Here is a 57,671-nt window from a genome sequence, read left to right as displayed (position 1 = left end):
TTTATAAGCAAAATCGTCAGCAATCAGTGGGCTGTTTTTTAGCATGTTCAGCACGAAATCCATGTCGGCTTCAGCATCATACAAACCAATTACGTCAGTATCACCCCATAAACGGGTTTCACCTGGCATAGGCTCGAAAACTGGCGTGTCTTGTGCGTCAAGGAAAGTGGCGGATAGAGCACCAGTCTCTTCCATTAGCATGTCGCCAATTGCTTCTGCATTCTCTGCAGTAGCGTTCAGTTTAATTTGAATCCAAGGCATGGTTTATTCGCTTATTTTGTGACTACTTGAACATAGGGGGCGCAGTTTAGCATGAAATTTCACCAATCCCCATCGGCAGATGGTAAACAATCGATAAAAAAAAGAGAGAGCATGATGGCTCTCTCTTCATTATTAATGATTATCTTTGTGTAATTAACTTTAAAAATCAGTTAGCTTGGGCTAGTTTCGGTTTGTTGGGGCGAGCATAGCTACCAATAATAAATGCGATTAAACCAATAATTAATGTCGGTACGATAGCGTGCATTCCTCCCATATCGGGCTTGCCTAATGACAGCGCTAAATAGGTTGTTAATCCAATAACCATTGAGGCAAAGGCGCCTGTTGCCGAGGCTTTTTCCCAATATAACCCTAATACTAACGGCCATAGGAATACCGCTTGTAAACTACCAAACGCTAATAAATTGAGCCAGATAATCATATTGGGTGGATTCATCGCTGCCACAAATACCAACGCTGAAAAAATAGCCGTGACCCATAACGATAACTTCGGCAGCTTGGTTTCAGCCGCCTCACCCTCAGCAATCTTTGGATTAATATAATTAATGTATAAATCTTTAAGTAAGGTTGCTGATGCTTGAATTAATTGCGAATCAATGGTCGACATAATGGCAGCCATTGGTCCGGCTAAAAAGATTCCGGCAACTGCTGGTGGCAATACTGTCACCATTAAGGTTGGCATGATTTGATCTGGGCTGGCGATATTTGGCACGATAGCGCGACCTAATGCTCCCGCTAAGTGCATGCCGAACATTAGTAGTGCTACCATAATCGTGCTGATTACCATACCTTTATGCAGTGAACGACTGTCTTTATAAGACATACAGCGTACTGCGGCATGAGGTAAACCAATAACCCCAAAACAGACCAAAATCCAAAAGCTAAGCATAAAAGGCTGGCTTAAAAAATGATTGGGTCCATAAGGTGAAACTAGAGCGGGATCAATATCGTGTAATTTAGTTACGAGAGCACCGACACTGCCACCGGTATGAACGATCCCGACCAAAAGTGCGATCGTTCCAATGATCATCATGATCCCTTGAATGGTATCTGTCATTACGACCGCTCGAAAGCCGCCAATGGTGGTATAGAGTCCAACCGTAATAGCAAATAGCATCAGTCCGTGAGTATAAGACAACCCCGTGACGGTTTGTAGTAATCGTGCTCCGCCGACAAATTGCACCACCATGGTACCAAAGAAGGCCAGTAGTAGTGATAAAGAGGCGAAGATCACAACCCCTTTATTTTGGTAGCGAGCGTATAAAATATCGTTGAGGGTTAGCGCATTATGGCGCCGAGATTCAATCGCAAATTTTTTACCAAGCACACCTAAGGTTAGCCATGCCGCTGGTAATTGGATCATGGCAAGTAATACCCACCCTAAGCCCATTTTATAAGCAGCACCTGGCCCGCCAATAAAAGTACTGGCACTAGCATAAGTTGCAGCAAGAGTCATTGCTAATACAAAGCCTCCCATGCTACGACCACCTACAAGGTATTCAGTTAAGAAGTTCCCTTTACCTTGAAAACGACGAGTATAGAGTGCTACGCCAAAAACAGCGGCTAAATACAGTACTAAAGGAATGATAAGTTGGCTATTCATGTGGTTTATCGTCTGTTATTTCAAGCGGGATATCGCGGTAAATAAATTTCACCATTAAGGCACACAAAATGGTAAATACAATCGGGCCGACAATGCATGACAGCAAAAACCACAATGGGAAACCAAAATAGAGAGTGGGCATGCTGAGATCATTAATGGCGGGGGCAAACCCATAGGCGGAAACATACCACCAAAGAAAATAAGCTAACGCGAGTCCTATCGCCCAGCGCGCTTCTTTGTGCGCTTGGCGGTAGCGGGCAGAAAGCGTTTTCATGCGGTTTCTCCAGTTATTATTGGTAAAGAACTTACCACTGCTAGAAATGTTCAGTGGTAGCGGTTAAAAAAGGGGGCTATTGTGGCAAAAGATAGGGGTTTATGCCATGTCTAGTCCACTGCATATAATCGGTGTTGTTATATAAATAAAAAAAGGCCACCCTTAGGTAGCCTTTTTAACGTTAAATAACGTTCTTATTGTAAGCCAAGCTTCTTTTCTAGGTAGTGAATATTAGCACCACCTTTTTGGAAGTTTTCATCAGCCATAATTTCTTGCTGAAGTGGAATATTGGTTTTAATACCATCAATGATCATTTCACTTAATGCATTACGCATACGTGAGATTGCCACATCACGGTTTTCACCATAAGCGATCAACTTACCAATCATTGAATCATAGTAAGGTGGTACGGTATAGCCTGTGTAGATATGTGATTCCCAACGGATCCCCATGCCACCTGGTGAGTGGAAACGGGTGATTGTTCCTGGGCAAGGTAGGAAGCGTTCAGGATCTTCAGCATTAATACGGCACTCAACCGCGTGGCCGCGAATTTGAATGTCTTTTTGGCTAAATGATAAAGGTTGACCTGCTGCAATGCGCAATTGTTCTTTAATTAGATCAATACCCGTTATCATTTCTGTCACTGGGTGTTCAACTTGAATACGGGTATTCATTTCAATGAAGTAGAATTCACCGTTTTCATAAAGAAATTCAAACGTACCAGCGCCACGATAATTAATTTCTAGACATGCACGTGTACAACGCTCACCGATGTATTTACGCATTTCTTCGGTAATACCTGGTGCTGGTGCTTCTTCAACCACTTTTTGGTGACGACGTTGCATTGAGCAATCACGCTCACCTAAATGGATTGCACCACCTTGACCATCTGCCAGTACTTGAACTTCGATGTGACGAGGGTTTTCAAGGTATTTTTCCATGTAAACCATGTCATTATTAAAGCATGATTTAGCTTCTGCACGGGTCATCGCAATCGCTTCAGTCAATTCATTTTCAGAACGAACTACACGCATACCACGACCACCGCCGCCGCCAGAGGCTTTAATGATAACAGGGTAACCAATACGCTTGGCGAATGATTTATTTTTCGCTTCATCGTCATCAAGAGGGCCGTCAGAACCTGGAACACAAGGTACCCCGGCTTTTTTCATGGCGTTAATGGCAGAAACTTTATCGCCCATTAGACGAATAGTTTCTGCTTTAGGGCCAACAAAAATAAAGCCTGAACGTTCTACTTGTTCTGCAAAATCAGCATTTTCAGATAGGAAGCCGTAGCCTGGGTGAATGGCTACTGCTCCTGTGATTTCTGCAGCACTGATAATGCGTGGAATATTCAGGTAGCTATCAATACCGCGAGCGGGACCAATACAAACAGACTCATCTGCTAATAATACGTGTTTAAGATCACGGTCTGCCGTTGAGTGAACAGCGACCGTTTTTATGCCTAATTCTTTACATGCGCGAAGAATTCGAAGTGCTATTTCACCTCGGTTCGCAATTACTAATTTGTCTAACATAGCCAGGAGCCTCGATTACTCGATGATTACAAGCGGTTGGTCGAATTCAATTGCATCGCCTTCTTGAGCAAGAATCGCAACGATCTTACCTGCTTTGTCTGCTTGAATTTGGTTCATCATCTTCATTGCTTCTACGATACATAATGTATCGCCAATGTTGACTGATTGACCTACTTCAGCAAAGTTCTTTGCTTCAGGACTTGGAGCACGGTAGAACGTACCGACCATTGGAGAAAGGATTTGATGGCCAAGAGCAACAACAGGTGCTTCAGGTGCTTGGAATGATGCTGGTGCTTCTGCGACTACTGGTGCTGCTTGAGCAGGTGCAACCATAGGGGCAGCAGCATATTGTTGTGGCATCACTGATGCAGGTACATTACGACTGATTCGAACTGACTCTTCACCTTCAGAAATTTCTAGTTCTGCGATACCAGATTCTTCAACCAGTTCAATTAGCTTCTTAATTTTACGAATGTCCATTATTTTTCTCTTTATATATTGTTCAGTTAGCTATCTGCATGCAGGCGATTAACCGCTGCCTGTAGGGCGAATTCATAACCGTCAGGGCCAAGGCCACAAATCACTCCTACGGCTTTATCTGACAGATAAGAGTGATGACGAAAAGGTTCACGTGCGTGAACGTTAGATAAATGTACTTCAATAAACGGAATAGCAACTCCAAGTAAGGCATCACGAATAGCGACACTAGTGTGAGTGAAAGCTGCTGGGTTTATGATGATGAAATCCACGTTAGTGTAAGCTTGGTGAATAGCATCAATTAACTCATGTTCTGCATTTGATTGAATGTGTTCTAATGTCACGCCTAAATCGATGGCTTTGGTTGTTAATTTCTGAACCAGTTGCGTAAGTGTTTGCTGACCATAATGTTCAGGCTCACGCAGACCCAGTAAATTTAGGTTAGGTCCATTAATTAGTAAAATTCGTTTAATGGTCGGCATCTTGCGGTCTCATTACTTGTTTATGAGGGTAAACTCGAACAACTTGTCGCTATCTGCAAGTTGACGTCCATGTGTCCTTTTTTTTACTACCAAACATTAATTGTGAACCAATTATAGAGAATTCAACGCAAATCGCAGCAAAATACTGGTCTAATCACCACTTTTTGCGCGAACATGTGTAAGCCGTTGTGAGAATGTTAGTAGATGCTAATACGTTCATCCTACGTCAATGTAACGTAACTAAGTGCAAGAATTTAGTAATAAAACTGTGTTTTTGTTTATTATTATTACAGGGTGATAATTAAGCCAAAAAAAGATGATTTATAGACTTATATTTGTGGCGCTATTTCAATAAATATAATCAATATTGAATAGGTGAACGCGATATTTTAGTGTTGTGTAGCTTATCCTAAGCTGAATTCATCTTAAATTATCATTAATAACTGTATAAAAAAAGACCACTAGTGCGGTCTTTTGATTTTCGTTGTACAGTTTTTTGCTGTTGAACGGGATTTAGAATAATTGTTGTTTTTCTGCAATCAGTTTATCAACCACGCTTGGGTCAGCGAGGGTTGAGGTATCGCCCAGTGATCCTGTGTCTCCGGTGGCGATTTTGCGTAGGATCCGTCGCATAATTTTACCCGAGCGAGTTTTAGGTAATGAATCAGTCCAATGAAGAAAATCAGGGGTAGCAATCGGTCCTATTTCTTTGCGTACCCAATCTTTAACTTGTTTGTGTAGTTCAGCACTTGGAAATTCACCATCATTAAGAGTGATATAAGCATAGATAGCTTGACCTTTAATTGCGTGTGGCACTCCGACAATAGCCGCTTCTGCTATTTTATCAAAAGCGACTAAAGCTGACTCAATTTCAGCGGTTCCCATTCGGTGACCCGAAATATTTAATACATCATCAACGCGTCCTGTGATCCAGTAGTAGCCATCCTCATCGCGACGGGCGCCATCGCCAGAGAAGTACATGCCGGGAAAGGTTGAAAAGTAGGTTTGTTCAAATCGTTCGTGATCTCCCCATAAGGTGCGCATTTGTCCCGGCCATGAATCGGTTATCACTAAATTACCATCAGTCGTTCCTGTTAAGATATTACCAATATTATCCACTAGCGCTGGTTGTACACCAAAAAAAGGTCGCGTTGCTGAACCCGGCTTGAGAGAGGTAGCGCCGGGAAGGGGAGTAATGAGAATACCGCCAGTTTCTGTTTGCCACCAGGTATCGACGATTGGGCAGCGACCATCACCAATGGTGCGATGATACCATTCCCATGCTTCGGGGTTTATTGGCTCACCGACAGACCCCATGATCCGTAATGATGAACGTTGAGTGCCAATGATAGCTTCGTCACCTTTAGCCATTAATGCGCGTATGGCGGTCGGGGCGGTGTAAAGTATATTAACTTGATGCTTATCCACCACCTCACTCATGCGGCTGGTGGATGGGTAGTTAGGTACACCTTCAAATAGCACCGTGGTGGCTCCATTAGCTAGAGGACCATAAACTAAATAGCTGTGACCTGTGATCCAACCAACATCGGCGGTACACCAGTAGACCTCTCCAGGTTGGTAGTCAAACACATATTTAAAGGTCATGGTGGCGTAAACGAGATAGCCGCCGGTGGTGTGTAACACGCCCTTAGGTTTACCGGTTGAACCGGAGGTATAAAGAATAAATAGCGGATCTTCAGCATTCATTGGTTCTGGTGCGCAGTAGCTAGAAGCGACAGCTGTTGCTTGGTGCCACCACACATCACGTTCACTGTGCCATTCAACATCGCCACCTGTTCGTTGAAATACGACTACTTTTTCAACACTAGTAACAACCGGGTTAGCGAGTGCATCATCAACATTTTGTTTTAGTGGTACCGCCCGACCACCACGGACTCCTTCATCAGCGGTGATCACTACTTTGGCATTAGAATCAATAATTCTGCCAGCAAGGGCTTCAGGGGAAAAACCACCAAATACAATAGTGTGAACAGCGCCAATACGGGTGCAGGCTAACATTGCGATCGCCGCTTCCGCGATCATTGGCATATAAAGACACACGATATCGCCTTTACGAACCCCTTGGCTTTTGAGGGCGTTGGAAAATTGACACACTTGTTGATGAAGATCGTTATAGGTAAGGGTGGCATCATCATTAGGATCGTCGCCCTCCCAAATAATCGCTGCCTGATCGCCACGATCGGCAAGGTGACGATCAATGCAATTAGCGGAGACGTTAAGTTCACCATCTTCAAACCATTTTATGCTGATATGACCACTATCAAATGAGGTGTTTTTTACTTTAGTGTACGGGGTGATCCAATCAACAATTTGACCATGCTGGCGCCAAAAACCTTGTGGATTGATAGTTGATTGTTGGTACATCTCACGATATTGGTCATCGTTGATATGGGCGTTATTTGCTATTGCATTGTTAACTGGATAAATATGAACCTCGCTCATCCTTGATCTCCTTGAGTTCTTCCCTATTGGGGTGTTGATGCCACCGTTGTAAGTGATATTAATGGTTAAAGTGGAGGATTCTGGGAGAGACGACAATTAGACTTTAGGATGAGATCACAGTGTTATTGGGTGAGCTTATGCTGTTGCATGTGGGTTACATTATATTTTGTGCGCTCCTGATGTTATTGGTTGAATAATAGTATTGATATTGAGTGTGATCATCGTCGCATTTAAGTTGTAAATGTTTATTATTTTAAGATCAACATTGCTGAACGATTACAGATTAGCGGTTGCTTTACGGCATAATAGAGCAGTTTTTCATCTATCACTTTTTGAGACCTATTATGTTTAAAAGTAAGCCTTATGGCTGGACATCCCAATATCTATTGGGATTTTTCTTTTCTTATGGGGTCTATTTACCCTTTTGGGCTATTTGGTTTAAACATATAGGGGTTAATGACTCAGATATTGGTTTATTACTTGGTTTGGGCTTTGCGGTGCGTTGTATTGCTAACTTAGTTATTACGCCAAGGATCCATAAGGTTGAGCATCTTATTCCTGCGCTGCGTGGTTTTACATTACTTGGGTTAGTGGCATGTATTATTTATATTGTCTGTGGTGGTAACCTTTGGGCTCTCGCGGCAGTGACGGTATTATTTAATTTATCTGCCGGACCAATCGTACCTATTTCCGATGCAATAACGAATCATTATGCCAAAGATGGCCATTTAGATTATGGACGTACCCGTTTATGGGGTTCAATTGCATTTATTGCAGGGTCTACTGCTGTTGGTGTGTTGGCACAACAGTATGGTGCAGATATTATTCCGTGGGTTGCTTTAGCTGGATTAGGTTTTGCACAAATAATGGCTGCTCGTAACCCGACACTGATGCCCGTTGATACAGATAGCCACCAACAAACACGCCCTGCATTAATGCATATTTTACGCGATAGCTCTGTGATTAAATTAATGTTAATTGCAGCATTATTGCAGGGGAGTCATGCGGCATATTATGGTTTTAGTTCGATTTATTGGCAGAAAATAGGCTTTAATGAATCAGTGATTGGTTACTTATGGAGTTTCAGTGTCGCCGCTGAAGTTGGCATGTTCCTAGTAAGTAAGCGCTTATTTGCTAATTGGTCGATTAATAATATGTTCCGTTTAGCGGCGGTGGGCGTATTAGTGCGCTGGGGCTTAACGGCGACCATTACTGATCAATGGGTAATGTTTGCTGTGCAGTCATTACACAGTGTGACATTTGCTGCGGCTCACCTTGCAGCGATTCGATATATTGGCCGTTCCCCAACCAATCATATGGTAGCACTACAGTCGTTGTATAACGCGATTCCGCTAGGGGCGGTGATGGCAATTTTAACCTCAATTAGCGGTTGGGTTTATGGGGATTGGGGCGCTGATGTGTTCTGGGTTATGGCTATAATGGCGGTACCTGTATTCTTTATTCATTTACCCTTGCCTGATGAGCAACCGCAAACGCTGACACCACAAATGAGTTAATCAGCGAAATACTTTTAACTAGTAAAGCGAAGCGTGTCCATTAATGGGTACGCTTTTTTTATGGTTAAAAATGAGGGCTATGGTTGATGAAAATAGCTTTTAGCATCATTTTTGTGACTGACCTCAATTGAGCCAAGGTCAATATCTCCGTTACAGTGGAATAAAAATCATAAAGGAAGCTAGAGAGAATGGACGCACAAATTACCGTCGGAGAACTTGAATTATTAGCGGCAAGGTTTGTTGGACGTAAACGTATTCAACATGCTTTTACCCAATTTTCACAACAGCACCCCTGTCAGCTTGTTGCAGAACAACAAGCATCACCAGCAATAATTTTACATACAGAACAAGTTCTCGCCTCTGTTTTTGGTGAGCTATCAGCAAAGTTAGTGCTTACATCTGCATTGCAGGGACGTGACATGCAATTAGAGGATGTGGCTACCATCGTGGATGAAGCATCCGAGATATTTGATTTCAGTCGCGGCTTATTGCAAGGCGCTATTGAACATATTAGCCAAGGTATCGCTGTGGTTGATAATCAATTACGGCTGGTGGCATGGAATCAACGTTACCTTGAACTCTTTTCATTTCCGGTTGGACTCATTCAGGTGGGACGTCCAATTGCAGATGTGATTCGGCATAACGCTAACCAAGGTTTATGTGGCAGTGGTGATTCGGAACATCATGTGGCTAAACGGATTTGGCATCTACAACAAAGAACGCCACATACCTCATCTCGAGTTCGTGCTGATGGGCAAGTTATTGAGGTGCAAGGTAACCCAATGCCTAAGGGGGGCTTTGTGATGAGTTTCAGTGATATTACCGCATTTCGCCAAGCTGAAATGGCATTAAAAGAATCAAATGAAACGTTAGAAGCTCGAGTAAAAAAACGGACGCAACAATTAGAGCAATTGAATCAGCAATTGGTGATTGCAACGCAACAGGCAGAATCTCAAGCGCATTCTAAAAGCCGATTTTTAGCTGCGGTTAGTCATGATTTAATGCAGCCGCTTAATGCTGCTCGATTATTCTCATCATCACTTGTTGAAGTGAGCTTAGACCCTCAAAGCGCTCGTCTCGCAGCGCATATCACCAGTGCGCTAAGTGCTGCTGAAGAGTTGATTGGTGATCTATTAGATGTCTCACGTTTAGAAGCCGGTAAGCTGGATGCCCATATAGTGCCATTGCGAGTCAGTGATGTGCTAAGTGTATTGCAAGCAGAATTTGGAGTATTAGCCCAACAACAGCAGATTGATTTTAAAGTAGTGATGAGTGACGCTGTGATCCTTTCGGACAGTAAATTATTACGGCGCGCATTACAAAATTTCTTAACCAATGCTTTTCGCTATAACCCAAAAGGGCGGGTGTTATTAGGTATTCGTCGTCAGGATTCGCGGATTTTAATTGAGGTTTGGGATAATGGCCCAGGGATCCCTATAGAGAAACAAGCGGATATTTTTGATGAATTTACGCGTATGGATCAAACTGGAGCAGAGCATGGTTTAGGCTTAGGATTAGCCATTGCTCGCGGTATCTCTCGTGTATTAAATCATCCACTAGGTTTACGCTCATGGCCTCAGCAAGGTACCGTATTCTCATTATCGGTGCCAAGAAGCTCACCCGCAATGTTGCCGTTACAACCGTCGTTATTATCTTATACGGGAAGTGCGTCATTAGCGGGATTAAAAGTATTATGTATTGATAATGATCCGCAGATTTTAGTCGCGATGATGACTTTATTGACGCAATGGCATTGTGAGGTACGAGTTGCTGAAAATAAAACTCAAACTCTGCAATTATTAACAGATGGCTGGCAACCTGATGTGATTTTAAGTGATTATCACCTAGCTCAGCAGCAAACAGGATTAGAGATTTTACAGATATGCCGAACTCAATTAGGTAAACATTTTAAAGGGGTAGTGATCAGCGCTGATCGGTTAACTGAAAATCAAGTTATTATTCGTCAACAAGGATTTAGTTTTCTCAGTAAACCCGTTAAACCACTTAAATTGAGAGTAATATTAAATCAGTGTTTAGTGTTTGAAAAATAAAATGACACTCAAATTAGAGTGCCACTATTAAGGTAAATAAGCGTTAAGTGTGTATTTTATGATGCGCTGAATTAATTAATTTGGAACTGCTGTAATAATATCACGGCTTGAGTACGGCTTTTAACTTCAAGTTTACGAAAAATAGCGGTTAAATGTGCTTTGATCGTTGCCTCAGAGACATTGAGAACTGAGGCTATTTGCTTATTTAGTAAGCCCTCCGTCAACATGGTTAACACTTTATATTGTTGAGGGGTTAATGTTGCAATTCTAGTTGCAAGTTGTTGTTGGTGTTGGCAGTGATTAATCGTGATAGGAAAATAAGGTTCGCCATTAATAATTTGTTTTAGGGCACTTAATAATACTGGCATGTCACTGGACTTAGGAATAAAGCCAAAGGCACCGTGACTATAAACTTGCTGTATTACTTCATCTTCGTCACTTGCAGAAATGACCACAATAGCAAGCTCAGGGTATTGCTGGCGTAATTGGATTAGCCCTGACATACCATTAGATCCCGGCATTTTTAGATCCAGCAATAATAAGTCGATATCCCCCGTTTTTTCTAACAGTGAAAATAAAGAATTATGAGAGTCAGCTTCTAGGAGGTTGGCACCGTTGAACGCCATATGAATCGATTGAAGAAGGGCATTACGAAACAATGGGTGATCATCGGCGATAACGATGGTGTATTGAACGTCCATAGTTGAGCCTATTCTTGTTATTAGTATTTAACGCTAACATTGCAGTAACAAAGTCGCAATTTGGTCACCATTGTTCTTGGATATTGATCGTGCTTGAGTACTCACTTTTGTAATTTTATGGATTATTGCGTGTTATTTTGTGAGATAGATGAAGAAGAAGGGAAAAGGATTGATTGCTGTAAATGATGACTAAAATTATCAGCATTTATAAAGCCACTTATTTTTATTTGTGGTAATGAATTACCTTGAGAATCCCAAAATAATAAGCTTGGAAAGCCGATCACTTTAAGGTGTTGCATTAATGCGATATCAGCACTGGAATTAGCGGTAACATTGGCTTTTAGACGAGTGAATTTATTGAGGTGAGGGAATACATTCGCATCAGGAAATGTTTGTTGAGTTAAGGCAATACAAGGTGAGCACCATTCAGCATAAACGTCGAGTATAACGGGTCGTTGCTGCTGGGCTGCTATATTAAGAGCATGGTTTAATTCTGAAATTGAATTGACTGAAGTAAAAGCGAGTACTTTTGGTGATGGCTTAAATGAAAGTGAGTATGCACTTACTGCTGCGACAATTATTAGTGTTAAACTAATTAAGGTGAATTTTACTTTTATAGTCATTATCAACAGGCATCCTTGTTGTTTATATTTCTGACTGTTAACGCTAATCCAACCTTGATAATTATAGAATCACAACCAAAAAAAAGCTGCTCTCGAGCAGCTTTTTAGTTATTGGATAGTCGTTATCAATTATAAAATAAAGCTACCAAATAAGAAGCCTAAAGCTACTGATGTCGTAATCGTTACAACTCCAGGAATAAAGAACGGGTGGTTAAAGACTAAGTTACCAATTCTCGTTGAGCCAGTATCATCCATTTCTACCGCAGCCAATAGCGTTGGGTAAGTTGGTAATACAAACAAAGCACTTACAGCAGCAAAAGAAGCCACCATTGTTAATGGTGCAACACCAATAGCCAGTGCTGCAGGCATTAATGCTGTTGTTGTTGCACCTTGTGAATAAAGAAGCATTGAAGCAAAGAATAAAACTAATGCTAGCATCCAAGGGTGGCTGCTTAATAATGAGCCCGCTACTTCTTTAATACCATCGACGTGACCATTTACAAAGGTTGCGCCTAGCCATGCTACACCAAGAACACAAATACAAGCGGTCATACCAGAACGGAACGTTGCAGCTGATGGAATTTCAGCGGCATCAATTTTAGTGATCCATACTGTTGCTGCTGCTGATGTTAGCATTACAGCAATAATTGCTTCGTTACGACCCAATGTTGGATTCGTAATTAAACCGATAGAGTGAGAGATAGCTGCCGCGTAGCAAACCACCAAAACAATGGCGGTAATGAAAATATAAGTTGCTTTACGTGCGGTTGGTTTAATCTCACGCTTACCTGTTTGCTCAATGTTAACTAAACCTTTAGCTAAACGATCTTGATAAACAGGATCGTCTTTTAGTTCACAACCCATAAAGTTAGCGACAAAAGCACCAACCATACAGGCAATAAACGTAGTTGGAATACAAACAGCCAGCAGCGTAATGTAACTCACACCTACAGGTTCAAGGATACCAGAGAAAAACACCACTGCCGCTGAAATAGGTGAGGCAGTGATCGCGATCTGTGATGCAATAACGGCAATAGAAAGAGGGCGTGAAGGGCGAATACCTTGGCCTTTAGCAACTTCAGCAATAACTGGAAGTGTTGAAAAAGCAGTGTGTCCAGTACCTGCTAACATTGTCATTAAATAAGTAACAATAGGTGCATAGAAGGTAATACGTTTAGGGTGTTTACGAAGGAAGTTTTCAGCAATTTCTACTAGCCAGTCCATACCACCGGCAACTTGCATTGCGGCAATAGCGGTGATCACTGACATGATAATTAAAATAACGTCGATAGGGATTAATGATTCACTGGTGGGCATACCAAAAACGAGTGATAACACCAACACACCAGCACCACCGGCAAAACCGATACCAATACCGCCAATTCTTGAGCCTAAATAAATAAAGGCCAGAACGACCAAGAGTTCAATTCCAGTCATAGAATTTTCCTGTCTAAAGTTTAAAAGATAAAAATCAAAAAGAGGATTTATTTGCAAAAAAAAAGCGGATAATCAAGTGACAATCCGCTGGTATTCTCAGGCGTTAACGTATTTAGTTATAACGTTTAGCTTTATATTGAGGATGCATTAAGTTCTCGATGGAGAAGATATCATCTAATTGCTCTTCAGTCAGTAATCCACGCTCAAGTACAACTTCACGTACACTCTTACCTGTTTCTGCACAAATCTTACCAACAATGTCACCTTCGTGGTGGCCAATGAATGGGTTTAGGTAAGTGACGATACCGATAGAATTAAAGACGTAGTTTTCACATACTTCTTTATTAACTGTAATACCTTCGATGCACTTATCACGTAAGTTGATGCAAGCATTTTTCAACAAGCTAATTGATTCGAAAATCGCTTGACCAATAACAGGTTCCATTACGTTTAATTGTAATTGACCCGCTTCTGCTGCAAAAGTAATCGTAGTATCGTTACCAATAACTTTAAAGCAAACTTGATTAACCACTTCAGGGATAACTGGGTTTACTTTAGCTGGCATGATAGAAGAACCAGCTTGCATTTCAGGTAGGTTAATTTCGTTTAGACCAGTACGTGGGCCAGAAGAAAGTAAACGTAAGTCATTACAAATTTTAGATAGTTTAACTGCAGTACGTTTTAGTGCGCCGTGAACCATTACGTAAGCGCCACAGTCTGACGTTGCTTCGATTAAGTCTTCTGCAGCGACAACAGGTAAACCTGTAATTTCAGCAAGACGTTGTACAGATAACTGTTGGTAACCTGTTGCTGCGTTTAGACCTGTACCGATCGCAGTTGCACCAAGGTTAACTTCAAGCAGTAGTTGTGCTGTGTATTGAAGGTTTTTAATTTCTTCTTTTAATAATACGCTGTATGCATGGAATTCTTGACCGACAGTCATAGGAACTGCGTCTTGAAGTTGAGTACGACCCATTTTTAAAATACTAGCAAATTCAGTTGCTTTAACATCAAATGCTGTTTTTAGGTAATCTAATGCTTCAAGCATGCTAATAATGCTGTTGTAAACGGCTACGCGGAAACCTGTAGGGTAAGCACAGTTAGTAGATTGTGATTTGTTTACATGATCATTTGGGTTAACGATGTCGTAACGACCTTTTTCTTCACCCATGATTTCAAGTGCAAGGTTAGCGATAACTTCGTTAGTGTTCATGTTTACAGATGTACCAGCACCACCTTGGAAAACGTCTGATGGGAATTGATCCATGCAACGGCCGCTTTCAAGAATAAGATCACATGCTTGAACAATGTAATTACCGATATCTGAAGGAATAGCACCAAGCTCTTTGTTAGCCATTGCTGCTGCTTTTTTGGTAAAGACCATGCCACGTACAAGTTCAGGAACATCAGAAATTGTTGTGTTTGAAATATTGAAGTTTTCAATTGCACGTAAAGTATGGATACCCCAATAAGCATCCGCAGGAACTTGACGTTCGCCAAGTAGATCTTCTTCTATACGAGTTGCGACATTGATTGTTGCATTGTTTTTTTCAAGATCAATCATCTGAGACATAATATAGCCCTTTACAAAACTTTGTAATTAAAAATCAATAAGTAAGCCAACAGTTGTAGCGATAATCCATTGTCGCAAAGTTGTGGCGAGATGATCATACCTGACACCTTAATTGGTGCCGATAATACTCCCCTCAACAGCTAAAAACATAACCCAGATCACTTTTTAAGAGAGCTTGTTAATATTTGCACAGAAACGCGATCTCTTTCACAGTTTCTGTTAACAGTAGCACGTCATTTTATGCTTTAAATGAATAAAAATGACAAGATGTGAATGAATTGTAAGGGCGTGCATGACTATTTTTGGAGCTAACTCAAATTGTAATGTTATATTATTTGTTAATACTTATAGATATGTGAATGAAATTTGTCATGGGTAATTGAGATGATAATCAGGTAATGTCTGTAGCTATGCACTAGCGTGAAACTATTAAAGTAGAGAGGAATGTGTGTTTCCACTATTAATGTTGCTATTTATTGTGGTGCCGATGGTTGAAATTGGCTTATTTATTCAAGTTGGGGGCTTATTAGGATTATGGCCAACCATTGCGATTGTTTTTTTTACGGCGGTTATTGGAGCATCGTTGGTTAGAAGTCAAGGAATTACAACCTTAAATTCTGTTCAGCACAAGTTGCAACAAGGTGAAGTGCCAACTCAAGAAATCGTGGAAGGGATGCTGCTTGTTGTTGCTGGAGTATTATTATTAACGCCAGGATTTATGACTGATGTGTTAGGGATTGTATTATTAGTACCTCTATTAAGGGGGAAGATTGCACAAATTTTAATACAAAAAGTGGTTCTTCAACGTGGTTTTAATCACTTTGGTGGTGGCTTTTCACATCAGACTCATTCACATGATACTACTGATGGTGATGTATTTGATGGTGAGTACGAACGTAAAGATGACCATAATAATAACAATTCCACTCATCGTTTACCGTAAATGGGACATGAAATAAGCTAAAATATTATGAATAAAAAAAAGCAGCTTTGGCTGCTTTTTTTATTCATGCTATTCATATTAATGGTGGTGATGACAGTGTGTTTTTACGGAGTTTTAATGCGTAACAATAAGCACCAATACCACTGATGATATTTGCGATAGTAATACCAATAAACAATCCCTCAGTGCCATAAATATAGCTACCTATCCATGCGGCGGGCACGAGTAATACAAAAAGTCGTAATAGATTCCAACATAGAGCATTAATTGTTTTATGTAAGGCATTTAATGCACTAATGAGCAGCATGCAAATGGCCTGCAATCCATAACTGGCAGGAACGACTAATAAATAATGCCACAATTGATTTTGAACTACGCTGTCTTTGGAAAATAGTGCTGCCAGCGGCATGCTCAGTGGCACCATCGCAATAAAAACTAATAATTGAAAGCCGATAGCAAAATGCATAGCAGTAAACAGTGCGCTAAATGCTCGTTGTGGCTTTTGTGCGCCTAAGTTTTGCGCCATAAAAGGCATTAATGCCGAACTGAGTGCCATCATTACGATCACTAATAATGATTCAACTCGCATTGCAGCACCATAAGCGGCAACTGATGCAGTACTTTGGCTCGCTAGCATGGCCATTAATAAAGCGCCAGAGAGTGGGTTTAGTGCTGTTGATAAACCCGCGGGAGCACCAATATGCAAGATTTGCTGCCAATCATTTTTTAATCTACGCCACTGCGGAAAAATCAGTAATTTCTCACGGTTATAAAGCAGATGTAATGAGGCGATAAGGGCAAATATCCAACTAATACCACTAGCAATGGCTGCGCCTTTTACGCCTAATGCAGGAAAAGGACCGTAACCAAAGATCAATAGCGGATCTAATAAGCCGTTAATAACCCCTGCGATCACCATGATCTTCGCTGGGCTTTTAGCATCACCCGTTGCGCGAATGGCACTATTTCCTGCCATTGGGATCACCAGTAACGGGATCGCGATGTACCATACCGTCATATATTGCTCGATGATCGGTAATAATTCACTTGATGCACCCATTAAGGTAAATAAAGGCTTAATGGTGAGTAAGCCAATGATCGAACCTATGATCATTAATAACAGGCTCAATAATAGTCCATGCGTGGTTATACGTGCGGCACTGTGGCTATCACCTTGACCGAGCATACGTCCAATACTGGTTGATATACCCACGTTCATTCCCATAGTGATACAGTTCAAACCAAAGGTGACGGGAAAGGTAAAACTAACAGCGGCAAGTGCATTAGTGCCCAAGCGTGAAATAAAAAAAGTATCAACTAAGTTAAACATTAAAATCGCAATCATGCCAAATACCATTGGCACCGTTAAACGACGTAATGCATCAGGAATGGGGGCTGATAATAATCCATGTTTATCTGACTTGGGTAGTGTTGCCATAATGGTCTCAAAATAAGGATGCCCGCATACCCTAATGCAAAGTGTGTGATCGGGCAAAATTTCTCAAATAAATAACAAAAAAAAGCGCCTTTAACCTTGGGATTTAGAAATTAGACCCAACATCTTACCCATATAGAAAGTCATACAAGTGAGTGCTTGTTGGCTTCAAATCATGGACATTACCTTAATTATCAGGAGAGACGACCAATGAACATTCGTCCTTTACACGACCGTGTTATCGTTGAACGCCAAGAAGTTGAATCTAAGTCTGCCGGTGGCATCGTGTTAACTGGTTCTGCGGCTGAAAAATCTACTCGCGGTAAAATTCTTGCTGTAGGTAAAGGTCGCATTCTAGAAAATGGCACCGTACAACCACTAGATGTACAAGTGGGCGACGTGGTTATTTTTGCAGAAGGCTACGGCACTAAAACTGAAAAAATTGACGGTAAAGAAGTTCTTATCATGTCTGAAAATGACATTATGGCAATCGTTGAATAATCCGATCACATTAAATTAAAAATTAAGAAAGGAAATCCCAAGATGGCTGCTAAAGACGTTAAGTTTGGTAACGACGCACGAATTAAAATGCTAGAAGGCGTAAATATTCTGGCTGATGCGGTAAAAGTAACATTAGGTCCTAAAGGCCGTAATGTTGTATTAGATAAATCATTTGGTGCACCTACTATCACTAAAGATGGTGTTTCTGTTGCTCGTGAAATTGAACTTGAAGATAAGTTCCAAAACATGGGCGCACAAATGGTTAAAGAAGTTGCTTCACAAGCAAATGACGCTGCGGGCGACGGTACAACAACAGCAACAGTACTTGCACAAGCAATTATTGCTGAAGGTCTAAAAGCCGTTGCTGCGGGTATGAACCCAATGGATCTTAAGCGTGGTATCGACAAAGCTGTTGTTGCTGCGGTTGAAGAACTAAAAGCATTATCTGTTCCTTGTGCTGATACCAAAGCTATCGCGCAAGTAGGTACTATCTCTGCAAACTCTGACACAACTGTTGGTAACCTTATTGCAGAAGCAATGGAAAAAGTAGGCCGTGATGGTGTTATTACGGTTGAAGAAGGTCAAGCACTTCAAGACGAGCTAGATGTTGTTGAAGGTATGCAGTTTGACCGTGGTTACCTATCTCCATACTTCATCAACAACCAAGAAGCGGGCTCTGTGGATCTAGAAAGTCCATTTATCCTATTGGTTGATAAGAAAGTATCGAACATTCGTGAGCTTCTTCCTGCACTAGAGGGCGTAGCAAAAGCATCTCGTCCACTACTTATCGTTGCAGAAGACGTTGAAGGCGAAGCGCTAGCAACATTAGTTGTGAACAACATGCGTGGTATCGTTAAAGTTGCTGCTGTTAAAGCACCTGGCTTTGGCGATCGTCGTAAAGCAATGCTACAAGATATCGCGGTACTAACATCAGGTACTGTTATCTCTGAAGAGATTGGTCTAGAGCTTGAAAAAGTTCAGCTAGAAGATCTTGGTCAAGCTAAGCGTATTACGATTACCAAAGAAACTACCACTATCATTGATGGTGCTGGTGAAGAAACAATGATTCAAGGGCGTGTTGCTCAGATTCGTCAACAAATCGAAGATGCAACGTCTGATTACGACAAAGAAAAACTTCAAGAGCGTGTAGCTAAACTTGCTGGCGGTGTCGCTGTTATCAAGGTTGGCGCTGCAACTGAAGTTGAAATGAAAGAGAAGAAAGATCGCGTAGAAGATGCACTACATGCAACTCGTGCTGCGGTTGAAGAAGGCGTTGTAGCGGGTGGTGGTGTAGCACTTATCCGTGCTGCGTCTAAAGTTGTTAACCTTGTTGGTGATAACGAAGAGCAAAATGTGGGTATTCGTGTAGCACTTCGTGCAATGGAAGCTCCACTTCGTCAAATTGTTAAGAACGCAGGTGATGAAGAATCTGTTGTTGCTAATAATGTTCGCGCTGGTGAAGGTAACTATGGTTACAACGCTGCAACGGGCGAATATGGCGATATGATTGATATGGGTATTCTTGACCCAACAAAAGTTACCCGTTCAGCACTTCAGTTTGCAGCCTCTGTAGCGGGTCTTATGATCACGACAGAAGCGATGATCACTGATAAAGCCTCTGATGCTCCTTCTATGCCTGATATGGGCGGTATGGGCGGCATGGGTGGCATGGGCGGTATGATGTAAGCCCATTTATAACCTTAGAGATTAAGATCTCTGTGTTATAAATATCTGTGTCATAAAAGTCGAGCATAGCTCGACTTTTTTATTATTGTTATTTTCCCCTCTCTCCCTTCTTGTTACCTATCTGATGTACACAGTTCACTGGGAATATTCCTCAAAAAGCTGCACGAAAATAAAACCAAATAAAAACAATAACTTAAATAAGTATTTGGAAATAATGGAAAGCACGAGAAAAACGTACATCTATTAGCTGAATTTTTTGCAAAAAGGTGAACAGTTTATAATGGCTAGAACGATTATATTGTTCACAATAGAGTTAAGCCCAGTATTCAATAAATTAAACCTGATCACGATTGGAATAAACGTATAGATAAAAAACAAAAAATGACCAAGTACAACTTTAACTATATATTTAATCTTTTTACTGTTCGTGGGTGTTTTAAGTAACTGTATGGCTATTTAATTTTTTATTTGCTTTTTAATTAATATTATATTTTTAATTGTTATGCTTTTATTTTATGTTTTAGTGGTTTTTTGTGAAAAATATAGCTTTTAGCTGATTATTTGTAAGTAAATTGAGCGATGAAAAGGTATGTTAAAATTCCATAGCTTCATAGCTTCATAGCTTCATAGCTTCATAGTATTGGTGTATTGAGTATCTAATGAGTATTAAATTTAAACTTTTTCGGAAGAGTATAAGTGGCTGTTAAAGTAACACCATGAGACGAAGTTACTGTGGTAAAAAGCATGAAAAGCTGTACGATTATTTTGTTTATAATAATCAGCACCTTACATGTATTTTTAATAATGACATTGGATTCTTTAGTTATGTACATAAAAAAGCTGAAAATATAAAATATAGCTGTACAATGTTAAAAGGGGAGCTTAACTCAAAGACCGTTGTTAATCGGTGAGATAAAAAAAGCCCCTGTAATAAACAGAGGCAATCTAAATATGTGCGCTAACGAAGATAGCGATCACTCATTAGTTAGGTAGATGTTCTTGATTTAAAGCAACCCATGCCGCCATAAAGCAAATCACAAATGATTGAATGTAACCACGTAAGTCAACATCACCTTGCACGAGTACATCATCAGCATTTGGTTCCATGTTGAATGAAACTTTACTTTCTTTGATGCTAAAGAAGACACGGCCAATTAAGACAAAATTGTCACCATTATCGTCTGGGTTATAAACCATCCCTGCACCAATTTGATCGTGTTCGGTAATTTGTAAGGCACTGAATGCTAATTTCTCTGCACCTTCAAAGCCAAATCCGGCATAACGCTTACCTTGTTCTGGCTGTTGTAGTAATTGTGATAGTAGCTGGGTATAAGTGGTAAGCGCTTCTGCTGGAACGTCATTGGTATTTACCTGCCCCATGCTATATGCCTGTTCATCTTCTACCATTTCAACGGCATAATTAAAATCAATCATTACTTATCCTTTCTTTGTTTTATGAACACTATATGGTTTATACGTTAGCGTAATTTGATTATATGAGGTAGCACTAATCAATACCTTGATGATTGTGTGTTCTAGCGGTCACATTATTGTCGGTAATACTCTCTTTGAGGATGGTATCAAAGAGAGATTTTGTAGAGTATGACTGATTTAGGTAATTGTAACATGGAAAGCTTAAAGCTTTAGTTCGTTGGGTAAAAACCATAAAAAGCTGTACGTTTATTTTTTGTTTAATATCAATGAGTTATATTATGGTTTTGCTTTTATTATAAAACAGTGAAAACGTACACCTTTTAGCTGATTTTTTTGATAAAATGTGTTCGTTATTATCTAAGTAATAAAAAAGCAGCCATAAAAGGCTGCTTATTAGATTAGATTCATTTTAAGTTATTGATTTTGCAAGTGACGACGGCTCTTTCCGGCATTTTTTTCAATATAGTCAATAATCATACCTGCGATATCTTTGCCTGTTGCCGCTTCAATGCCTTCTAGACCTGGAGAGGAGTTAACCTCCATGATCAGCGGTCCACGTTTAGAGCGTAATAAATCAACCCCAGCGACACTGAGTCCCATGGCTTTGGCTGCGGCAATCGCTGTTTTACGTTCCTCTGGGGTAATGCGAACTAATGACGCGCTACCACCGCGGTGTAAGTTTGAACGGAACTCGCCTTCTGCTGCTTGACGTTTCATTGAGGCAATGACTTTATCACCAATCACAAAACAACGAATATCTGCACCACCGGCTTCTTCTATATATTCTTGAACCATAATGTGGGCTTTTAAGCCCATAAATGCTTCAATAACACTTTCCGCCGCTTTTTGGGTTTCCGCAAGTACGACTCCAATGCCTTGAGTGCCCTCCAATAGTTTAATAACTAATGGTGCACCGCCAACCATTTTAATCAGATCTAATACATCATCAGGTTTACTCGCAAAACCAGTCACTGGCATGCCAACACCTTGGCGACTCAATAATTGTAATGAACGTAATTTGTCACGAGAGCGTGAAATCGCAATAGATTGATTTACAGAAAACACATCCATCATTTCAAATTGACGTAATACTGCACAACCATAAAAGGTAATGTCTGAGCCAATACGGGGAATGATGGCATCAAAGCCAATAAGATCAGTGCCTTCAAAATGAATTGATGGTTGGACTGAGTTGATGTTCATATAACAGCGAAGGGCATTGATAATAACCGCTTCATGGCCTCGTTGTTGACAAGCCTCACGCAAACGGCGGGTTGAATATAAGTTTGCGTCCTGTGACAAAATGCCAATTTTCATTGCGATACTCATGTTAGGGAGCGAGTTGGCAGCAGCGACGACGTTTGGCGAACGCCTAATACGATAAAGGGCTGCTGGATGAGGCGCGACTATGCACGTAAATCAATAAAAAATCGAGATCTGCCACGATGATTTTTTTTAATGGTGAGCTGCAAAAAATTAGCAATAAATTAAAAGTAACATCATGGGCTAATTGCTTTTGAGATATATAACATAAAAAGCTGTACAAGCTGTACATTCATTATAAAACAATGGCTTACGATTTATTATTGTGAGGGTTATGATAGGCGTAAAAGTAAGTGTATGTTTTTGGTGTTTTTAATGGGAAAAGCTGTACGTTATGGATTAGCGCTGATATTAAGGTGGCGTTATTGCTGACTCGTAATGATGAGTCAGCAATAAGCAGATGAAAGAATAAGGGAAATTAGGTCTAGTGAGGCAAAAAGATCCACCAATAGTGATTATTCGAGGTAAAGGTCAAGTGGGGTTTTACTGTTTCTACCGCCAATCTCACGCGCTAATGTAGGAACGAGATAGCCTGAAACATTGTTAATTAACCCTGCCATTAGGGTACGTGCTTGTTGATCACTGACAAAGAAGTGTGCAGCGCCTTGTACGTGATCCAGTACGTGTAAGTAATAAGGCAGTATTCCTGCGTCAAATAAGGCTTCGCTGAGGTCTGTTAGCGCTGTGACGGAGTCATTAACCCCTTTAAGAAGTACGCTTTGGTTTAGCAGTGTGACCTTTGCTAACTTGAGCTGTGTCATTGCAGTAGTGAGATCGTGATTGATTTCATTAGCATGGTTAATATGGGTCACCATGATGATTTGTAAGCGACTATTTGCAAATAATTCACACAGCGCAGCGGTAATTCGATGTGGAATAACCACGGGCAAGCGGCTATGGATACGTAACCGCTTAATATGTGGAATCGCGGCAATATGTTCTAGCAGCCATGTTAATTCGTGATCTTTTGCCATTAGTGGATCGCCACCGGATAAAATCACTTCATTAATTTGTGGTTGGGTTGCGATGTAATCAATACTTTGCTGCCAGACAGTTTTATTACCTTTGTTATTTTGATAAGGAAAGTGGCGTCGAAAGCAATAGCGGCAATTCACGGCACAACCGCCTTTAACTATCATTAATACGCGATTGTGATACTTGTGTAATAGCCCTGGAATGGGGTTGTCTTGCTCATCAAGAGGATCGGTTGAGTAGCCTTGATGTACTTCAAATTCTTGCTCTAGCGGTAGCACTTGGCGCAACAATGGATCGTATGGGTTGCCAACTTCCATTCTTTCGACAAAACTTACAGGAACGCGAAGCGCAAATAAATTTTTAGCGGTGAGGCCTTTTTGCCAAGGTGTTGGATCAATTTTAAGCCAATTGAGTAGCTTTAACGGATCAGATATCGCATTAGCTAGATCATTCAGCCAGTTTTGCTCAACAGATGGCACGTTTCGGGGTATGATATGCGACATTAAATACAACTCGAAGATGTTAAGAGGATTAGAATGGCGTCTTTCAGCACCAATGAATTCCGCAGCGGAATGAAAATTATGCTTGATAATGAACCATGTGTCATTATCGAAAACGAATTTGTTAAGCCTGGTAAAGGTCAAGCGTTCAACCGCGTACGAATTCGTAAACTTATTTCAGGTAAAGTTCTTGAAAAAACGTTTAAATCAGGTGAGTCAGTTGAAGCTGCGGACGTAATCGATACTGAACTTGATTACCTATATAACGACGGTGAATTCTACCATTTCATGAACAATGAAACATTTGAGCAAATCGCAGCAGACGTTAAAGCTGTTGGTGATAATGCGAAATGGTTAGTTGAGAACGATGCGTGTACGCTAACGCTTTGGAACGGTAACCCTATCGTTGTTACTCCTCAAAACTTTGTTGAGCTTGAAGTAACAGAGACAGATCCTGGTCTTAAAGGCGATACACAAGGTACTGGTGGTAAGCCAGCAACACTAACTACAGGCGCTGTAGTACGTGTTCCTTTATTCATCGCAATTGGCGAAGTTATCAAAGTTGATACTCGTTCAGGTGAATACGTAAGCCGTGTGAAGTAATTTCATATTGAGCTTTAAAAAAGGTCGCTTTGGCGGCCTTTTTTGTTGGGCGTAATTTAGAGCGATGATGTTTTAAAATCTTTAAATAACAGCCATAAAAAAAGCACCGCAAGCGGTGCTTTTTTAGATTGTGTATCAGTGATTATTTAATCATGAACACAAAGATAATTGATAGTGCAGTCACTAGGAACGCCGCCGCGTAACAAGCGATTTTACCGACAACACCTGTATGGAACTTAAGGTCATGCATACCATGGTGTAGACGGTGCATACCATGCCACATTGGTAGTGATAAGGTTGCAATCACAAATAATGCGCCAATAAAGCTAGTTGCGAAATCTGCAGCGCGATCATAGCTAACTGCTTCTGGACTAATAATACCGAGTGGGACCATGATCCCTAGTACTAAAATAGTCACAGGAGTGATCATTGCAAACCAAGTACCACCGGCACCAAATAAACTCCACCAAACAGGCTCATCGGAACGTTTTGGATGTAAATTAATCACGAGCAGCTCCTTAAACTAGCGCTAAAACAATGGCGGTGATGACAGCAACAACTGCCCACTGTGCAAGAACGATAATTCGCTTATCTAATTTCTTGCCTTTAATGCGAATTGGCACCACTTGCGGCATCATGCTAAAGAATGTTTGTGCGTGGAATAAACTACCCGCCAACGCAATAATATTTAGAATGATCACAATTGGGTTAGCCATAAAGTTTAGCCAACCTTGCCATGCTTCAGGACCTTTTACTAAACAACCTAAGCCAAAGGTTAAGCAGATAGTAAAGAAAATTAGCGGTAATACAGTAGCTTCACGCAGCATGTAAAAACGGTAAAAAGAACTGTCTTTCCACCAAGTACGCGTCATTTCACGAACGTAAGGTTTACGGTTGCTCATCCTTATGCCTCCTGAGGCTTCAACATTGCAATAACGAAATCTTTTGATGATTCCACTTTGCCTTGGTTTACAGCTGCTGCTGGATCAACACTCTTTGGACATACTTCAGAACAGTAACCCACGAATGTACAGCCCCATGCACCATTTTCACTGTTGATCAATGCCATACGCTCATGTTGACCATGGTCGCGACTATCAAGGTTGTAACGGTGTGCCAATGTTAGCGCCGCTGGGCCGATAAATTCAGGGTTTAAACCAAATTGTGGGCATGCTGCGTAGCAAAGGCCACAATTAATACAGCCAGCAAATTGCTTGTATTTAGCCATTTGCTCAGGCGTCTGAAGGTTAGTACCGTCTTCAGGTGTACGATCGTTACCAATAATGTAAGGTTTAATTGCTTCAAGACGCTCAATGAAAGGAGTCATATCAACAATAAGATCTTTTTCGATCGCAAAGTTTGCTAGCGGCTCAATTTTAACGCCGTTAGGGTAGTCACGAAGGAAACTCTTACAAGCTAATTTAGGTACGCCGTTAACCATCATGCCACATGAACCACAGATTGCCATACGGCAAGACCAGCGATAGCTTAAATGCTTATCAAGATGGTCTTTGATGTAACCTAATGCATCAAGTACTGACATGGTTTCATTGAATGGTACTTCAAATGCTTGTAAATACGGTTCTGCATCTGTTGCTGGGTCATAACGCAGAATTTCAACTTTTTGAATGCGATTGTCTGACATTATGCCTTTTCCTCTTGAACTTCTGATTGTGCTGCTTGTTGTGCTTTTTCATGTGCTTCGTGAGCTTCTGCTTCTGCACCATACAAACGAGCTTTTGGCTGTGATTTAGTGATCTTCACATCGCTGTAATCAATAATTGGCGCATCGCCATTGTTATAGAATGCCAAGCTATGTTTTAGGAAGTTCACATCGTCACGTTCAGTACAACCGTCATCTAGACGCTGGTGCGCACCACGAGATTCTGTACGTAGAATCGCTGAGTGTGCCATTGCTTCTGCAACATCAAGACCGTAACCCACTTCAATTGCATACAATAGATCAGTGTTAAAGACTTGGCCTTTATCTTGAATGCTAATATGTTTAAAGCGTTGTTTAAGCTCTGCAAGTTTATCAATGGTCGCTTGCATCAAATCTTGTTGACGGTAGATACCACAACCCGCTTCCATGGTATGACCCATTTCAGTACGGATTTGAGCCCAGTTCTCATCGCCTTCTTGTGCCATTAGAGCATCAATTCGTGCTTGTACTGCATCGATTTGGGCGTTGATTGAAGCGTCGTTCCAGCCTTTAAATGTTTCTGCGTGTTGTACTGCGTGTTCACCTGCAACGCGACCAAATACGACGAACTCAGCTAGAGAGTTAGAACCTAGACGGTTAGCACCGTGAAGACCAACTGATGCACATTCGCCAACAGCAAATAGACCTTTAATGCGGGTTTCACATGCACCATTCGTTTCAATACCACCCATGGTGTAGTGTACGGTTGGGCGAATTGGAATAGGCTCTTTTGCTGGATCAACGTTTACGTAAGCTTTAGCAAGTTCACAGATAAACGGTAGACGCTCATGCAGGTATTCTTCACCAAGATGGCGTAAATCAAGCATTACTACATCACCAAGAGGGTGCTGAATAGTGTTGCCTTTTTGCTGCTCATGCCAGAACGCTTGTGAAACTTTGTCACGAGGACCCAGTTCCATATATTTATTTTTTGGATGACCCACTGGTGTTTCAGGGCCCATACCATAATCTTGTAGGTAACGGTAACCGTTTTTATTAACGATAATACCACCTTCACCACGACAACCTTCAGTCATCAAAATACCAGTACCTGGTAGACCCGTTGGGTGGTATTGAACAAATTCCATATCACGTAGTGGTACACCGTGACGGAATGCCATTGCCATACCATCGCCAGTTACAATACCGCCGTTAGTATTACAATGGTAAACGCGACCCGCGCCACCTGTAGCTAGGATCACTGATTTTGCTTTGATACAAACCAGTTCGCCTTCAGCCATGTGAATAGCGATCAAACCTTGAATTTCGTCACCTTCAACAAGAAGATCAACCACGAAATATTCATCATAACGTTTGATTTGTGGGTATTTGATAGAAGTCTGGAATAGGGTGTGTAGCATATGGAAGCCAGTTTTATCTGCCGCAAACCATGTACGCTCAACTTTCATACCACCAAAACGACGTACGTTCACTTCACCGTTTTCTTTACGGCTCCATGGGCAGCCCCATTGTTCCATTTGAATCATTTCGCGGGTTGAATTCTCTACGAAATATTCAACCACATCTTGTTCGCATAGCCAGTCACCACCACCAACGGTATCGTTGAAGTGATTATCAAAGCTATCTTCGTCTTTGATAACAGCAGCAGAACCACCTTCAGCGGCAACGGTGTGCGAACGCATTGGGTAGACTTTTGAAATAAGTGCAATTTCTAATTCTGGGTTTGCTTCTGCAGCAGCGATGGCAGAACGTAAGCCTGCACCACCCGCGCCAATTACAGCGATATCTGTGGTAATAGTCTTCACAGCTATCCTCCGAAGATTAAGACGGTAAAAAAATGAAAAGGTACGTCATGCGTACCTATCCTTGAAATCCTGCGCGTATTTTATGAAACCTCATTAAGAGAAAATATGATGTAGACGCGTCTTTTTAACGAAATAATCAAAAAATGTAAGCTGATTACAAAGTTTGTGATTATTGTCACAATTTTTCATGTTTATTCATTGTTAACAGGTTGTTTTGTTTGGTGTTAATTGTTTATGGCTCATTAATAATGTGTTTCATAAATTAGTGGCGGCGCCTTATGGTAAAAGATTTAATAAGCCATAAGCTGCACAGTGCGACCTCTTTATGTGTATTTTTTGTTAACTCTGAACTGTTTTTTGTTGGTTAGTTGTTTGTTGTTGTGCTGATATTTGTGTTTTTAAATATTCATTTTCATAAGATAGTGACGCTATTTTTGTTAATGCTGTTCATTTTTAATCATAATTTTCGATGGGGTAGCGAAATATAAAGTGGTCAATATTTGGTTAAGAGCGTGGCTTTGTTAGAATCAGACCATTATTTCCTTTTATATAAGAAGAAACGTTTATGTCTCAGCCTTGGCAGCCGACTGCGGAGATCGCACAATTAAGACAACGTGCTGTTTTACTCGCAACCATTCGTCAGTTTTTTGCGGATCGTGATGTTATAGAAGTGGATACGCCAGCGATGAGTCAGGCGACAGTGACAGATGTACATCTACATGCGTTTAAAACTGAATTTGTTGGCCCGGGCTATGCCGCTGGACAAACATTGTATTTAATGACCAGTCCTGAATTTCACATGAAACGGCTATTAGCTGCAGGAAGTGGCGCCATTTATCAGATTTGTAAGTCCTTTAGAAATGAAGAATCAGGACGTTACCATAACCCTGAATTTACGATGTTAGAGTGGTATCGACCTGGATTTGATCATCATCAATTGATGGCTGAGATGGATTTGTTGTTACAGCAAGTATTAGGTTGCGGTGCGGCAGAAAAAATGACTTATCAACAAGCTTTTATTGATGTACTAGGCGTATGTCCATTAGAAGGTTCGATGGCGGAACTTAAAGTGGTGGCTGCTCAATTAGGATTGGCTGATATTGCTGAGCACGAGCAAGATCGCGATACATTATTACAGCTACTGTTTAGTGTGGGTGTTGAAGCGAAAATAGGTCAAACAGTCCCCGCTTTTGTGTATGATTTTCCTGCTTCACAAGCGGCATTAGCGCAAATTAATCCACAAGATTCACGCGTAGCTGAACGATTTGAGGTGTATTTTAACGGTATTGAATTAGCCAATGGTTTTCATGAACTCGCTAATGGCGATGAGCAATTACAGCGTTTTGAAGCTGATAATCAAAAGCGGTTGAGTATGGGATTGCAGCCACAACCTATCGACATGCATCTTGTTGAGGCATTACGGGCAGGGTTTCCTGATTGTGCTGGAGTGGCATTAGGCATTGATCGCGTGATTATGCTGGCATTAGAACGTGATCATATTGATCAAGTAACGGCGTTCCCGATCGAAATAGCGTAAAGACTACCTTGCATCTTGACTCAAAAGATAGAGATGTAAAAAAGCACGGCAACAAGAACTGTGCTTTTTTTGTCATCAAATACTCATATACGCCAGCTGATGTTAGTCATGATTGAGCACTAGTTTCATACAGAGGGAATGTGCATCGCAGATTTTATTTGATGTAAATATAAATTAAGTAAAACGGCAAGTAGGATTTCAAGGCGTTTTAACCGTGAATTAACTATACCGTTCCTTCTTACTTATTACAACTGATTATCATTTGCAATAAGTGGTTAGTCGATCACAATACGCGCATTAATGGGCTGTAATGGACGATTATTATTTCCCATCATTTGATTTAGTTGTTCTATTTGAGCCGCTGAACTGGTGAGATGACTTTGCATAACATACCAACGAACACCTTCAGTACAAGGTGGCGTGGTTAATGAGCCATTGTAACGGAAATATTGACGTTCACGCGGCAATAGTGCATTAGGTGTTAGATCATCATTAAAATCGATAGTCTCACCTTTCGTTGGAATAGTTTTAAGTAAGGTGGTTAATTCATTATTTGCACGAGGCCCATTTTCAAACATCACTGAAATAACAGCAATATGTCCGGTTGCATCAACGTTAACAAAGTGCGCTTCTAGCGGGTATTGTTTGCCATCAATATAGTTTTCAGAAGGTGTATGAAAATGAAACTGTTTAAGCGTGTAAGTATCACCATCAATAACCAATGTATTATCACCACTGACATTGGCTGAGATAGTATGACCATTATTGGTTAAGCTGGTAATTTTACCATCATAGTTAATTTGTAGTGGCTGTGTTTGAGCTTGAATTGGTGATTGAATATCAATCGGGCTTTGGTTTTCACCGCCACAAGCAGGATAACTTTCAACCCAGTGCTCACTACCTTGTTGGTCGCCATATCCCCATGCAACATTGGCATGTGCAGAAAGAGAAAAGCAGGTCGCTAAAGCGAGTACTAATGCTGACGCTGTGTTTTTTTTCATGATGATCACCTATGAATATGAGAGTTATTTTGACCTAATAATAGCATTTGATCTACGAGATGAAGTGCTAACGTTAGCACAGTAATCTTTTGATTTGGTATTGAAAAATACACTAAAGGAATAGGCTTGATTTATAACGGTGATATAAAAAGCTGGGATAAATAATATTGGTTAATAAAAAGAAGGTTAAAACAAAAGGTAATAATGAGAGATACGGGGTAATGATTACCCCGTATAGATTTTTATATTGTTATTTAATTAGGTGTTCAGCATAAGGTTGTCCCATGCGCGTCACTTGACGTGGTTGCATGTTTTCTACAAAGCGAATGCTGTTTTTAGGGAATAAATTAATGACCGTTGAGCCAAGTTTGAATCGCCCCATTTCTTGACCTTTTTTCAAACTAATTGCTTGCTCACCTGATACTGGGTAATTCCAGCGACGTATTTCAGGGCTTGTTGGTGGTGTAACAGTGCCAGCCCATACTGTTTCGATGCTACCGACGATCGTTGCACCAACCAGTATTTGAGCTAATGGGCCAAATTCAGTTTCAAAGATACATACCACTCGTTCATTACGAGCAAATAAATTAGGTACATTAGCTGCTGTTAATGGATTTACTGAAAAGAGATCACCTGGAATATAAATCATTTGGCGTAATACACCATCACATGGCATATGCACACGATGGTAGTCACTAGGTGAAAGATATAATGTTGCGAATTCTCCCCCCATAAACTCATCAGCTAAATCGCTATCACCGCCTAATAATTCACAAGCATTAAAATAGTGGCCTTTGGCTTGGAATAAACGGCCAGCTTTAATTGGACCAAATTGACTTACACATGCATCAGCTGGATGGCTAATAATATGTGGGTCATTATTAATTGGACGAGCCCCTTCCTGTAGTTCACGCACGAAAAAAGCGTTGAAAGTAGGGTAAGCAGCAGGATCAGAATTCCGCGCTTCTGCCATGTTGACGTTATATTGTTTGATGAACCAACGAATAATGGTCGTGGTCAGTTTTCCACCTTCATAAGCTGCTAGTTTACCCACTAGGCGAGTTAATGCATGTTTGGGAATGCTATATTGAAGGCCAATCTTAATCTTATTTAACACAATCATTCTTCCACTAAATATTAATTAATCAATAAGTTAGTTATTCTTTGCTTATTTGGAAGAATAACGTCAACCCGCGATAATACCGAACTATTTATATATTGTCAGTTATTCTGGCGTTACCTCAGATGTGGATAATTCAAGTTTGTCGTGTTGATATAAATTGAGAGAAGTAAAAAATAAGCCTAAGGAAACAATAAATTTCTCTTAGGCTTAATATTTATTATCAGTTTGGTTTATTACGCGAAAATTGACGGTTCGCCACAGTTTCCGACATACTTTCAATGATTTTATGGTAACTGTTATAGCGATCACGACTAATATCACCACGTTCAACTGCTTCGCGAATGATACAACCAGGATCGTTGCCGTGTTTACAGTCACGGAATTTACAACCACCTAAATATTGACGAAACTCAACAAAAGCTTCCGTAATATGTTCTGGCTCTAAATGCCATAAACCAAATTCACGTACTCCCGGTGAGTCAATTAAATCGCCACCATCGGCAAAGTGGTATAATCTTGCCGCCGTTGTGGTGTGTTGACCTAAACCAGAGTTAGTTGAAACATCACCTATATCCGCTTCAACATCTGGCATTAACGCATTGACCATACTTGATTTGCCAACACCAGATTGACCGGCAAAGATACTGACATGATCTTTTAAATCTACTTTCAGATCATCTAGCCCTTCACCAGTATCGGTACTGACTAAGCGTACGCTATAACCAATGTTTTGGTATTGCGTCAATTTACGTTCAACATCAACTCGTTGTTCTGGTGTTAGTAAGTCGACTTTATTAACCACAATTAAAGGCTTAATACCGATGGTCTCAGCAGCAATAATGTAGCGGTCAATAATATTAAGCGACAGCTCTGGCAGTATTGATGACACAATCACAATACGGTCAACGTTTGCAGCTACCGCTTTAACGCCATCATAGTAATCAGGACGCGTTAGCATTGATTTACGTTCATGTACAGCTTCTACAACACCAGCAATACCTTGTAATGCTTCAACACCTGGGCGCCAAACGACACGGTCTCCAGAAACGAGGCTCTGAATACTGCGACGTAGGTTACAGCGATGAATAATCCCCGTTAATGGGTCTTCAACATCAGCGTGTTGACCAAATCGAGTAATAACCAGCCCTTCACGGGCATTTTCCAATAGAGCTTCATCCCATTGGACTTCATTTTTAGCGCGATCTAGGCGCTTATTTTGGTTAGAGCGAACACGTCGGCTCTGACCTTGAGTTAATTTTTTCTTTTTTGCCACAAGAATATCGTTCTGTTTGGTTGGCTTTCGGTATTATCATACATGGTTTAGTCACAAAAGAGGCAATATCGAATGACAATCAGCGATCAGAATCTTATTTGGATTGATCTGGAAATGACCGGATTAGATCCAGAAACTCATAAAATCATTGAAATCGCCACAGTTGTGACCGATCCACAGCTTAATGTGTTGGCGGAAGGTCCAGTTTTAGCTATTTATCAGCCAGAAGCTGAATTAGCAAAAATGGATGATTGGTGTACAACCACACATACTAATAGTGGTTTAGTCGAACGTATTCGTCAAAGTACGATTACAGAAGCACAAGCAGTTGCTCAAACTATCGATTTTTTAGAGCAATGGGTGCCAAAGGGCGTATCACCAATTTGTGGTAATAGTATTGGGCAAGATCGTCGTTTCTTATATAAGCACATGCCAATCCTTGAGCAGTATTTTCATTATCGTTATCTTGATGTGAGTACACTCAAAGAATTGACGCGTCGTTGGAAGCCTGAGCTACTTGATGGTTTTTCTAAACAAGGAAGTCACTTAGCCTTGGATGATATTCATGATTCAATTGCTGAGTTACGCTATTATCGTGAGCATATTTTCAATATTTGATGTGAAAATAAGCAGTTAGAAAAAAATCTGCGTTTTTTGGTTTAAGAACTATTGCATCCGACAATTTTAGTCGTATAATGCGCAGCCTCGAAAGGAGATAACGAGTTTGTTTTCTTTCGTTGTAAATCGGACGCGGGGTGGAGCAGCTTGGTAGCTCGTCGGGCTCATAACCCGAAGGTCGTTGGTTCAAATCCGGCCCCCGCAACCAATTCTCTTTTAAAGAGATGTGATGCGACACTAGCTCAGCTGGTAGAGCGCAACCTTGCCAAGGTTGAGGTCACGAGTTCGAACCTCGTGTGTCGCTCCAAATTGATATTCATGGCTACGGCGGTGAATAAAGATAGTTGTCACCCAACTTAAACTAGGTGGAAAAAATCGGACGCGGGGTGGAGCAGCTTGGTAGCTCGTCGGGCTCATAACCCGAAGGTCGTTGGTTCAAATCCGGCCCCCGCAACCAATTCTCTTTTAAGAGATGTGATGCGACACTAGCTCAGCTGGTAGAGCGCAACCTTGCCAAGGTTGAGGTCACGAGTTCGAACCTCGTGTGTCGCTCCAAATTGATATTCATGGCTACGGCGGTGAATAAAGATAGTTGTCACCCAACTTAAACTAGGTGGAAAAAATCGGACGCGGGGTGGAGCAGCTTGGTAGCTCGTCGGGCTCATAACCCGAAGGTCGTTGGTTCAAATCCGGCCCCCGCAACCAATTCTCTTTTAAGAGATGTGATGCGACACTAGCTCAGCTGGTAGAGCGCAACCTTGCCAAGGTTGAGGTCACGAGTTCGAACCTCGTGTGTCGCTCCAAATTGATATTCATGGCTACGGCGGTGAATAAAGATAGTTGTCACCCAACTTAAACTAGGTGGAAAAAATCGGACGCGGGGTGGAGCAGCTTGGTAGCTCGTCGGGCTCATAACCCGAAGGTCGTTGGTTCAAATCCGGCCCCCGCAACCAATTCTCTTTTAAAGAGATGTGATGCGACACTAGCTCAGCTGGTAGAGCGCAACCTTGCCAAGGTTGAGGTCACGAGTTCGAACCTCGTGTGTCGCTCCAAATTGATATTCATGGCTACGGCGGTGAATAAAGATAGTTGTCACCCAACTTAAACTAGGTGGAAAAAATCGGACGCGGGGTGGAGCAGCTTGGTAGCTCGTCGGGCTCATAACCCGAAGGTCGTTGGTTCAAATCCGGCCCCCGCAACCAATTCTCTTTTAAGAGATGTGATGCGACACTAGCTCAGCTGGTAGAGCGCAACCTTGCCAAGGTTGAGGTCACGAGTTCGAACCTCGTGTGTCGCTCCAAATTGATATTCATGGCTACGGCGGTGAATAAAGATAGTTGTCACCCAACTTAAACTAGGTGGAAAAATCGGACGCGGGGTGGAGCAGCTTGGTAGCTCGTCGGGCTCATAACCCGAAGGTCGTTGGTTCAAATCCGGCCCCCGCAACCAATTCTCTTTTAAGAGATGTGATGCGACACTAGCTCAGCTGGTAGAGCGCAACCTTGCCAAGGTTGAGGTCACGAGTTCGAACCTCGTGTGTCGCTCCAAATTGATATTCATGGCTACGGCGGTGAATAAAGATAGTTGTCACCCAACTTAAACTAGGTGGAAAAATCGGACGCGGGGTGGAGCAGCTTGGTAGCTCGTCGGGCTCATAACCCGAAGGTCGTTGGTTCAAATCCGGCCCCCGCAACCAATTCTCTTTTAAAGAGATGTGATGCGACACTAGCTCAGCTGGTAGAGCGCAACCTTGCCAAGGTTGAGGTCACGAGTTCGAACCTCGTGTGTCGCTCCAAATTGATATTCATGGCTACGGCGGTGAATAAAGATAGTTGTCACCCAACTTAAACTAGGTGGAAAAATCGGACGCGGGGTGGAGCAGCTTGGTAGCTCGTCGGGCTCATAACCCGAAGGTCGTTGGTTCAAATCCGGCCCCCGCAACCAATTCTCTTTTAAAGAGATGTGATGCGACACTAGCTCAGCTGGTAGAGCGCAACCTTGCCAAGGTTGAGGTCACGAGTTCGAACCTCGTGTGTCGCTCCAATTTGTAGTTCATGGCGAAAGCGGTGAACGTTAGGTGAAAGACCTAGCTATATGCGACACTAGCTCAGCTGGTAGAGCGCAACCTTGCCAAGGTTGAGGTCACGAGTTCGAACCTCGTGTGTCGCTCCAATTTGTAGTTCATAGCGAAAGCGGTGAACGTTAGGTGAAAGACCTAGCTATATGCGACACTAGCTCAGCTGGTAGAGCGCAACCTTGCCAAGGTTGAGGTCACGAGTTCGAACCTCGTGTGTCGCTCCAATTTGTAGTTCATAGCGAAAGCGATGAACGTTAGGTGAAAGACCTAGCTATATGCGACACTAGCTCAGCTGGTAGAGCGCAACCTTGCCAAGGTTGAGGTCACGAGTTCGAACCTCGTGTGTCGCTCCAATTTAAATATTCGCAATATACACTAGCTCAGTTAGTTGTACGCAATATTGCCAAGGTTGAGGTCACGCCTAGTTCCTTGAAGATCGGGAACCTCGTGTGTCGCTCCAATTTAGTTATCATCGAACTTATCGGTGAACTACTACTGTGAAGTATTAGTCTTAATGTGGTATTCCTGAGGTATTCGATTACCGATATCATCAGTGTACTGCTTCAAGTGTTTCTAGTTTAACTACGAAGCCCACTTAGAAGCATCTGCTTCGATTACATCATCTGCTATTGAATATGCAACCAAATGGTTGTTTTTTTCATCTTAGCTATTTTAAAAAGATGTTTTGTAATATCAATATTGTCAGATATGACAAGCGCTCTTTCCTAGCATTGATAAATTAAACTTACTTCAATAGATATTGTCGTTATCTTGTCTTTGTTTTTAAACATTGCATGGTAAGTCGTTATTTTTGTAAGTATTTTAAATTTATTGCACCGTTAGATCACAGTTAAATTAACAGAGTTATCCACATAACAATATCTGTGGGTAAGTCAGTTGATTAGATGTGCTGGCTAGGTGTGAATAACTTTAATATAGATTATCGCTTTGGATTTACTCTCTTTATTAAATGTAAAAAGCTAACAGGGTAACTGTATGTTTTTTATATCTAAATGTTCGTTTATCTACAATTTGTACACAATTTATTTTATCCTTTCTTTATTTGGATAACCATCTTGATTATGTTATCCACTCCCTGTGTCTAATCTTTCTTTTAGCACTTCTTTTTTATGTAATTAAAAAAGTTTTCCACATATACCCAGAGTGTTACGCATCTCGAGGTAATCCTTTTTCTATAATCCGCACTAACCGTTTTGTCGAGTTAGGTAGAACATCGATAACTATTTGCTGGCGCTTTTGTTGCTGTTGTTCTAAAGCCCATTCAATATGTACATCGACTAATGGATCTTCACCCTGACGAGTCATTAATGCTGCAACAATATCTGCTTGATAGGGAGCATTACCTAGCGCAATGGTGATATTTCGTAACCATTGAGTGTGGCCAATTCGTCGAATGGCTGAGCCTTCAGTATTTTTTAAGAATGTGGCTTCATTCCAGAGATAGAGTGTCACGAGATCTTGTTGAAATAGTACATCACGACAGTGATAGTCGGTTTCTGTTGTTATTTCACCATGACGGCTAAAAGGACAAACTAATTGGCAGTCATCACAGCCATAAATTCTATTGCCCATTGCTGCTCTATATTGTTCTGGAATAATCCCGTCAAATTCAATGGTGAGATAAGATATACAGCGTCGAGCATCAACGACACCAGCTTCAATAATGGCATCAGTAGGGCAACTGGTCATGCAAGCGACACACTTTCCACATTGATTAGTTTGAGGTGTATCAACTGGCAGCGGTAAATCAATTAATAGTTCTCCTAAAAAGAACCATGAGCCTGATTGATCGTTAAGAATTAAAGAATGTTTTCCTGTCCAGCCTAACCCAGATTTTTCAGCTAATGGGCGTTCTAATACTGGCGCTGAATCGACAAATGGTCGACAACCAAATTCACCAACAACATTTTCAATACGTTGACCTAGTTGTTTGAGGCGATTACGAATTAATTTATGATAATCACGTCCAAGTGAATAACGGCTAATATACGCTTTTGTTGGTTGCTTTAAAGTTTGAGCAAACCCCGCTTGTGGCGGTAAATAATTCATACGAACACTGATTACACGTATGGTTCCTGGCAGTAATTCATGTGGACGAGCTCGCATCATTCCGTGGCGCGCCATCCAGTCCATATCGCCATGGTAACCAGCGTCAAGCCATCGTTGTAGCTGTGCTTCGTGCTGCGTTAAATCGATATCACAGATCCCCACTGCCTGAAAGCCAAGTTCTTGCCCCCAAGTTTTAATTTGCAGTGCGAGTTGTTGATAATCGATACTCATAACGTCAGTCTTATAGCCAGTAAAAATCAGGGAACGGATTCTAGCACATTATTATTTTAGAATAGCCATTAGTGGCAATTAATGGGGGATAATATAACGGTCGTGAGAGTTGGCTCGATCACAAGTTGACATGTTGTTGTCAATACTCGGAATAATAGCTGAAATAATAATGTGAGAGTGTAAAGCTGCACCTCTGCTGAATATGTGAATGACACAAATTGAATGGTGTTACTTTATTACGGTAAAATTATAAAAGTTATTTTTCGAAGCAGATCATTATCACGTGTTCTATATCTCTATATACCGAGATTTTGATTTATCGTAAAGCAGCAGATTTATGTGCGCAAAGCGGCGAGCGTGGTATGCTGGCAGCTGATCTTTTTCTGTTTATTCGTCAATTATTCAATCCAAGATAAAATATAATGCAAACATTTGAAACTTTTCTTGCTGATGAGCAGGCAACGGTAGATTTTGGCCTTAAATTAGCTAAAGCCTGCACACAACAAACAACAATATATCTTCATGGTGATTTAGGTGCAGGTAAAACGACATTCAGTCGTGGTTTTATTCGTGCAATGGGCCATCAAGGTAATGTTAAAAGTCCAACTTACACATTGGTTGAGCCTTATGATCTTGCACCTTGGCAGGTTTATCATTTTGACTTATACCGTCTTGCTGATCCTGAAGAGTTAGAATTTATGGGGATCCGTGATTATTTTACTAGCGATGCTATTTGTTTAGTGGAATGGCCAGAAAAAGGTATTGGCATGCTGCCTGATGCTGATCTGGCGTTGGAATTACGCTATCACGGTGAGCAAAGAAAAGTAATATTGACGTCGAATACGGACTATGGTTCAACGTTGATCAACCACTTACAATTAGGTTAATTAGAAATGGCGTTACGGACGTATGCAAATCTTCTAATTTTGGGAGTGGGATTAGTTAGTTCTACCGCTTTTGCAAATGAACTAAAGGGTGTTCGAGTATGGCCTGCTCCTGATGAAACGCGTGTCGTATTAGATATGCAAAGCAAAGCGGATTACTCGCAGTTTATGCTATCAAATCCCTCACGGTTAGTGATTGATTTAAATAAGACTTCAATTAAAACAAAATTACCAATTGCCGTTGCGAAGAGTGAAATTTTAACTAAAGTTCGTAGTAGTAATGCACCTAAAAAAGGTACAACACGATTAGTGTTCGAGCTTAAGCGTGCTACAACACCCAAAATATTCTCTCTTTCACCAACACCCGATGGCAGTTATGGCTATCGATTAGTCATGGATTTACCTAATGGCTCTGGTGCTGGTGTTGTCGATAAAGATGAGCAAGAAGAAGAGAAAGCGACTGAAAATAACTTAGCTAAGCTACCATCAGGAACGGCGGATATTGTTGTCGCTGTTGATGCGGGTCATGGCGGTGATGATCCTGGTTCTATCGGCCCTACTCATAAATATGAGAAAAACGTTACTTTAGCCGTTGCGCGTAAATTAGCCGCCAAAATCAATGCCACCACAGGTATGCGTGCGGTCATGACTCGTCGTGGTGACTATTATGTAGGATTAAGTAAACGTTCAGAGATCGCTCGTAAAAACAAAGCGTTGTTATTAGTTTCAATTCACGCTGATGGCTTTAGTTCGCCTAAGCCTCGTGGCGCATCAGTATGGGTATTAAATACTCGTCGTGCTAATACCGAGATTGGTCGTTGGCTAGAGCAAAGTGAGAAGCAATCTGAGCTACTGGGTGGTGGTGATGTGTTATCAAGTAACCCTAAAGATAAATATTTAGGCCGTGCTGTACTTGATTTGCAATTTAGCTATTCACAGAAAGAAGGTTACGATGTTGCTAAACGCGTACTGTCGAATTTGCGCCATATTGCGCGTTTACACAAAACAGTACCGCAATACGCTAGCCTTGCAGTATTAAAATCGCCTGATATTCCATCATTACTGGTTGAGACCGGGTTTATTACTAATCCGATTGAAGAGCGCCAATTAACGTCTAATGCGCATCAAAATCAACTGGCGAATGCGGTTTATAAAGGTATTTTACAATATTTTACGGCTCATCCACCTGAAGGTACGTTATTTGCCTCGCGTCTAAATGCTAAAGGTATGAAGCATAAAGTAACATCAGGTCAAACATTAAGTGGGATTGCCGCTAAATATGGCTCATCAATGGCTGCAATTAAGGCAGCAAATCATCTGAAATCAAATTCAGTTAATATTGGTCAAGTGCTATTGATCCCTCGTAGTGGGATTACAACCGCACCAGTAGGAAATAAGACTACAGCAGCTGTAAGTAAACCTACATCATCAACACGTATTGTATGGCATACCGTGACTCGCGGTGAATACCTTGGCAAAATTGCGGCTAAATATGGGGTAACCATGAGTAGCATTCGTCAAACTAGCCATTTAAAGTCAGACAATGTCATGGTTGGGCAGAAACTAAAAATTGCGGTTGCTGCCTCGAAAGTTGAGCGTCATAAAGTACGTCGTGGTGAGTTTTTAAGTAAGATTGCGGCTAAATATGGGGTATCAGTAGCAACTATTCGTGATGCGAATAAGCTACGTTCTGATAAACTAGCTGTAGGACAGACACTAATTATTCCAAGAAGTTAATTATGCCGATTCAGATTTTACCCGCTCGGCTGGCTAACCAGATTGCAGCGGGTGAAGTTGTTGAACGCCCCGCATCGGTAGTCAAAGAGCTCGTTGAAAATAGTATAGATGCCGGTGCCACTCGAATTGATATTGATATCGAAAAAGGTGGTAGCCGGTTAATTCGTATTCGTGATAATGGTAAAGGTATCGTTAAGGATGAGCTTGGCTTAGCCCTTAGCCGTCATGCGACCTCAAAAATAGCCACATTGGATGATCTTGAAGCCATTGTTAGCTTAGGTTTTCGTGGCGAAGCACTTGCTAGTATCAGTTCAGTTTCTAGATTAACGCTAACTTCTCGTACCGAAGAACAACCTGAAGCATGGTCTGCTTATGCTGAAGGTCGTGATATGGAGGTACGATTAAAACCAGCCGCTCACCCTGTTGGTACAACGCTTGAAGTGTTAGACCTATTTTTTAATACGCCTGCACGACGTAAGTTTTTACGGACCGAAAAAACAGAATTCACCCATATTGATGAACTGATTAAACGCATTGCGTTAAGCCGCTTTGATGTGGCAATCACACTGCGTCATAACGGTAAATTAATTCGTCAGTATCGAATTGCCGAAAATACATTACAACAAGAACGACGTTTAGCTGTCGCTTGTGGACCATCATTTTTGCAGCATGCATTAGTGGTTGAATTAGCACATGATGATTTAAAATTATCAGGCTGGATTTGTAATTCGCAAGGTGCGCGTAGTCAAAATGATATTCAATATTGCTACGTTAACGGTCGCATGATGAAAGATAAATTAATCAATCATGCTATTCGTCAGGCTTATGAATCGAGTTTGCGTTCAGATCAATATGCCGCTTATGTGCTATATATTGAAGTTGATCCGCATCAGGTCGACGTTAATGTCCATCCGGCTAAGCATGAAGTGCGTTTTCATCAAGCGCGCTTAGTGCATGATTTTATTTATCAAACCCTACACAGTGCATTACAGCAAGCGGCTGATGTGAATGATGTTCATCAATATCAAGTACCTGTAAGAGCCAGTGCTCATGCACATACTGAAGTTACTGCAGCACCGATTGATCGCGCTTCTCAAACTATTGCTGCGATGCCTGATTATCCTAATAAAGCTGATGCTGATAGTTGGTTGTCGGTTCAATCAGCAACGACTGCAACACCAGTATCTTCCTTCTCTCTTGATAGTGAAAGAACACCTATTTCGATATCTGAAAAAACTTTATTAGTAAATTCAGTTAGTAAAGATACTCAACAAAGCTATAGTCAAAAGAGTAGTCCAAAAATATCATCACAATCAGCCTCTGTTAAGCGCCAACAAGATTCGTCACAATACGCTTCTTCTCATCATCATTATGGTGAATCAGGACCGACAGCTGCAGAAGTTAACGCTTATAATAAATTGATAACATTGGATGATTCGCTTTCTACGCCATTAATATCTTGTCGTGAGACTGGGCATGAAACGGCGACCCGGATAGCTGAACCTCAACGTGAATGGGCAGCATCGAGTCAGTCAATAGCAATTAAGCCAAGTAAGTCTCTTCATGGCAATGATGTTGGATTAGGGAAACCATTAACGGTTGTTGAAAAGCATTTTTTATTGTTAAGTCAACAGCATGAAGTGGTGTTATTGCATCTACCTATTGCTGAGAACTTACGCTATGTGGGGCAATTACAGTTAGCAAAAACAGTAGGCTTAAAACCTCAGCCATTATTGATTCCACTGGCAGTGCCTGTTGAGACAGAATTACTTCAATGTGCAGAGTTACATGGACAACTATTAAAACAGCTAGGGATTCAATTAAAAGCCAAAGGGCGTAATAGCATTATTATTTTGTCGGTGTGTATGCCATTAAGACAACAAAATTTACAACAATTAATCCCAAGTTTGTTAACCTACCTTGATACCGTGAGTGACGATCCTGATGCTCAAGGATGGGATAACCTTTTATTCTGGCTCGCTAAACAATGCCATATGTCAGTAGCAAACTACACTTTGGCACAAGCGATTCAGTTAATTACCGAATTAGAGCAGCTCTGGGGAGAACAATTGATGACATTTAAAGCACAACTTGTTCGCCCTGTTGATATGCAAGTAGCAATAGAAGCATTTAAGTAATTTATGACTAAGCCACAAGTTATGACTAAGCCCCAACCACAAGCTATTTTTTTAATGGGCCCGACAGCGTCAGGCAAAACCGATTTAGCTATTCGGTTACGAGAACAGTTACCCGTTGAGTTGATAAGTGTTGACTCAGCCCTTATTTATAAGGGAATGGATATTGGTACTGCGAAACCAGATGCGCATGAATTGGCACTGGCACCGCACCGTTTAATTGATATTCGTGATCCAGCGCAAAGTTATTCTGCTGCAGACTTTCGTTCGGATGCACTAAAAGAAATGGCTGATATAGTGGCAGCAGGGCGGATTCCTTTGTTGGTCGGTGGTACTATGTTGTACTACAAGGCATTATTGGAAGGATTGTCACCATTACCAGCTGCAGATGATGCTGTTCGCGCTGGCATTGAACTGGATGCTGAGACGCGAGGATGGCAATCTTTGCATGATGAATTGGTGCAAATTGATCCCGTTGCGGGAGCAAGGATCCATCCCAATGATCCACAGCGATTATCTCGTGCATTGGAAGTGTTTCGAATCACAGGTAAGACATTAACTGAGTTAACGAAAACTCAAGGTGAATCGTTACCTTATAAGGTTCACCAATTTGCAATTACGCCCACGGATAGGGCTGTACTGCATCATCGAATTGAGCTTCGGTTCAAAAAAATGATCGAAGCAGGGTTTGAGCAGGAAGTACGAGCATTATATGACCGAGGTGATCTTCACCTTGAACTTCCTTCTATTCGCTGCGTTGGTTATCGACAGATGTGGGAATATTTGGACGGGAAACATGACATAGATGAAGCGGTTTTCCGTGGTATCTGTGCTACCCGTCAATTGGCAAAGCGTCAAATCACTTGGCTTCGTGGCTGGAAAGATTTGACTTGGTTGGATAGTAGTGATGTTGATAGCGCGTTACAAACCGTCACAAACTCAGTTAGATGTGATGTTTAATTAACGTGTATACTCTGAACTGCTTTGCGTATTTTTAGTTTTTGTTCGTTGCTAATACAACTACAAACAAATAAGGAAAAGAAATAATGGCTAAGGGGCAATCTCTGCAAGACCCGTTTTTGAATGCGCTGCGTCGTGAAAGAATACCGGTCTCTATTTACCTGGTAAACGGTATCAAACTACAAGGCCAAATTGAATCATTTGATCAATTTGTCATTTTACTTAAAAACACTGTCAACCAGATGGTTTATAAGCATGCTATTTCAACTGTTGTACCCGCTCGTCCGGTGAATCATCATCAGGCGGGTGATCGTCCAGCAGGAAGTGATCGTCCAGAAAAAACAGAAGAGTAAGATTATTTTCAAATAAGGAGCTAATTACTTGTTTGACCGTTATGAAGCTGGTGAGCAGGCTATTCTTGTTCATATTAACTTTACTCAAGATGAGGAATGGGAAGATCTTAGCGAATTTGAAATGCTAGTGTCTTCTGCTGGGGTTAATGCGCTACACGTGGTTACGGGTAGTCGCAAAACACCCCTTCCTAAATATTATGTGGGTGAAGGTAAAGCACAAGAAATAGCTGATGCTGTAAGAACTGTTGATGCAGATATTATTATTTTTAATCACGCATTGTCACCTGCACAAGAACGAAACTTAGAGCAGCTTTGTCAATGTCGTGTGATTGATCGTACTGGGTTAATTCTCGATATCTTTGCTCAACGTGCACGTACCCATGAAGGTAAGTTGCAAGTTGAATTAGCACAATTACGACACATCTCAACCCGGTTAATTCGTGGTTGGACTCACCTTGAGCGACAAAAAGGTGGTATTGGTCTTCGCGGGCCAGGTGAAACTCAGTTAGAAACCGATCGACGTTTGTTACGAGAACGTATTAAAACTATTTTGCGTCGTTTAGATAAAGTTGCTAAACAACGTGATCAGGGACGTCGAGCGAGAAACCGAGCAGAAATCCCAACGGTATCATTAGTTGGGTATACCAATGCGGGTAAATCAACATTATTCAATCGTATTACCGATGCTGGGGTGTATGCAGCTGATCAGCTATTTGCTACCTTAGATCCAACTTTGCGTAAGATTGAAGTTGCAGATGTCGGTGCAGCGATACTTGCAGATACTGTTGGTTTTATTCGTCATTTACCCCACGATTTAGTGGCTGCGTTTAAAGCAACATTAAAAGAAACACAAGAAGCAGATCTTTTGCTTCATGTGGTTGATGCCAGTGACGATCGCTTTCGTGAAAACATTGAAGCGGTAGATACCGTACTCGATGAAATCGATGCCGGCGACGTTCCTGTTTTACTTGTTATGAATAAAATTGATAACTTGGATCATGCACAACCACGAATCGAGCGTGACGAAGAGGGTTTACCTCGACGAGTTTGGGTATCAGCCATGGAAGGGCAAGGCATTGACTTGTTATTCCAAGCCTTAACAGAACGTCTTGCAGGAACGATGATAAAACACAGCTTGCGTTTACCACCTGAAATTATAGGACGGTTACGCAGTAAGTTTTATCAAATGGGCTGTATTGTGCAAGAAGAGTATGAATCAGATGGCTGTTTAATGATTGATATTCGCTTACCGATGGCAGAATGGTCGCGGTTACAAAAAAGAGAAAGTACTTCGTTAGATGACTACATCGTTGCTTAATGGATTGCTGAGTAATAAAAACTGTCGTCATATCACATTGATGGAGTTCTATAATGGCGTGGAATGAGCCTGGTAACAACGGCGGCCGTGATGATAAAGACCCTTGGGGTAATAAAAATCACGGTGGACGTGAACAAGGACCGCCTGATCTGGATGAGGTTTTCTCAAAACTGAGTCGTAAGGTTGGTGGTGTGTTTGGTAGTAAAAAAGGACCAACAGGCAGCGGTAGCGCTGTAGGTTTGGGTGCTGTTGCAGTTTTAGCTGTGGCTGTATGGGGATTTTCAGGCTTTTACACTGTAAGTGAAGCAGAGCAAGGTGTTGTGCTGCGCTTTGGTAAGTTTGATCAAATCGTCAAGCCTGGTTTGAACTGGAAGCCGACTTTTATTGATGAAGTCATCCCAGTTAACGTACAAGCAATTCGTTCGCTACGAGCTTCTGGCTTAATGCTAACTAAAGACGAAAATGTACTGAAAGTTGAGATGGATGTTCAATACCGTGTTGATAACGCTGAGAAGTATTTATTCAGTGTGACCAATGCTGATGATAGTTTGCGTCAAGCAACAGATTCTGCACTGCGTGCGGTTATCGGTGATTCAACCATGGATCAAGCGTTAACAACAGGCCGTCAGACTATTCGTGCGAATACTCAAACTGCAATCAATAAAATTATTGCAAAATATGACATGGGTATCCGTGTTGTGGACGTTAACTTCCAAAGTGCGCGTCCACCAGAGGCTGTAAAAGATGCCTTTGATGATGCTATTGCGGCACGTGAAGATGAAGAACGTTATGTTCGTGAAGCAGAAGCTTATAGTAATGACATTTTGCCAAAAGCAACCGGTCGTGCTGAGCGTCTGAAGAATGAAGCAGAAGGTTATTCTGAGCGTGTTATTAATGGTGCTTTAGGTGATGTTGCACAGTTTGATAAGCTGTTGCCTCAATATGAAGCGGCTAAGAAAGTAACCCGTGAACGTATGTATCTTGATACGATGGAACGTGTTTACAGCAATACCAGCAAGGTGTTAATTGATACTAAGTCTGGTGGTAATAACGTGATGTATTTACCGCTAGAGAAATTAATGAATCAATCAAATAACCAAGCGAAAAAACCGGCGGATTCTGGCCGATTAAGTGGTATTGAATTGGAAAAAGTGGAAACACCGACACCAGTCGCTCCAACACCACGCGCTGATACTGGCCGTCAAGGGAGATATTAATTATGCGTAAGTTAATCATCCCAGTAGTTGTGATTTTTATTGCACTATTATTGATGTCTATGTTTGTCGTCAAAGAAGGTGAGCGCGGTATCGTGGTGCGTTTCGGTCGTATTCTAAAAGATAACAATACCGAAATTGCACGTGTTTACGAGCCAGGTCTTCACTTTAAAGTACCTGTGTTTGATCGTGTGCATGATCTTGATGCACGTATTCAAACCATGGACGACCAAGCTGATCGTTTCTTAACTGCTGAGAAAAAAGATGTAATCATTGATACTTACGTAAAGTGGCGTATTAAAGATTTCGGTAAATATTACTTAGCAACAGGTGGTGGTAATACATCAACTGCAGAATCGTTATTAAAGCGTAAAGTCGTTGATAGCTTACGTGCCGAAATTGGTGCGAAAGAGATCAAACAAATTGTATCTGGAGAAGACAGTACTTCAGCTCCTTCTGTGCCTGCTGATATTGCACAAACTAAAGCTGCGAAAGCTGCTTTAGCTGTGATTGAAGGTGTGGTACCGGTGAAGAAAGTTGAAGGTCAACGTGATCAAATCATGGCTGATGTACTTGAAGAAACGCGTGAAAGTGCGAAAGACTTAGGTATTGAAGTAGTTGATTTCCGTATTAAGAAAATCAACTTACCAGATGAAATCAGTGAGTCTATCTACCGTCGTATGCGTGCTGAACGTGAGTCAGTGGCGCGTAGCTACCGTTCTCAAGGCCGTCAACGTGCTGAAGAGCTTCGTGCTCGTTCAGAACTTGAAGTGGCAACAGTTTTGGCTGACGCAAAGCGTAAAGCACAAGTTGTACGTGGTGACGCAGATGCACAAGCGGCTGAGATTTATGCGAAAGCATATAATCAAGATCCTGAGTTTTACAGTTTCTGGCGTTCTTTGAAGGCGTATGAAAATAGCTTTAATTCGAAAAATGACATTCTTGTTGTTGATCCGAATAATGAGTTCTTTAAATACATGAACCATTCAGAGCTATCAGCAAAGTAAGCTCGCTTTCATAACAGTGCAATCGTTATAATAAAGACAAGGCCTTCGCCTTGTCTTTTTTTTTGGATGAAATATATGATGAATACCGTTCTGTTAGCCATTGGTTTAGTGTTAGTTGTTGAAGGGTTAGGACCATTACTTGCCCCTCAAGGGTGGCGTAATATGGTCAGTCAATTAAGTCAACAAGATGATAATACATTGCGTCGTATTGGTGGGTGTTTGGTCGTCGCTGGTAGTGTTATTGCGTATATGATGTTTCTTAAAATATAGAAAAACGGCCATAAAAAAGAGATAAAACTCGTCATATATGCAATGTATTAAGCCAAAAATGACTGCAAGCGGGCAATTTAGGTGCTAGAATCCTTTTTTAACTACGATAGATGAAGAAAGATGGCAAATAATGTAGTCGTTCTTGGCACCCAATGGGGTGACGAAGGTAAAGGTAAGATTGTTGACCTGCTGACCGAAGATGCAAAATATGTCGTTCGCTACCAAGGCGGACATAACGCCGGTCACACCCTAGTTATTGACGGTGAGAAAACTGTTCTTCACCTGATCCCATCAGGCATCCTACGTGACAATGTTAAATGCATCATCGGTAATGGTGTTGTACTTTCTCCTGATGCACTAATGAATGAGATGGGTCCACTAGAAGCACGTGGTATTCCTGTTCGTGAGCGTCTGTTCCTATCAGAAGCTTGTCCACTAATTCTTCCTTACCATATTGCTCTTGACCAAGCTCGCGAAGCGGCTCGTGGTAAAAAAGCAATTGGTACAACAGGTCGTGGTATCGGTCCTGCTTACGAAGATAAAGTTGCTCGTCGCGGTCTTCGCGTTGGTGATTTATTCGATAAAGCCGCTTTTGCTGAGAAGCTAAAAGAAGTAATGGCATACCATAACTTCCAGCTTGAGCATTACTACCATGCTGAACCTGTAAGCTACGAAGAAGTACTAGAAAAAGTACTTTCTCAAGCAGATCTATTAACATCAATGGTTATCGATGTAACTAAAGAACTTGATGATGCGCGTCTACGTGGCGACAAGATCATGTTTGAAGGTGCACAAGGTACATTGCTTGATATCGACCACGGTACTTACCCATACGTAACGTCTTCTAACACGACAGCTGGTGGTGTTGCTGCGGGTTCTGGTTTCGGTCCTCGTCACCTAGGTTACATTCTAGGTATCGCGAAAGCGTACTGTACTCGTGTGGGTGCAGGTCCTTTCCCGACTGAACTATATGACGGTCTAGAAAAGCAAGATCCTATCGGTAAACACCTAGGTACTGTTGGCCATGAGTTTGGTGCAACAACAGGTCGCCTACGTCGTACTGGTTGGTTCGATGCAGTAGCTATGCGTCGTGCAGTACAAATCAACTCTATCTCTGGTTTCTGTCTAACTAAATTAGATGTACTAGATGGCCTAGAAGAGCTAAAAATCTGTACTGGTTACAAAACGAAGTCTGGTGAAATTCTAGAAGTTTCTCCAATGGCGGCTGATGCGTACGACGATTTAGAACTAATTTACGAAACAATGCCTGGTTGGAGCGAAATTACATTTGGTGCTAAGACACTGGATGCGCTACCACAAGCAGCACTTGATTACATTGCACGTATTGAAGAGCTAACAGGTGTGCCAATTGATATTATTTCAACGGGTCCTGATCGTAACGAAACGATTGTTAAAGTACATCCATACGGTGAATAATCACTGGCGATAACTTTAAGCAAAAAAACCAGCTTTCGAGCTGGTTTTTTTATAACTCAAATTTGGTGTTAGGTTGCCATCTGTCATGATTAAAGTTTTATTTTACATTGCCGATAGATAACTATTCGAGATGTGAGGAATGTAAATGAAATGCTTACTGATGACGATTGTTCTTGGGTTAGCAACACCCGCTTATGCCCTTGCTGTTGTGGGAGAAGCGGTACCAATTTACACCGAAGATCAACTTAGCGCATGGTTTACAACTAACCAGCATTTACGCCAAGTGAAAGCAGATGATTGTCAGTTAGTACAAGATATTCAAGCGCGCGCAGAAAAAATAGAATCACCCACTTATCAATTTCTTTATGGGGATATGCTTGCATGGGGTGTATGTGTCTCTAAAGATATTGATCAAGGTATGTATTACATGCGTGCAGCTGCTCAGCAAGGTGTACCTGTTGCATTAGAACAATTAGGACGTTATTACGCTCATGGCATTATTTTGCAGCAAGATAAAGAGCGTGCGATCCCTTACTTACGTGAAGCCGCCGCTTTAGGTAATGTTCGTGCACGGATTGAGTTAGCTCAATTACTCATTGCTGATAATGGTAGTCCATTAGATTTTGAAGACGCGTATCGCTGGTTGTATCAGACAGTGACCACCAATAAGCGACAACATCAACAATTACGGCGATTACGCCAGCAGCTAGAGCAAAAGATGCCTGCCAATATTATTGCTCGTGCTAAGCGACGTTCGTCGTTTTGGTAGTCGTGATGATAAATTGCAATAAAAACAGCATCTAATCAGATGCTGTTATTGGTTGGGTAGGATTTGATGGTGTGAGTCGTAATTTTAAATATTACAGTATGTTATGCGGGCCAAAACATTCATAATGAATACGATCACTGGTGATACCCAATTCAATTAATTGCTTGGCGATAAATTGCATAAAGCCAACAGGACCACAACAATAAAAATGCATTTCAGGATCTGAAATTTGAGCGGTAATTTTATTGAGTTCGATTAAGCCTTGGTAGTCATAGTTTTCTGCTTGGCGATCCGTTACTGCGGGAGCGTTATACCATGTTAATGCAGTAATATGCTGATGTTGGCTTGCTAATCTTTTAACGTGATCTTTATAAGCATGTTGCTGACTATTTTCTGTTGCATGTAACCAATTCACTGCCGCTTGATGTTGAGTTAGCGTTTCAAGCATGGCTAACATAGGTGTTAAGCCAACACCGGCTGAAATTAATGTTACTGGTGTTTGAGGGTCAACACTCAAGAAAAAATCACCAGCGGGAGCGACCAGTTTAACGTTATCACCGACATGAATTTTATCATGAAGGTAGTTGGAGACTGTTCCTTGTGCTTCTCGTTTTACTGAAATACGGTAATGATCGTTATTAGGTGCTGATGATAAGCTGTATTGACGAATTTCTTGGTTCGCTAATTCTTGTGCATTGATATAAATACCAAGATATTGTCCTGGTTTGTAAGTTGCAACTTGACCGCCATCTGTTGGTGCAAAAGTAAAACTGGTGATCAATTCACTGTCAGGGTGTTTACTGGTTACAACAAATTCACGTGTACCACGCCACCCACCTACTTTATTATCACTTTCTTGATAGATCTCTTCTTCACGGTTAATGAATATATTAGCCAACACGCCGTATGCTTCTTCCCATGCGTCTAATACCTCTTGGCCTGGAGATAATAATTCATCAATAGTCGCTAATAGATGATGACCTACGATCTGGTATTGATCGGCAGTAATTAAAAAGCTGGTATGTTTTTGTGCTATTTTTTCTACAGCAGGTAGTAGTACCGCTAAATTATCAATATTATTAGCGTAAGCACAGACAGCGTTAAATAATGCTTGTTGTTGGCTTGATGGCGTGTTTTTATCTGAGCCTTGTTGATGGCTCATATTAAAAATATCTTTAAGCTCTGGATTGTGATCAAACATACGCTGATAAAAATGTTGAGTAACGGCTGGACCAGCAGCTGCGATAATCGGTGCCGTCGATTTTACGATATCAATGGTTTTTTGAGTGAGCATGACTTTCTCTTTTGTAAGTTGTATTTATAATATATGTTATAAGTTGTATCTGATCTGTATCTTTTAGTCAAGAACAAGATTAAAATAGTAACAGGAGGAGTGAATGTGCAGTTAACCAGCTTTACCGATTATGGCCTACGAGCCTTGATATACCTTGCCAGCTTGCCTGAGGGTGAGTTAACAAGTATCACAAAAGTAACCGACACTTATGGTGTGTCGCGTAACCACATGGTCAAAATTATTAATAAATTGGGCCAATTAGGTTATGTAGAAACCGTACGAGGAAAAAATGGTGGTATTCGTTTAGGAATGCCTGCAGGAAGTATTGTATTAGGGCACGTAGTAAGGGCGATTGAACCGTTACAAATCGTCAATTGTGCACCTGATTTTTGTAATATTACTCCTGTATGTCAGTTAAAGGGGATCCTTACTGATGCGCGTAATGCTTTTTTAAATGAGCTAGATAAGTACACATTATTGACTTTGATTGATAATAATCCACCATTGCGTGTCTTATTAGGGTTGCCTGCAGAACACTAAGGCCATTTAAAGATAATGGTCTAGCATCATATTACTCCCTATTATTTAGTGGAATAGGTATTTATTGCCTGTTCCCATCTGTTCACCTAAGAGCTGAGTATACTTAATGTATGGCTAGCTAACAGGAACTGTTTATGTCTAAAGGTACTACCGATTTACCGGTTGATCCTTTTCGCGAACGCGAAGCATCTAATTACGAAAATCCCATTCCAAGCCGTGAATTACTACTTGAAGTAATTCGTGGTTTTAGTACACCCGTTAGCCGTGACCAGTTATTTACTGTGTTAAAGCTTAAAGGTGATGATCAATATGAAGGCCTACGTCGTCGCTTACGCGCGATGGAACGTGACGGACAATTAATTTTCACACGTCGTCAATGCTATGCATTGCCTGAGCGTTTGGATTTAATTAAAGGGTACGTTATCGGCCACCGTGATGGTTTCGGTTTTTTACGCCCAGAAGGGACTTACAGTAAAGAGACTGATTTATTATTACCTGCCCATCAAATGCGCAGTGTGATCCATGGCGATTATATTTTAGCGCAAGCTGAAGGCGAAGATAAACGTGGCCGTCGTGAAGGTCGAGTTGTGCGCGTCTTAACAGAATCACCGAACCAAATTGTTGGCCGTTTCTTCCTTGAAGACGGCATGGGTTACGTCGTGCCCGATGATTCTCGTATTGCGCAAGATATCATTATTCCAACAGACGTTCGCCAAGGTGCTCGTATGGGTAACGTGGTTGTGGTTGAGATCAATCAACGCGCAACACGTCAACATAATGCCGTTGGCCGTGTCGTTGAAGTACTGGGTGAGAATATGGCACCGGGTATGGAAATTGAAATCGCCCTCCGCACTCATGATATTCCCCATGTGTGGCCATCTGAAGTTGATAATCAAATTAAGCATCTGACCGAAGAAGTGCCAGAAGAAGCTAAATTGGGACGTGTCGATTTACGTCAATTACCCTTGGTGACTATCGATGGTGAAGATGCACGTGACTTTGATGATGCGGTGCACTGTCAGCGTAATCCTGATGGTGGCTGGCGTTTATGGGTCGCAATTGCTGACGTAAGTTACTATGTACGTCCAAAATCAGCATTAGATAATGAAGCACTAAAGCGAGGTAACTCTGTTTACTTCCCAGCTCAAGTGATTCCAATGTTGCCAGAAGTTCTGTCAAATGGTCTCTGTTCACTCAATCCACAAGTAGATCGCTTGTGTATGGTGTGTGAGATGACAGTCTCTGAAGGCGGTAAGCTAACAGGCTACAAGCATTACGAAGCAGTGATGAATTCACATGCGCGCTTAACTTACACCAAAGTAAGTAACATGCTTGAAGGTGATGACGAGTTACGTCAACGTTACGCGCCATTAGTGCCGCATCTTGAAGAACTTTACAGCATGTTTAAAGCGCTGAAAGTGGCGCGTGAAGCACGTGGTGCGATTGAATTTGAAACGGTTGAAACCAAGTTTGTCTTCAATGCAGATCGTAAAATCGAGAACATCGTACCGCTAGTGCGTAATGAAGCACATAAAATCATCGAAGAATGTATGATTTTAGCCAATATCGCTTCAGCACAATTTGTTGAAAGTGCTAAAGAGCCAGCGTTATACCGTGTTCACGACACTCCAGGTGAAGAGCGTCTACAAGGTTTCCGTGATTTCTTGGGCGAGCTAAGTTTAGAGCTTGGTGGTGGTTTAGAGCCAAGTCCGAAAGATTACGCTGCATTAGCGAATTTAATTCAAGAGCGTAATGATCGTGAATTAATTCAAACCATGCTATTGCGCTCAATGAAACAAGCGATCTATCAAGCGGATAATATTGGTCACTTTGGTTTAGCCCTCAGCCAATATGCGCACTTTACGTCGCCAATTCGTCGTTACCCTGATTTAACCTTGCACCGTGCGATCAAATTCTTAATTGCTAAGCAAGCTGGCAATACTAAGAACGATACGCCAACGGGGGGTCATCATTATTCATTTGATGAAATAGATGCCATTGGCGAGCAGTGTTCAACCACAGAGCGTCGTGCCGATGATGCTACTCGTGATGTATCTGATTGGCTCAAGTGTGAGTACATGCAAGATCACCTTGGCGATGAGTTTGAAGGTGTGATTGCTAACGTTACCGGTTTTGGTTTCTTTGTTCGCCTTAATGAATTAAACATTGATGGTTTAGTGCATATTTCAAACCTTGCTAACGATTACTACCAGTTTGATCCTGTGGGTCAACGTTTGGTGGGTGAGAGTTCCGGTGTGATTTATCGTTTAGGTGATACCGTGTACGTTAAAGTGGCTGCGATTAACCTAAATGACCGTCAATTAGATTTTGATATCGTTGGCGCCGAGCGCAAGCAACGTGGTGCGGGTAAAACTGCTAAAGGGCGTGAGAAAAAGCAACGGATGCGCAAAGCTGACGGTCTTAAACGTCAGGGAATGCCTGCGTTTAAAGTTGAAAATGGCGAAGCGGTAGTCGATGAATCACGTGCTAAAAATAAACGTGAGCGCTCTTCGGTACGTAAAAAGTTAAAAGAAGGCGCGATTCCAGCAGCTGATGCTAAAAAGAAAAAGCCAAGAAATAAAAAACCACGCAAGTTATCGGATGAAAAACCGCTAACTGATCCTAAAAAGAAACCCAAAGTTCGCAAGAAGAAAAAGCAACGTGCGGGTAAATCTGAACGTGCAGCAAAGAAGAGTTAATTGATGAGTAATGATATGATTTTTGGCATCCATGCCGTTAAAGCCGTGCTTGCATCTGATCCGGTACGTTTTATTGAAGTCTTCGTACTTAAAGGACGTGAAGATGATCGTTTACTGCCGCTAATTACTGAGTTACAAGAATTAGGCATCACGATTCAAGAAGCAGGCCGTAAAGCATTAGACGACAAAGTAGATGGTGCTTCTCATCAAGGTATTATTGCGCGTGTACGTCCAGGTAAGCAATATAACGAAAACAACCTTGAAGATTTATTAGCCACCAAAGAAAATCCGTTATTGCTGATTTTAGATGGCGTGACAGATCCTCATAATCTTGGTGCGTGTTTGCGTAACGCAGATGCTGCTGGCGCTGTCGCAGTGATTGTGCCAAAAGATCGCTCAGCGCAGTTAAATGCAACTGCAAGTAAAGTGGCTTGTGGTGCGGCTGAAATTATGCCGTTAGTTCGTGTTACTAACCTTGCTCGTACTATGCGTGCGCTTCAAGATAAAGGCGTATGGATTGTGGGTACGGCAGGTGAAGCGACCCATGATATCTACCACAGTAAACTGACAGGGCCATTGGCGATTGTGATGGGTGCTGAAGGTGAAGGTATGCGTCGTTTAACGCGTGAAACCTGTGATGATTTGATTAAAATTCCAATGGCAGGTTCAGTTTCAAGTTTAAACGTATCTGTTGCGACGGGTATTTGTTTGTTTGAAGCGGTACGTCAACGCGGATAATGCGTGATTACGTGCTAAAAACTGCATAATTATTTAAACCCACTCAGTGATTACTGGGTGGGTTTTTTATTATGTGACGGTATGAAAAATGCGCATTGAGTGGGACTGTTACTAAGCAGTAGATACGATCTGCTGAGGTTAGGGTTCATTTTATTGAAAAACGGCGAGTGGTGATAAAATAAGCTTGCCTAGATTGATCATTCTCTGTACTATCCGTCATCCAAATTCTCGGTTCTTTTTTTTAGTTCCTTGCTTCCCCAGGATAACCGAGCCGACAAGGGAAGCTGAATAATCCGTAAGGAGCAACCTATGCGTCATTACGAAATCGTATTCATGGTGCACCCTGATCAAAGCGAGCAAGTTGCTGGCATGATCGAGCGTTACACTGCTGCTATCAAAGATTCTGGTGGTCAAATTCACCGTCTAGAAGATTGGGGCCGCCGTCAAATGGCTTACCCAATTAACAAATTGCACAAAGCACATTACGTTCTTATGAACGTAGAAGCTAAGCAAGATGTTGTTGACGAGCTTGAGTCAAACTTCCGCTTCAACGATGCAGTGATCCGTAACATGATCATGCGTACTAAACACGCTGTTACTGAGCCATCTCCTATGATGAAGGCTAAAGAAGAGCGTTTTACTAAGCGTGAAGATCGTGCTGAAGCACAATCTGAAGGCGAAGCAGCTGCTGAGTAATTTGTTTAAATGACTAATCGTCTGGTGTTGACTGGCACTATTGCCAAGCATCCCAAACGAAGCCAATCCCCGGCAGGCATACCTCATTGTCACTTTGTGCTTGAGCATCGATCTGTGCAGCGGGAAGCTGATTTACCACGCCAAATATATTGTTATATTAACGTGGTAATCAGTGGTAAAGGTCAACAAGTACTCACTCAAGATTTAGTTGTCGGAAGCAATATTAAGGTGGAGGGATTTATCTCTTACCAAACCGGCCGTAATGGTATCGGGAAATTAGTTTTGCATGCCGATCACATTGACTTAATTTAGATCAGGAGATAGCCCATGGCTCGTTTCTTCCGTCGTCGTAAATTCTGCCGTTTTACAGCAGAAGGCGTACAAGAGATTGACTACAAAGACGTAGCAACTCTAAAAAACTACATCACTGAAGCTGGTAAGATTGTACCTAGCCGTATCACTGGTACTCGCGCTAAATACCAGCGTCAGCTAGCTCGCGCTATCAAGCGTTCTCGTTACCTAGCACTTCTACCGTACACAGATAAGCATCTGTAAGCGGCAGTCGTTTTTAGAACTTTATAGAGGACAAGATAATGCAAGTTATTCTACTTGATAAAATCGCTAACCTAGGTGGCCTTGGCGACCAAGTTAACGTTAAAGCGGGCTATGCTCGTAACTTCCTTATCCCACAAGCTAAGGCAGTTATGGCGACTAAAGCGAACGTTGAAATGTTCGACGCACGTCGTGCAGAGCTAGAAGCTAAAGTTGCTGAGCAACATGCTGCTGCTGTAGCACGTGCTGAAGCACTAAACGTACTTGAAGGTGTAGTTATTGCATCTAAAGCTGGTGACGAAGGTAAACTATTCGGCTCAATCGGTACTCGTGACATCGCTGAAGCAGTTTCTGCTGCAGGCGTTGCACTTGTTAAGAGTGAAGTACGTCTACCTGAAGGCGCACTACGTACTACTGGCGAATTTGAAGTTAGCGTTCAGCTAAGCTCAGACGTATTCGCAACTGTTAAACTAAACGTTGTTGCTGCAGAGTAATCGCTTTTAGCTTTAATAGAAAAAACCAGCCTTCGGGCTGGTTTTTTTATATCTGTAATTTAGACAATCATAATTTATAACGTATAAATAAGTGAGATTGTGGTAGTAGTATCTGAATTCTGCATACCTTCTGGCACCCAAGAATAAGCCGTTTGAGTGTAGCCTAAGTTTAAAGCAATATTATCCGTAATGGCGTTGGTGGCATTTAAGGTCGTTTCTAAGGTCGTGTTGCTTTGCCCTGATATAATATTAAACTTAGCACTAAGTGTTAGGGTCTTTAATGGCTTCCATTTTATATCAACGGTACTTTGCAATACCATTTCATTGACAACTTCTTGTTTAACAATACTGTCATCTTTTATTTCATCAAGATTAGGGTCTTGATGACGAAAGCCCGGACCGATATCGACCAATGTTTGAAAAGTTTCATAACTAAATAAACGGTAACCGATACCTGTTGAAACGATTGAATCTGCATAATAAGGCCCATAGCGGTCATCAATATAACTGCCATTACCATAAAAATAATAACCATCTCGAATCATTCGCTTTGCTTTTAAGCTCATCGACATTTTACGTTTGTCTTCTTCACCATTTTTCTTTGCCATAATAAACTTGGCATCACCGTTGGTTTGATAACGGCCTTTGGTATAGGTGAGTGCAACATTACCATTTAAGGTTTGGGAATCAGAGTTACCCGATAGCGACTGATAGCCTAAGCCAATGGTACTTGTTAGTGGCGATGGCTCATTTGATGT

Annotated in this window: 50 protein-coding genes, 19 tRNA genes and 1 pseudogene (2 of these 70 running past the window's edge); 45 read left to right on the top strand and 25 right to left on the bottom strand. The window is 41.5% G+C overall.

The genetic code is table 11. The annotated features are described in order from the left end of the window. The 7 genes from prmA to acs all read right to left on the bottom strand — a co-directional run. A protein-coding gene (gene prmA, locus OC457_RS12990) for a 50S ribosomal protein L11 methyltransferase (RefSeq protein WP_080175033.1) crosses the window boundary here: on the bottom strand, positions 1-261 show its beginning. It extends 624 nt beyond the left edge of the window; only the first 261 of its 885 coding nucleotides appear in the window; the start codon lies at positions 259-261; its stop codon lies beyond the left edge, outside the window. A gap of 166 nt (positions 262-427) precedes the next feature. Beyond that, entirely contained in the window at positions 428-1,882 is a 1,455-nt protein-coding gene (panF, locus tag OC457_RS12985) for a sodium/pantothenate symporter (protein ID WP_080175032.1), read from the bottom strand. Further along, the gene (locus OC457_RS12980; RefSeq protein ID WP_080175031.1) at positions 1,875-2,156 is read right to left on the bottom strand and encodes a YhdT family protein; all 282 of its coding nucleotides are present in this window, start codon (positions 2,154-2,156) and stop codon (positions 1,875-1,877) included. The genes panF and OC457_RS12980 overlap by 8 nt, the downstream gene beginning before the upstream one ends. A gap of 194 nt (positions 2,157-2,350) precedes the next feature. Then, on the bottom strand, positions 2,351-3,694 hold the full coding sequence (gene accC / locus OC457_RS12975; RefSeq protein ID WP_080175030.1) for an acetyl-CoA carboxylase biotin carboxylase subunit: 1,344 nt from the start codon (positions 3,692-3,694) through the stop codon (positions 2,351-2,353). 15 nt (positions 3,695-3,709) lie between these two features. Further along, positions 3,710-4,174, bottom strand: a complete 465-nt coding sequence (accB, locus tag OC457_RS12970; protein WP_080175029.1) for an acetyl-CoA carboxylase biotin carboxyl carrier protein — start codon at positions 4,172-4,174, stop codon at positions 3,710-3,712. A 26-nt stretch (positions 4,175-4,200) separates the two neighbouring features. Next, positions 4,201-4,653, bottom strand: coding sequence for a type II 3-dehydroquinate dehydratase (gene aroQ / locus OC457_RS12965; protein ID WP_080175028.1), 453 nt, complete (start codon positions 4,651-4,653; stop codon positions 4,201-4,203). A gap of 513 nt (positions 4,654-5,166) precedes the next feature. Further along, positions 5,167-7,116, bottom strand: coding sequence for an acetate--CoA ligase (gene acs / locus OC457_RS12960; protein WP_080175027.1), 1,950 nt, complete (start codon positions 7,114-7,116; stop codon positions 5,167-5,169). Positions 7,117-7,460: 344 nt separating this feature from the next. Here acs and OC457_RS12955 point away from each other — a divergent pair, with 344 nt between their 5' ends. Further along, entirely contained in the window at positions 7,461-8,633 is a 1,173-nt protein-coding gene (locus tag OC457_RS12955; protein ID WP_080175026.1) for a 3-phenylpropionate MFS transporter, read from the top strand. 197 nt (positions 8,634-8,830) lie between these two features. Next, positions 8,831-10,684: pseudogene (locus tag OC457_RS12950) on the top strand (hybrid sensor histidine kinase/response regulator); the annotation flags it as partial. Positions 10,685-10,755: 71 nt separating this feature from the next. Here the strand turns inward: OC457_RS12950 and OC457_RS12945 are convergent. The 4 genes from OC457_RS12945 to aspA all read right to left on the bottom strand — a co-directional run bounded on the left by OC457_RS12945 (position 10,756) and on the right by aspA (position 15,018). Further along, complete coding sequence (locus OC457_RS12945; protein WP_080175024.1) at positions 10,756-11,385, bottom strand: response regulator; 630 nt, start codon at positions 11,383-11,385, stop codon at positions 10,756-10,758. 122 nt (positions 11,386-11,507) lie between these two features. Further along, positions 11,508-12,008: a thioredoxin family protein gene (locus OC457_RS12940; RefSeq protein ID WP_080175023.1), complete on the bottom strand. Its 501-nt coding sequence runs from the start codon at positions 12,006-12,008 to the stop codon at positions 11,508-11,510. A gap of 129 nt (positions 12,009-12,137) precedes the next feature. After that, a complete protein-coding gene (locus OC457_RS12935) occupies positions 12,138-13,445 on the bottom strand; it encodes an anaerobic C4-dicarboxylate transporter (protein WP_080175022.1) in 1,308 nt (435 codons plus the stop codon). A 112-nt stretch (positions 13,446-13,557) separates the two neighbouring features. Next, positions 13,558-15,018, bottom strand: a complete 1,461-nt coding sequence (gene aspA, locus OC457_RS12930; RefSeq protein WP_080175021.1) for an aspartate ammonia-lyase — start codon at positions 15,016-15,018, stop codon at positions 13,558-13,560. A gap of 448 nt (positions 15,019-15,466) precedes the next feature. Here aspA and OC457_RS12925 point away from each other — a divergent pair, with 448 nt between their 5' ends. Next, a complete protein-coding gene (locus OC457_RS12925) occupies positions 15,467-15,961 on the top strand; it encodes an FxsA family protein (protein WP_080175020.1) in 495 nt (164 codons plus the stop codon). Between the two features lie 73 nt (positions 15,962-16,034). Here OC457_RS12925 and OC457_RS12920 read toward each other — a convergent pair whose 3' ends face one another. Then, entirely contained in the window at positions 16,035-17,399 is a 1,365-nt protein-coding gene (locus OC457_RS12920; protein ID WP_080175019.1) for an MATE family efflux transporter, read from the bottom strand. Between the two features lie 207 nt (positions 17,400-17,606). Here OC457_RS12920 and OC457_RS12915 point away from each other — a divergent pair, with 207 nt between their 5' ends. After that, entirely contained in the window at positions 17,607-17,897 is a 291-nt protein-coding gene (locus OC457_RS12915) for a co-chaperone GroES (protein WP_036788874.1), read from the top strand. Positions 17,898-17,939: 42 nt separating this feature from the next. After that, complete coding sequence (groL, locus tag OC457_RS12910; protein ID WP_080175018.1) at positions 17,940-19,583, top strand: chaperonin GroEL; 1,644 nt, start codon at positions 17,940-17,942, stop codon at positions 19,581-19,583. A 981-nt stretch (positions 19,584-20,564) separates the two neighbouring features. Here groL and OC457_RS12905 read toward each other — a convergent pair. The 3 genes from OC457_RS12905 to epmB form a co-directional block, all read right to left on the bottom strand. Further along, the gene (locus OC457_RS12905) at positions 20,565-21,017 is read right to left on the bottom strand and encodes a molecular chaperone GroEL (RefSeq protein ID WP_080175017.1); all 453 of its coding nucleotides are present in this window, start codon (positions 21,015-21,017) and stop codon (positions 20,565-20,567) included. 414 nt (positions 21,018-21,431) lie between these two features. Next, positions 21,432-22,334: a 30S ribosomal protein S6--L-glutamate ligase gene (gene rimK / locus OC457_RS12900; RefSeq protein WP_080175016.1), complete on the bottom strand. Its 903-nt coding sequence runs from the start codon at positions 22,332-22,334 to the stop codon at positions 21,432-21,434. Between the two features lie 461 nt (positions 22,335-22,795). Continuing rightward, positions 22,796-23,818, bottom strand: a complete 1,023-nt coding sequence (gene epmB, locus OC457_RS12895) for an EF-P beta-lysylation protein EpmB (protein ID WP_080175015.1) — start codon at positions 23,816-23,818, stop codon at positions 22,796-22,798. 33 nt (positions 23,819-23,851) lie between these two features. On the opposite strand from epmB, the gene efp reads away from it, so the two are divergent. Then, entirely contained in the window at positions 23,852-24,418 is a 567-nt protein-coding gene (gene efp / locus OC457_RS12890) for an elongation factor P (protein WP_045038111.1), read from the top strand. Between the two features lie 142 nt (positions 24,419-24,560). Here efp and frdD read toward each other — a convergent pair whose 3' ends face one another. The 4 genes from frdD to frdA are packed head-to-tail and all read right to left on the bottom strand — an operon-like array spanning position 24,561 to position 27,886. Further along, complete coding sequence (frdD, locus tag OC457_RS12885) at positions 24,561-24,926, bottom strand: fumarate reductase subunit FrdD (RefSeq protein WP_080158681.1); 366 nt, start codon at positions 24,924-24,926, stop codon at positions 24,561-24,563. A 10-nt stretch (positions 24,927-24,936) separates the two neighbouring features. Then, on the bottom strand, positions 24,937-25,320 hold the full coding sequence (frdC, locus tag OC457_RS12880; protein WP_080175014.1) for a fumarate reductase subunit FrdC: 384 nt from the start codon (positions 25,318-25,320) through the stop codon (positions 24,937-24,939). A gap of 2 nt (positions 25,321-25,322) precedes the next feature. Continuing rightward, positions 25,323-26,063, bottom strand: a complete 741-nt coding sequence (locus tag OC457_RS12875) for a succinate dehydrogenase/fumarate reductase iron-sulfur subunit (protein ID WP_080175013.1) — start codon at positions 26,061-26,063, stop codon at positions 25,323-25,325. Then, positions 26,063-27,886, bottom strand: coding sequence for a fumarate reductase (quinol) flavoprotein subunit (gene frdA / locus OC457_RS12870; RefSeq protein WP_080175012.1), 1,824 nt, complete (start codon positions 27,884-27,886; stop codon positions 26,063-26,065). The genes OC457_RS12875 and frdA overlap by 1 nt, the downstream gene beginning before the upstream one ends. Positions 27,887-28,451: 565 nt before the next feature. Between frdA and epmA the strand changes: the two genes are divergently transcribed. Beyond that, positions 28,452-29,423 (top strand): elongation factor P--(R)-beta-lysine ligase, encoded by a 972-nt coding sequence (epmA, locus tag OC457_RS12865; RefSeq protein WP_080175011.1) that lies wholly within the window; start codon positions 28,452-28,454, stop codon positions 29,421-29,423. A gap of 275 nt (positions 29,424-29,698) precedes the next feature. Here epmA and OC457_RS12860 read toward each other — a convergent pair whose 3' ends face one another. The 3 genes from OC457_RS12860 to rsgA all read right to left on the bottom strand — a co-directional run bounded on the left by OC457_RS12860 (position 29,699) and on the right by rsgA (position 32,820). Further along, the gene (locus OC457_RS12860; RefSeq protein ID WP_210436084.1) at positions 29,699-30,424 is read right to left on the bottom strand and encodes a carbonic anhydrase; all 726 of its coding nucleotides are present in this window, start codon (positions 30,422-30,424) and stop codon (positions 29,699-29,701) included. Between the two features lie 250 nt (positions 30,425-30,674). Further along, positions 30,675-31,541 (bottom strand): archaetidylserine decarboxylase, encoded by an 867-nt coding sequence (gene asd, locus OC457_RS12855; RefSeq protein WP_080175054.1) that lies wholly within the window; start codon positions 31,539-31,541, stop codon positions 30,675-30,677. A gap of 226 nt (positions 31,542-31,767) precedes the next feature. Continuing rightward, positions 31,768-32,820: a small ribosomal subunit biogenesis GTPase RsgA gene (gene rsgA / locus OC457_RS12850; protein ID WP_080175010.1), complete on the bottom strand. Its 1,053-nt coding sequence runs from the start codon at positions 32,818-32,820 to the stop codon at positions 31,768-31,770. Positions 32,821-32,892: 72 nt separating this feature from the next. Between rsgA and orn the strand changes: the two genes are divergently transcribed. The 20 genes from orn to OC457_RS12750 all read left to right on the top strand — a co-directional run bounded on the left by orn (position 32,893) and on the right by OC457_RS12750 (position 35,868). Next, a complete protein-coding gene (gene orn, locus OC457_RS12845) occupies positions 32,893-33,438 on the top strand; it encodes an oligoribonuclease (RefSeq protein ID WP_080175009.1) in 546 nt (181 codons plus the stop codon). A 131-nt stretch (positions 33,439-33,569) separates the two neighbouring features. Then, positions 33,570-33,646, top strand: a tRNA-Met gene (locus OC457_RS12840). Between the two features lie 23 nt (positions 33,647-33,669). Then, positions 33,670-33,745 (top strand) — tRNA-Gly (locus OC457_RS12835). Between the two features lie 73 nt (positions 33,746-33,818). Further along, a tRNA-Met gene (locus tag OC457_RS12830) sits at positions 33,819-33,895 on the top strand. A gap of 22 nt (positions 33,896-33,917) precedes the next feature. Then, positions 33,918-33,993: transfer RNA gene (locus OC457_RS12825), tRNA-Gly, on the top strand. Between the two features lie 73 nt (positions 33,994-34,066). Next, a tRNA-Met gene (locus OC457_RS12820) sits at positions 34,067-34,143 on the top strand. 22 nt (positions 34,144-34,165) lie between these two features. Continuing rightward, positions 34,166-34,241 (top strand) — tRNA-Gly (locus OC457_RS12815). A gap of 73 nt (positions 34,242-34,314) precedes the next feature. Next, a tRNA-Met gene (locus OC457_RS12810) sits at positions 34,315-34,391 on the top strand. Positions 34,392-34,414: 23 nt separating this feature from the next. Continuing rightward, positions 34,415-34,490, top strand: a tRNA-Gly gene (locus tag OC457_RS12805). A 73-nt stretch (positions 34,491-34,563) separates the two neighbouring features. Further along, a tRNA-Met gene (locus OC457_RS12800) sits at positions 34,564-34,640 on the top strand. Between the two features lie 22 nt (positions 34,641-34,662). Then, a tRNA-Gly gene (locus tag OC457_RS12795) sits at positions 34,663-34,738 on the top strand. 72 nt (positions 34,739-34,810) lie between these two features. Then, positions 34,811-34,887, top strand: a tRNA-Met gene (locus tag OC457_RS12790). Positions 34,888-34,909: 22 nt separating this feature from the next. After that, a tRNA-Gly gene (locus OC457_RS12785) sits at positions 34,910-34,985 on the top strand. Positions 34,986-35,057: 72 nt separating this feature from the next. Further along, positions 35,058-35,134: transfer RNA gene (locus OC457_RS12780), tRNA-Met, on the top strand. Positions 35,135-35,157: 23 nt separating this feature from the next. After that, positions 35,158-35,233: transfer RNA gene (locus tag OC457_RS12775), tRNA-Gly, on the top strand. Between the two features lie 72 nt (positions 35,234-35,305). Next, positions 35,306-35,382 (top strand) — tRNA-Met (locus OC457_RS12770). A gap of 23 nt (positions 35,383-35,405) precedes the next feature. Further along, positions 35,406-35,481 (top strand) — tRNA-Gly (locus OC457_RS12765). Between the two features lie 53 nt (positions 35,482-35,534). Then, a tRNA-Gly gene (locus OC457_RS12760) sits at positions 35,535-35,610 on the top strand. A gap of 53 nt (positions 35,611-35,663) precedes the next feature. Next, a tRNA-Gly gene (locus OC457_RS12755) sits at positions 35,664-35,739 on the top strand. Positions 35,740-35,792: 53 nt separating this feature from the next. Beyond that, positions 35,793-35,868 (top strand) — tRNA-Gly (locus OC457_RS12750). A gap of 814 nt (positions 35,869-36,682) precedes the next feature. On the opposite strand, the gene queG is transcribed toward OC457_RS12750, so the two are convergent. Next, positions 36,683-37,816 (bottom strand): tRNA epoxyqueuosine(34) reductase QueG, encoded by a 1,134-nt coding sequence (gene queG, locus OC457_RS12745; protein WP_080175008.1) that lies wholly within the window; start codon positions 37,814-37,816, stop codon positions 36,683-36,685. Positions 37,817-38,238: 422 nt separating this feature from the next. On the opposite strand from queG, the gene tsaE reads away from it, so the two are divergent. From tsaE to motX, 11 genes are all read left to right on the top strand, one after another. Further along, the gene (gene tsaE / locus OC457_RS12740; RefSeq protein ID WP_080175007.1) at positions 38,239-38,703 is read left to right on the top strand and encodes a tRNA (adenosine(37)-N6)-threonylcarbamoyltransferase complex ATPase subunit type 1 TsaE; all 465 of its coding nucleotides are present in this window, start codon (positions 38,239-38,241) and stop codon (positions 38,701-38,703) included. 6 nt (positions 38,704-38,709) lie between these two features. Continuing rightward, on the top strand, positions 38,710-40,437 hold the full coding sequence (locus tag OC457_RS12735) for a LysM peptidoglycan-binding domain-containing protein (RefSeq protein ID WP_080175006.1): 1,728 nt from the start codon (positions 38,710-38,712) through the stop codon (positions 40,435-40,437). Positions 40,438-40,439: 2 nt separating this feature from the next. Further along, entirely contained in the window at positions 40,440-42,575 is a 2,136-nt protein-coding gene (gene mutL, locus OC457_RS12730) for a DNA mismatch repair endonuclease MutL (protein ID WP_080175005.1), read from the top strand. Between the two features lie 21 nt (positions 42,576-42,596). After that, a complete protein-coding gene (gene miaA / locus OC457_RS12725; RefSeq protein ID WP_080175053.1) occupies positions 42,597-43,532 on the top strand; it encodes a tRNA (adenosine(37)-N6)-dimethylallyltransferase MiaA in 936 nt (311 codons plus the stop codon). 86 nt (positions 43,533-43,618) lie between these two features. Further along, positions 43,619-43,885: an RNA chaperone Hfq gene (gene hfq / locus OC457_RS12720; RefSeq protein WP_045040783.1), complete on the top strand. Its 267-nt coding sequence runs from the start codon at positions 43,619-43,621 to the stop codon at positions 43,883-43,885. 28 nt (positions 43,886-43,913) lie between these two features. Then, a complete protein-coding gene (gene hflX / locus OC457_RS12715) occupies positions 43,914-45,203 on the top strand; it encodes a ribosome rescue GTPase HflX (protein WP_256383325.1) in 1,290 nt (429 codons plus the stop codon). Positions 45,204-45,256: 53 nt separating this feature from the next. Then, the gene (hflK, locus tag OC457_RS12710; protein WP_080175003.1) at positions 45,257-46,420 is read left to right on the top strand and encodes an FtsH protease activity modulator HflK; all 1,164 of its coding nucleotides are present in this window, start codon (positions 45,257-45,259) and stop codon (positions 46,418-46,420) included. Positions 46,421-46,422: 2 nt separating this feature from the next. Next, a complete protein-coding gene (gene hflC, locus OC457_RS12705; protein ID WP_080175002.1) occupies positions 46,423-47,424 on the top strand; it encodes a protease modulator HflC in 1,002 nt (333 codons plus the stop codon). Between the two features lie 75 nt (positions 47,425-47,499). Continuing rightward, entirely contained in the window at positions 47,500-47,694 is a 195-nt protein-coding gene (locus OC457_RS12700) for a DUF2065 domain-containing protein (RefSeq protein WP_080175001.1), read from the top strand. A 120-nt stretch (positions 47,695-47,814) separates the two neighbouring features. Next, the gene (locus OC457_RS12695) at positions 47,815-49,131 is read left to right on the top strand and encodes an adenylosuccinate synthase (protein ID WP_080175000.1); all 1,317 of its coding nucleotides are present in this window, start codon (positions 47,815-47,817) and stop codon (positions 49,129-49,131) included. Positions 49,132-49,276: 145 nt separating this feature from the next. After that, positions 49,277-49,900: a flagellar protein MotX gene (gene motX / locus OC457_RS12690; RefSeq protein ID WP_080174999.1), complete on the top strand. Its 624-nt coding sequence runs from the start codon at positions 49,277-49,279 to the stop codon at positions 49,898-49,900. Positions 49,901-49,991: 91 nt separating this feature from the next. On the opposite strand, the gene hmpA is transcribed toward motX, so the two are convergent. Beyond that, complete coding sequence (gene hmpA / locus OC457_RS12685) at positions 49,992-51,194, bottom strand: NO-inducible flavohemoprotein (protein WP_080174998.1); 1,203 nt, start codon at positions 51,192-51,194, stop codon at positions 49,992-49,994. A gap of 105 nt (positions 51,195-51,299) precedes the next feature. Here hmpA and nsrR point away from each other — a divergent pair, with 105 nt between their 5' ends. The 7 genes from nsrR to rplI all read left to right on the top strand — a co-directional run bounded on the left by nsrR (position 51,300) and on the right by rplI (position 56,913). Continuing rightward, positions 51,300-51,734, top strand: a complete 435-nt coding sequence (gene nsrR / locus OC457_RS12680) for a nitric oxide-sensing transcriptional repressor NsrR (RefSeq protein ID WP_080174997.1) — start codon at positions 51,300-51,302, stop codon at positions 51,732-51,734. Between the two features lie 134 nt (positions 51,735-51,868). Continuing rightward, positions 51,869-54,433, top strand: a complete 2,565-nt coding sequence (gene rnr / locus OC457_RS12675) for a ribonuclease R (RefSeq protein WP_080174996.1) — start codon at positions 51,869-51,871, stop codon at positions 54,431-54,433. A gap of 3 nt (positions 54,434-54,436) precedes the next feature. After that, a complete protein-coding gene (gene rlmB, locus OC457_RS12670) occupies positions 54,437-55,171 on the top strand; it encodes a 23S rRNA (guanosine(2251)-2'-O)-methyltransferase RlmB (protein ID WP_080174995.1) in 735 nt (244 codons plus the stop codon). Between the two features lie 309 nt (positions 55,172-55,480). Further along, positions 55,481-55,867, top strand: a complete 387-nt coding sequence (gene rpsF / locus OC457_RS12665; RefSeq protein WP_045038396.1) for a 30S ribosomal protein S6 — start codon at positions 55,481-55,483, stop codon at positions 55,865-55,867. A 9-nt stretch (positions 55,868-55,876) separates the two neighbouring features. Then, positions 55,877-56,179 carry a primosomal replication protein N gene (gene priB, locus OC457_RS12660; RefSeq protein ID WP_036788812.1) on the top strand — a complete coding sequence of 101 codons (303 nt, stop codon included), beginning with the start codon at positions 55,877-55,879 and terminating at the stop codon, positions 56,177-56,179. 15 nt (positions 56,180-56,194) lie between these two features. After that, on the top strand, positions 56,195-56,422 hold the full coding sequence (gene rpsR / locus OC457_RS12655) for a 30S ribosomal protein S18 (protein ID WP_005421136.1): 228 nt from the start codon (positions 56,195-56,197) through the stop codon (positions 56,420-56,422). Positions 56,423-56,460: 38 nt separating this feature from the next. Next, complete coding sequence (gene rplI, locus OC457_RS12650; protein WP_080174994.1) at positions 56,461-56,913, top strand: 50S ribosomal protein L9; 453 nt, start codon at positions 56,461-56,463, stop codon at positions 56,911-56,913. 74 nt (positions 56,914-56,987) lie between these two features. Here the strand turns inward: rplI and OC457_RS12645 are convergent, their stop codons facing one another. Continuing rightward, on the bottom strand, positions 56,988-57,671 hold the 3' portion of the coding sequence (locus OC457_RS12645) for a DUF481 domain-containing protein (RefSeq protein ID WP_080175052.1). Its footprint extends 69 nt past the window's final position; the window shows 684 of its 753 coding nt (coding positions 70-753); its start codon lies beyond the right edge, outside the window — the gene reads right to left on this strand; its stop codon occupies positions 56,988-56,990.

This window comes from Photobacterium toruni (genome assembly GCF_024529955.1).
Taxonomy (GTDB): Bacteria; Pseudomonadota; Gammaproteobacteria; order Enterobacterales; family Vibrionaceae; genus Photobacterium; species Photobacterium toruni.
This window is presented reverse-complemented; position numbering and strand designations above follow the sequence as displayed.

Excerpts from the sequence above, each read along its gene's own strand:
- panF (WP_080175032.1), bottom strand. The coding sequence starts at position 1,882 with ATGAATAGCCAACTTATCATTCCTTTAGTACTGTATTTAGCCGCTGTT.
- OC457_RS12980 (WP_080175031.1), bottom strand. The coding sequence starts at position 2,156 with ATGAAAACGCTTTCTGCCCGCTACCGCCAAGCGCACAAAGAAGCGCGC.
- accC (WP_080175030.1), bottom strand. The coding sequence starts at position 3,694 with ATGTTAGACAAATTAGTAATTGCGAACCGAGGTGAAATAGCACTTCGA.
- accB (WP_080175029.1), bottom strand. The coding sequence starts at position 4,174 with ATGGACATTCGTAAAATTAAGAAGCTAATTGAACTGGTTGAAGAATCT.
- aroQ (WP_080175028.1), bottom strand. The coding sequence starts at position 4,653 with ATGCCGACCATTAAACGAATTTTACTAATTAATGGACCTAACCTAAAT.
- acs (WP_080175027.1), bottom strand. The coding sequence starts at position 7,116 with ATGAGCGAGGTTCATATTTATCCAGTTAACAATGCAATAGCAAATAAC.
- OC457_RS12955 (WP_080175026.1), top strand. The coding sequence starts at position 7,461 with ATGTTTAAAAGTAAGCCTTATGGCTGGACATCCCAATATCTATTGGGA.
- OC457_RS12945 (WP_080175024.1), bottom strand. The coding sequence starts at position 11,385 with ATGGACGTTCAATACACCATCGTTATCGCCGATGATCACCCATTGTTT.
- OC457_RS12940 (WP_080175023.1), bottom strand. The coding sequence starts at position 12,008 with ATGACTATAAAAGTAAAATTCACCTTAATTAGTTTAACACTAATAATT.
- OC457_RS12935 (WP_080175022.1), bottom strand. The coding sequence starts at position 13,445 with ATGACTGGAATTGAACTCTTGGTCGTTCTGGCCTTTATTTATTTAGGC.
- aspA (WP_080175021.1), bottom strand. The coding sequence starts at position 15,018 with ATGTCTCAGATGATTGATCTTGAAAAAAACAATGCAACAATCAATGTC.
- OC457_RS12920 (WP_080175019.1), bottom strand. The coding sequence starts at position 17,399 with ATGGCAACACTACCCAAGTCAGATAAACATGGATTATTATCAGCCCCC.
- OC457_RS12915 (WP_036788874.1), top strand. The coding sequence starts at position 17,607 with ATGAACATTCGTCCTTTACACGACCGTGTTATCGTTGAACGCCAAGAA.
- groL (WP_080175018.1), top strand. The coding sequence starts at position 17,940 with ATGGCTGCTAAAGACGTTAAGTTTGGTAACGACGCACGAATTAAAATG.
- OC457_RS12905 (WP_080175017.1), bottom strand. The coding sequence starts at position 21,017 with ATGATTGATTTTAATTATGCCGTTGAAATGGTAGAAGATGAACAGGCA.
- rimK (WP_080175016.1), bottom strand. The coding sequence starts at position 22,334 with ATGAAAATTGGCATTTTGTCACAGGACGCAAACTTATATTCAACCCGC.
- epmB (WP_080175015.1), bottom strand. The coding sequence starts at position 23,818 with ATGTCGCATATCATACCCCGAAACGTGCCATCTGTTGAGCAAAACTGG.
- efp (WP_045038111.1), top strand. The coding sequence starts at position 23,852 with ATGGCGTCTTTCAGCACCAATGAATTCCGCAGCGGAATGAAAATTATG.
- frdC (WP_080175014.1), bottom strand. The coding sequence starts at position 25,320 with ATGAGCAACCGTAAACCTTACGTTCGTGAAATGACGCGTACTTGGTGG.
- OC457_RS12875 (WP_080175013.1), bottom strand. The coding sequence starts at position 26,063 with ATGTCAGACAATCGCATTCAAAAAGTTGAAATTCTGCGTTATGACCCA.
- epmA (WP_080175011.1), top strand. The coding sequence starts at position 28,452 with ATGTCTCAGCCTTGGCAGCCGACTGCGGAGATCGCACAATTAAGACAA.
- OC457_RS12860 (WP_210436084.1), bottom strand. The coding sequence starts at position 30,424 with ATGAAAAAAAACACAGCGTCAGCATTAGTACTCGCTTTAGCGACCTGC.
- orn (WP_080175009.1), top strand. The coding sequence starts at position 32,893 with ATGACAATCAGCGATCAGAATCTTATTTGGATTGATCTGGAAATGACC.
- queG (WP_080175008.1), bottom strand. The coding sequence starts at position 37,816 with ATGAGTATCGATTATCAACAACTCGCACTGCAAATTAAAACTTGGGGG.
- tsaE (WP_080175007.1), top strand. The coding sequence starts at position 38,239 with ATGCAAACATTTGAAACTTTTCTTGCTGATGAGCAGGCAACGGTAGAT.
- OC457_RS12735 (WP_080175006.1), top strand. The coding sequence starts at position 38,710 with ATGGCGTTACGGACGTATGCAAATCTTCTAATTTTGGGAGTGGGATTA.
- mutL (WP_080175005.1), top strand. The coding sequence starts at position 40,440 with ATGCCGATTCAGATTTTACCCGCTCGGCTGGCTAACCAGATTGCAGCG.
- miaA (WP_080175053.1), top strand. The coding sequence starts at position 42,597 with ATGACTAAGCCCCAACCACAAGCTATTTTTTTAATGGGCCCGACAGCG.
- hfq (WP_045040783.1), top strand. The coding sequence starts at position 43,619 with ATGGCTAAGGGGCAATCTCTGCAAGACCCGTTTTTGAATGCGCTGCGT.
- hflK (WP_080175003.1), top strand. The coding sequence starts at position 45,257 with ATGGCGTGGAATGAGCCTGGTAACAACGGCGGCCGTGATGATAAAGAC.
- hflC (WP_080175002.1), top strand. The coding sequence starts at position 46,423 with ATGCGTAAGTTAATCATCCCAGTAGTTGTGATTTTTATTGCACTATTA.
- OC457_RS12700 (WP_080175001.1), top strand. The coding sequence starts at position 47,500 with ATGATGAATACCGTTCTGTTAGCCATTGGTTTAGTGTTAGTTGTTGAA.
- OC457_RS12695 (WP_080175000.1), top strand. The coding sequence starts at position 47,815 with ATGGCAAATAATGTAGTCGTTCTTGGCACCCAATGGGGTGACGAAGGT.
- motX (WP_080174999.1), top strand. The coding sequence starts at position 49,277 with ATGAAATGCTTACTGATGACGATTGTTCTTGGGTTAGCAACACCCGCT.
- hmpA (WP_080174998.1), bottom strand. The coding sequence starts at position 51,194 with ATGCTCACTCAAAAAACCATTGATATCGTAAAATCGACGGCACCGATT.
- rnr (WP_080174996.1), top strand. The coding sequence starts at position 51,869 with ATGTCTAAAGGTACTACCGATTTACCGGTTGATCCTTTTCGCGAACGC.
- rlmB (WP_080174995.1), top strand. The coding sequence starts at position 54,437 with ATGAGTAATGATATGATTTTTGGCATCCATGCCGTTAAAGCCGTGCTT.
- rpsF (WP_045038396.1), top strand. The coding sequence starts at position 55,481 with ATGCGTCATTACGAAATCGTATTCATGGTGCACCCTGATCAAAGCGAG.
- priB (WP_036788812.1), top strand. The coding sequence starts at position 55,877 with ATGACTAATCGTCTGGTGTTGACTGGCACTATTGCCAAGCATCCCAAA.
- rpsR (WP_005421136.1), top strand. The coding sequence starts at position 56,195 with ATGGCTCGTTTCTTCCGTCGTCGTAAATTCTGCCGTTTTACAGCAGAA.
- rplI (WP_080174994.1), top strand. The coding sequence starts at position 56,461 with ATGCAAGTTATTCTACTTGATAAAATCGCTAACCTAGGTGGCCTTGGC.